General features: G+C 48.1%; 39 protein-coding genes and 4 pseudogenes (2 of these 43 only partly in view). 39 read left to right on the top strand and 4 right to left on the bottom strand.

The features are described 5' to 3' along the window. From B9N86_RS15060 to B9N86_RS15100, 9 genes are all read left to right on the top strand, one after another. Nucleotides 1–4,403, top strand: partial view of a non-ribosomal peptide synthetase gene (locus B9N86_RS15060; protein WP_208919989.1) — the final stretch only. Its footprint begins 7,753 nt before the window's first position; 4,403 of the gene's 12,156 nt are visible here — the last part of the coding sequence; its start codon lies off the left edge, out of view; its stop codon occupies nt 4,401–4,403. A gap of 70 nt (nt 4,404–4,473) precedes the next feature. After that, a complete protein-coding gene (locus B9N86_RS15065) occupies nt 4,474–5,346 on the top strand; it encodes a CPBP family intramembrane glutamic endopeptidase (protein ID WP_208919990.1) in 873 nt (290 codons plus the stop codon). Between the two features lie 4 nt (nt 5,347–5,350). Next, nucleotides 5,351–6,160 (top strand): CPBP family intramembrane glutamic endopeptidase, encoded by an 810-nt coding sequence (locus B9N86_RS15070; protein WP_208919991.1) that lies wholly within the window; start codon nt 5,351–5,353, stop codon nt 6,158–6,160. Further along, nucleotides 6,157–6,960 carry a CPBP family intramembrane glutamic endopeptidase gene (locus tag B9N86_RS15075; RefSeq protein ID WP_208919992.1) on the top strand — a complete coding sequence of 268 codons (804 nt, stop codon included), beginning with the start codon at nt 6,157–6,159 and terminating at the stop codon, nt 6,958–6,960. Before B9N86_RS15070 ends, B9N86_RS15075 begins: the two co-directional genes overlap by 4 nt. 14 nt (nt 6,961–6,974) lie before the next feature. After that, complete coding sequence (locus tag B9N86_RS15080) at nt 6,975–17,240, top strand: non-ribosomal peptide synthetase (RefSeq protein WP_208919993.1); 10,266 nt, start codon at nt 6,975–6,977, stop codon at nt 17,238–17,240. A gap of 33 nt (nt 17,241–17,273) precedes the next feature. Further along, the gene (locus tag B9N86_RS15085; protein ID WP_208919994.1) at nt 17,274–18,245 is read left to right on the top strand and encodes a hypothetical protein; all 972 of its coding nucleotides are present in this window, start codon (nt 17,274–17,276) and stop codon (nt 18,243–18,245) included. A gap of 40 nt (nt 18,246–18,285) precedes the next feature. Continuing rightward, nucleotides 18,286–19,002 (top strand): thioesterase II family protein, encoded by a 717-nt coding sequence (locus tag B9N86_RS15090; RefSeq protein WP_208919995.1) that lies wholly within the window; start codon nt 18,286–18,288, stop codon nt 19,000–19,002. A gap of 21 nt (nt 19,003–19,023) precedes the next feature. Then, nucleotides 19,024–20,304 (top strand): ACP S-malonyltransferase, encoded by a 1,281-nt coding sequence (gene fabD, locus B9N86_RS15095; RefSeq protein ID WP_208919996.1) that lies wholly within the window; start codon nt 19,024–19,026, stop codon nt 20,302–20,304. A 14-nt stretch (nt 20,305–20,318) separates the two neighbouring features. Further along, nucleotides 20,319–21,692 (top strand): M20/M25/M40 family metallo-hydrolase, encoded by a 1,374-nt coding sequence (locus B9N86_RS15100; protein ID WP_208919997.1) that lies wholly within the window; start codon nt 20,319–20,321, stop codon nt 21,690–21,692. Between the two features lie 134 nt (nt 21,693–21,826). Here the strand turns inward: B9N86_RS15100 and B9N86_RS30985 are convergent, their stop codons facing one another. Together B9N86_RS30985 and B9N86_RS15110 are read right to left on the bottom strand one after the other, a co-directional pair. Further along, entirely contained in the window at nt 21,827–22,078 is a 252-nt protein-coding gene (locus tag B9N86_RS30985) for a CocE/NonD family hydrolase (RefSeq protein WP_208919998.1), read from the bottom strand. A 6-nt stretch (nt 22,079–22,084) separates the two neighbouring features. Then, nucleotides 22,085–22,300: a hypothetical protein gene (locus B9N86_RS15110; RefSeq protein WP_210190690.1), complete on the bottom strand. Its 216-nt coding sequence runs from the start codon at nt 22,298–22,300 to the stop codon at nt 22,085–22,087. 420 nt (nt 22,301–22,720) lie between these two features. On the opposite strand from B9N86_RS15110, the gene B9N86_RS15115 reads away from it, so the two are divergent. Continuing rightward, nucleotides 22,721–23,794, top strand: a complete 1,074-nt coding sequence (locus tag B9N86_RS15115) for a hypothetical protein (protein WP_208920000.1) — start codon at nt 22,721–22,723, stop codon at nt 23,792–23,794. A 349-nt stretch (nt 23,795–24,143) separates the two neighbouring features. Further along, nucleotides 24,144–25,565, top strand: a complete 1,422-nt coding sequence (locus tag B9N86_RS15120) for an amidohydrolase family protein (protein ID WP_208920001.1) — start codon at nt 24,144–24,146, stop codon at nt 25,563–25,565. On the opposite strand, the gene B9N86_RS15125 is transcribed toward B9N86_RS15120, so the two are convergent. Further along, nucleotides 25,555–26,682 (bottom strand): prenyltransferase/squalene oxidase repeat-containing protein, encoded by a 1,128-nt coding sequence (locus tag B9N86_RS15125; protein WP_208920002.1) that lies wholly within the window; start codon nt 26,680–26,682, stop codon nt 25,555–25,557. The genes B9N86_RS15120 and B9N86_RS15125 overlap by 11 nt on opposite strands. A 430-nt stretch (nt 26,683–27,112) precedes the next feature. Here B9N86_RS15125 and B9N86_RS15130 point away from each other — a divergent pair, with 430 nt between their 5' ends. The 26 genes and pseudogenes from B9N86_RS15130 (at nt 27,113) to B9N86_RS15255 (ending at nt 55,526) form a co-directional block, all read left to right on the top strand. Beyond that, nucleotides 27,113–28,066: a poly(ethylene terephthalate) hydrolase family protein gene (locus B9N86_RS15130; protein WP_208920003.1), complete on the top strand. Its 954-nt coding sequence runs from the start codon at nt 27,113–27,115 to the stop codon at nt 28,064–28,066. 614 nt (nt 28,067–28,680) lie between these two features. Beyond that, nucleotides 28,681–28,761, top strand: a pseudogene (locus tag B9N86_RS15135) (ethanolamine ammonia-lyase reactivating factor EutA); the annotation flags it as partial. Nucleotides 28,762–28,839: 78 nt separating this feature from the next. Next, on the top strand, nt 28,840–29,298 hold the full coding sequence (locus B9N86_RS15140; RefSeq protein ID WP_006679466.1) for a cupin domain-containing protein: 459 nt from the start codon (nt 28,840–28,842) through the stop codon (nt 29,296–29,298). A gap of 18 nt (nt 29,299–29,316) precedes the next feature. After that, nucleotides 29,317–29,439, top strand: a pseudogene (locus tag B9N86_RS15145) (RHS repeat-associated core domain-containing protein); the annotation flags it as partial. 370 nt (nt 29,440–29,809) lie between these two features. Then, nucleotides 29,810–30,022, top strand: a complete 213-nt coding sequence (locus B9N86_RS15150; RefSeq protein WP_342193873.1) for a cytoplasmic protein — start codon at nt 29,810–29,812, stop codon at nt 30,020–30,022. Between the two features lie 660 nt (nt 30,023–30,682). Further along, nucleotides 30,683–32,476: an alanine--tRNA ligase gene (locus B9N86_RS15155; RefSeq protein ID WP_208920005.1), complete on the top strand. Its 1,794-nt coding sequence runs from the start codon at nt 30,683–30,685 to the stop codon at nt 32,474–32,476. Between the two features lie 538 nt (nt 32,477–33,014). Continuing rightward, nucleotides 33,015–34,472: an IS110 family transposase gene (locus B9N86_RS15160; protein ID WP_425298613.1), complete on the top strand. Its 1,458-nt coding sequence runs from the start codon at nt 33,015–33,017 to the stop codon at nt 34,470–34,472. Between the two features lie 547 nt (nt 34,473–35,019). After that, a complete protein-coding gene (locus B9N86_RS15165) occupies nt 35,020–37,257 on the top strand; it encodes an NPCBM/NEW2 domain-containing protein (RefSeq protein WP_208914027.1) in 2,238 nt (745 codons plus the stop codon). Nucleotides 37,258–37,636: 379 nt separating this feature from the next. After that, nucleotides 37,637–37,972, top strand: a complete 336-nt coding sequence (locus B9N86_RS15170) for a hypothetical protein (RefSeq protein ID WP_208914028.1) — start codon at nt 37,637–37,639, stop codon at nt 37,970–37,972. Between the two features lie 207 nt (nt 37,973–38,179). Further along, nucleotides 38,180–38,773, top strand: a complete 594-nt coding sequence (locus tag B9N86_RS15175; RefSeq protein WP_208914029.1) for an RNA polymerase sigma factor — start codon at nt 38,180–38,182, stop codon at nt 38,771–38,773. Continuing rightward, nucleotides 38,733–39,683: a hypothetical protein gene (locus tag B9N86_RS15180; protein ID WP_208914030.1), complete on the top strand. Its 951-nt coding sequence runs from the start codon at nt 38,733–38,735 to the stop codon at nt 39,681–39,683. Before B9N86_RS15175 ends, B9N86_RS15180 begins: the two co-directional genes overlap by 41 nt. Nucleotides 39,684–40,040: 357 nt before the next feature. Continuing rightward, nucleotides 40,041–40,688 carry an AAA family ATPase gene (locus tag B9N86_RS15185; protein ID WP_210190582.1) on the top strand — a complete coding sequence of 216 codons (648 nt, stop codon included), beginning with the start codon at nt 40,041–40,043 and terminating at the stop codon, nt 40,686–40,688. Between the two features lie 101 nt (nt 40,689–40,789). Next, nucleotides 40,790–40,939 carry a hypothetical protein gene (locus B9N86_RS15190; RefSeq protein WP_208914031.1) on the top strand — a complete coding sequence of 50 codons (150 nt, stop codon included), beginning with the start codon at nt 40,790–40,792 and terminating at the stop codon, nt 40,937–40,939. 288 nt (nt 40,940–41,227) lie between these two features. Further along, on the top strand, nt 41,228–42,976 hold the full coding sequence (locus B9N86_RS15195) for a S41 family peptidase (RefSeq protein WP_208914032.1): 1,749 nt from the start codon (nt 41,228–41,230) through the stop codon (nt 42,974–42,976). 74 nt (nt 42,977–43,050) lie between these two features. Then, nucleotides 43,051–43,644 (top strand): hypothetical protein, encoded by a 594-nt coding sequence (locus B9N86_RS15200; protein ID WP_208914033.1) that lies wholly within the window; start codon nt 43,051–43,053, stop codon nt 43,642–43,644. Further along, a complete protein-coding gene (locus B9N86_RS15205; protein WP_208914034.1) occupies nt 43,637–43,900 on the top strand; it encodes a DUF4362 domain-containing protein in 264 nt (87 codons plus the stop codon). Before B9N86_RS15200 ends, B9N86_RS15205 begins: the two co-directional genes overlap by 8 nt. A gap of 631 nt (nt 43,901–44,531) precedes the next feature. Further along, nucleotides 44,532–45,209, top strand: a complete 678-nt coding sequence (locus tag B9N86_RS15210) for a response regulator transcription factor (protein ID WP_208914035.1) — start codon at nt 44,532–44,534, stop codon at nt 45,207–45,209. Then, entirely contained in the window at nt 45,206–46,216 is a 1,011-nt protein-coding gene (locus B9N86_RS15215; RefSeq protein WP_208914036.1) for a sensor histidine kinase, read from the top strand. The genes B9N86_RS15210 and B9N86_RS15215 overlap by 4 nt, the downstream gene beginning before the upstream one ends. 83 nt (nt 46,217–46,299) lie before the next feature. After that, entirely contained in the window at nt 46,300–47,022 is a 723-nt protein-coding gene (locus tag B9N86_RS15220; RefSeq protein WP_425298546.1) for an ABC transporter ATP-binding protein, read from the top strand. Then, nucleotides 47,019–47,804 carry an ABC transporter permease gene (locus B9N86_RS15225; RefSeq protein WP_208914038.1) on the top strand — a complete coding sequence of 262 codons (786 nt, stop codon included), beginning with the start codon at nt 47,019–47,021 and terminating at the stop codon, nt 47,802–47,804. The genes B9N86_RS15220 and B9N86_RS15225 overlap by 4 nt, the downstream gene beginning before the upstream one ends. Beyond that, nucleotides 47,801–48,550, top strand: a complete 750-nt coding sequence (locus B9N86_RS15230) for an ABC transporter permease (RefSeq protein WP_208914039.1) — start codon at nt 47,801–47,803, stop codon at nt 48,548–48,550. The genes B9N86_RS15225 and B9N86_RS15230 overlap by 4 nt, the downstream gene beginning before the upstream one ends. 30 nt (nt 48,551–48,580) lie before the next feature. Further along, entirely contained in the window at nt 48,581–50,956 is a 2,376-nt protein-coding gene (locus tag B9N86_RS15235) for a M13 family metallopeptidase (RefSeq protein WP_208914040.1), read from the top strand. 432 nt (nt 50,957–51,388) lie between these two features. Next, nucleotides 51,389–52,369 (top strand): annotated as a pseudogene (locus B9N86_RS15240) (alpha/beta hydrolase family protein); the annotation flags it as partial. 88 nt (nt 52,370–52,457) lie between these two features. Further along, nucleotides 52,458–52,586, top strand: coding sequence for a hypothetical protein (locus B9N86_RS15245; RefSeq protein WP_241933695.1), 129 nt, complete (start codon nt 52,458–52,460; stop codon nt 52,584–52,586). A gap of 294 nt (nt 52,587–52,880) precedes the next feature. Then, nucleotides 52,881–54,245: an MFS transporter gene (locus B9N86_RS15250; RefSeq protein ID WP_208920409.1), complete on the top strand. Its 1,365-nt coding sequence runs from the start codon at nt 52,881–52,883 to the stop codon at nt 54,243–54,245. 69 nt (nt 54,246–54,314) lie between these two features. Next, nucleotides 54,315–55,526, top strand: coding sequence for a macrolide family glycosyltransferase (locus B9N86_RS15255; protein ID WP_208914041.1), 1,212 nt, complete (start codon nt 54,315–54,317; stop codon nt 55,524–55,526). Nucleotides 55,527–55,688: 162 nt separating this feature from the next. On the opposite strand, the gene B9N86_RS15260 is transcribed toward B9N86_RS15255, so the two are convergent. Further along, nucleotides 55,689–56,387, bottom strand: a complete 699-nt coding sequence (locus B9N86_RS15260; RefSeq protein WP_244562708.1) for a helix-turn-helix transcriptional regulator — start codon at nt 56,385–56,387, stop codon at nt 55,689–55,691. Nucleotides 56,388–56,605: 218 nt separating this feature from the next. Between B9N86_RS15260 and B9N86_RS15265 the strand changes: the two genes are divergently transcribed. Then, complete coding sequence (locus B9N86_RS15265; protein WP_208914042.1) at nt 56,606–56,905, top strand: HesB/IscA family protein; 300 nt, start codon at nt 56,606–56,608, stop codon at nt 56,903–56,905. A gap of 605 nt (nt 56,906–57,510) precedes the next feature. After that, nucleotides 57,511–57,671, top strand: a pseudogene (locus B9N86_RS15275) (AAA family ATPase) (it continues 2,062 nt past the right edge of the window).

Genomic DNA, 57,671 nt, shown 5'->3' on the forward strand with positions numbered 1-57,671 from the left:
ATATTGAATATTTGGGACGCTTTGACCATCAGGTCAAGCTACGCGGCCTCCGCATTGAATGCGGCGAGATCGAGCACGTGCTGCTCTTGCAGGCGGAAGTTCGCGATGCCGTGGTGACGGCGGTGACGGACCCTGCGGGAGAGCCGGCGCTTTGCGCATATCTCGTGACAGCGGACGGGAAGGCGCCGGAGGAAGCGAGCCTACGGGCCGCACTTAAGGAACTGCTGCCGGAGTATATGATACCTTCGTATTTTGTTGCTATCGAAGCGTTTCCGCTGAGTCCGAGCGGCAAAGCCGACCGCAGCCGCCTGCCGCAGCCCAGGTTCGCTGAACCGGCGGCTTGCGGCGAGGCGCCGGCTACGCCGACGGAGCAGCGGCTGGCCGAGCTTTGGCGGGAGGTGCTCGGTCTGGCCGCAAGCGAGCCGGACGACCCGGCGGCGATCGGGAGAGAAGCCCATTTCTTCCAATTGGGCGGCCATTCCTTGCGCGCCGCGCAGCTTGCGGGCTTGATCGAGCAGCGTTATGGAGCGGCGTTTGCCATGAAGGATGTGTTCGACGCTCCCCTGCTGCGGGAAATGGCGGCCCGCATCGATAACGCGACCCCCAAGCGGGCCGCGGTTATTGCCCGGGCGGAAAGCCGGCCGTTCTACCCGTTGTCGCTCGCGCAGAACAGGCTGTTTGTGCTGCAGCAGCTTTATCAGGGCAGCACGGCCTACAATCTTCCGCTCGCTCTGAACCTGACGGGCAAGCTTGATCAGGACAGGCTTCGCGAGGCGATTCAAGGGCTGATTGACCGCCATGAACCGCTGCGCACCAGCTTTGACTGGGCAGACGGCAAGCCGGTGCAGCGTGTTCATGAACGGGTTTCGTTTGAACTCGCCGTGCATGCCTTGATGGATGCGGCGGACTTGAATACATTTGCGCGCGCGGTCGTCCGCCCGTTCGATTTGCGAAAGGCTCCGTTAATTCGGGCGTTTCTCGCGACGGACGGCGAAAGTCGGCATACGCTGCTGCTGGACATTCACCACATCGTCGCCGACGGCGTGTCCATGAATGTGATGGCGCGCGATTTCGAGCAACTATATAGCGGCGGCTCCTTGCAGCCGCTGCCCATTCACTATAAGGATGCCGCCGTTTGGCAGCAGGAGTGGATGGCTTCGGAGGCGAGAGAGCAGCAGGAGCAATATTGGGCGTTCCGGCTAGCGGGTACGCTTCCTGTGCTGCAACTGCCGACCGATTATCCGCGTCCCCCTGAACAAAGCTTCGAAGGCGCCAAGCTTGCGCTGCCGATTCCGGTGGAGCTTGCCGAGGGGATCGGAGCGGCGGCGGAGCAATGGGGCGTTACGCCATTTCATATCTGGCTTGCCGCCTACCATACGCTATTGCATCTGATGACGGGGCAAGACGATCTTATTGTCGGCACGCCGATCGCCGGCCGCTTCCATCCCGCAACCAAGTCTCTCGTCGGCATGTTTGTCAATACGCTGCCGATTCGCAGCAGGCCATCCGGCGAACTCCCGTTCAGAGCGTTCACCGAGCAGCTCAAAGAAACTGCGCTTTCGGCGCTGGATAACGGCTTGCTCCCGTTTGAGCATATGGTGACGATGCTGGATATACCGCGCGATCTGAGCCGCAATCCGCTGTTTGACACGATGTTTGTCATGCAGCATATGGAGGCAGGACAGGCGGCGGCGGACGCCTTGCAATTCGAGGCACAAGTGCCGGACAATCGCGTATCGAAGCTGGACATGACGTTTGAGATAGCGGATCAGGGCGCAAAAGGCGCAGCCTTGACGATCGAATATACGACGGCGCTGTTTAAAGAAGACAGCATACGCAGAATGGCGGAATGGTATTTCCGTATTGTCGGCATTGCACTGGCCGAGCCGGAGCGGCCGCTCAGAGGGATCGGGCTGCTCGGCGCCGCGGCGGCGGAGAAGCAGAGCGAAGCGTTCAATCGTACGGCTGCGCCGTATGCAAGCGGCGATACGGTAGAGGTTTACCTCGAAAGACAAGCGGCGGAAACGCCGCAGGCCGTTGCGGTTGCGGCGGAGGACGGAGCATTGACGTATGCGGAATTGAACCGGAGGTCGAACCGGCTGGCGCAGGCGCTCAGAAAGCAAGGTGTCAAGTGTGAGGAGCGCGTGGCCGTCGTGATGGATCGCAGCCTGGAGATGATGATTTCAATCTTTGGCGTGCTGAAGGCGGGCGGAGCTTATGTGCCTGTTGCGCCGGGTTTGCCGCCGGAGCGAATCCGCTACATGCTGGACAATTCCGGAGCCAAGCTTGTCTTGACGAAGGGCAAAGCCCCGGAAGGGCTGGAGATGTTCCTACCATTTATGGACGTTCATGAGGCGCTGGCGCAGGAGCGGGACGACTTCCCTGTGGAGAAGATGCATGATTCACGTTCGCTTGCTTATGTGCTGTATACTTCGGGATCGACCGGTCAACCGAAAGGCGTCATGATCGAGCATCATTCCGTTGTCAACCGGATCGGCTGGATGCAGAAGCAATACGGACTGGACGCAAGCGGAGTCATTATGCAGAAAACGCCGATTACCTTCGACGTATCGGTCTGGGAGCTGTTCTGGTGGAGCTTTGCGGGAGCCAAGCTGGTCCTGTTGCCTCTGGGCGGCGAAAAGGACCCCGCGCTTATGGTGGATACGATAGCGCGGTATGGCGTAACGACGATGCACTTTGTGCCGTCCATGCTGCACCTGTTCCTGGAGCATCCCGGCTTGCTGCGCGGCGAGGCCAGCCTGGAGAGCCTAAGGCATGTGTTCGCCAGCGGCGAAGCGCTGACTGCGGATCAGGTGCGGCGGTTCCGCGAGCGGATCGGAGTTCCGTTCGATGCCAGGCTTGTGAACTTGTACGGCCCGACCGAGGCGACGGTTGACGTTTCCTATTACGATTGCTCTGACGGCGATATTCCGATTCAGGTGCCGATTGGCAAGCCGATCGACAACATCTCGCTTTATATCGTGAGCGAAGCGATGAAGCTCCAGCCTGTCAGCATTGCCGGGGAACTGTGCATATCCGGCGCGGGTCTGGCGCGGGGTTATATCGGCCGGCCCGATTTGACGGAAGAAAAGTTCGTCGATAATCCGTTTGCGGCGGGCAGTCTGATGTATCGGACAGGAGACCTTGCCAGATGGCTGCCTGACGGAACGATCGAATATTTGGGCCGAATCGACCATCAGGTAAAAATGAGGGGCCAGCGCATCGAATGCGGGGAAATCGAGCATGTGCTGCTCGGTCATCCGGCGGTTTCGGAAGCGGTGGTCATGAAGCGGGACGCCGCAAGCGGAGGCGAATATTTGTGCGCGTACATCGTTTGCTCCGAACCTGCGGACCATCAGGAACTGCGGGATTTTGCAGCGTTGCGCCTGCCGGATTATATGGTTCCGCAGGCCGTGGTGGAACTGCCAGCCATGCCCCTGTCTCCAAACGGCAAAATCGACCGGAAGTCGCTGCCGGAGCCGGAGCTGGCGGCGGATAGCGGCACTCCGTTTGTCGAAGCGGCAAGCGATATCGAACTGACGATTGCCGCCGTATGGCGCGAAATCCTGCAAAGGGACGACTTCGGCATCCATCATCGTTTCTTCGATGTTGGGGGAGAATCGCTGCTGCTGGTGCGGGCGCATCAACGACTGGAGGAGTTGTATCCCGGCGCTCTCGGCGTAACGGATTTGTTCACCTATCCGACAATCGCATCGCTTGCGGCTTACCTGGAGTCGAGAAATCGCGAGCTCGCGAGCTGGAGCTGGAGCGGTCTGCCGGTGGCAGACGACTGCGTCAGCAACGGTTATGCCGCGGAGCGTATCGGCAGCGTTCAGTTCCAACTGGACACGAAGGTTGCGGAAGGGCTTGCGGAACTTGCGGCATTCCGCTCGGTAACGGTTGAAGCCGCGGCGTATGCCGTATATCTGTACTTCTGGCGCGGCGAGTCCGGCAGCAACCGGCTTGTGCTTCCGGCAATGACGGACAACGGGCTGATTGCCCCGAAGGAAATCGACTTTGCGGAGGTGCGCGATTTCGATACGCTGCTGCGGCATGCCGCCAAACGGGTGAGCGCGGGAGAATGTTATACTGTGCGGCAAACCAGAAAGCAGCCGCAAGCCGAAGCCGGATTTGCCTTGTTCCCGTTATTTGCAGGAGCAGCGCAGCACGGGTTCAAGGAGCGGGAGGCGCTATTGGAACGATTCGATGTTGTGCTGTATATGAATGGCGCTGCCGCACCAAGCGGGTCGGAAGGGCCAGAGCTTGGCGGGGTATGGACGTACAACGCCCGGCGCCTCAGCAAGGAGGCGGTGCTGGATTGGGCTTCCGCTTATCTGGAGCTGCTGTCGAGCGTGGTCGAGCAATTTCGCGCCGCAGCCGACAGCGCCGTCTCGGGGGCGTAGCAGCTTGGGCCAAGCCGGGTTGCGCCTGACTTGAGAATACATCTGACAGAAGGAAGAAAGGAGCTTTCCTGTGAAAAAAGTGTTGAACATGATAGGGAATATCGCGCTTTATCTCGGGGTCTTTTATGCGCTGCTCTATCTGCTTCGCTCTACTTACAATTACGAAGTGACGCTGTCCTTCGCCAAGTTTCTGAATCGCAACCCGGCCATGTTTATGGTCGTTCTGTTCACGCTGATTACGCTTGTGTACATGCTCATCTTTCGTATCAAAGGATGGATCTGGCCTCATGCGGAAAAAAGTCTGTTCCGCGCGTCGGGCTTCAAACGGCTGAGCTCCTCGCGCGTCTTGCTGATGATTGGCCTGGGTCTTGCCGGAAGCTTGTTCAGCATCGGCCTTATCGTCATTGACGATATTGCGCGGCAATTTCCGTCTATTCCCGCGCTGGTCGACGATCTGATCAGGGGGGATTCGATCTGGTACGTCATTCTGGGCGCCGGCTTGATCGGCCCGGCATTTGAAGAAATATTGTTCAGGGGCCTCATTTTCAGCGAGCTTCGCAGGGTTATGCCGGTATATGTGGCCTTGGTGCTGCAAGCTGCGGCTTACGCCTACTTCCAGCCGAGCGCGGCGCTTTCGGTCATCAGCATCGGTTCGGGCCTGATTTATGGGTCGCTGTATTTGCGCACCGGGTCGCTGTGGGCGCCTATTCTGGTACAGAATACGGCCATGGGCACAATCTTTCTATTTAAATACATCGGGTTCTACGAATGGTTTGACAAGCTGGGCGATGTATCGCTGTATATCATTACAGCGCTCTGTCTGGCTGCGTTGATTGGAGGTTCCGTCTATGTCTGGCGGTCCTCCAGCAACGGCGGCATCAGCGCACGCGCCGGTCAAGCGCTGACGGCTGACGCGCCGTCGGCAGCACAAAAGGGGGGCTGACCGCATGAAGGCGTGGGGAATGATGCTGGCTCGCGTGGCTGTTGTTATCGGCCTGTATTTTGCATGGTTTTTTACCGTGACGACATTATTTTTCGATTATGTGTACCCCAGAAGCACGTGGTTTGAACAGAACACGGTAACTGTCATTATTTTGAACGATATGGTGGGTTTGCCGCTCATGCTGTTGGCCTGGAGGTTTATATTCAAAGAAAATCTGTTTAAGGCAGCCCAATTCCGCGTGATGGGCGGCAAATCGGTGGCGATCGCTTTATGGATCGGGCTTGGAGCCGGCATGTTTACGGTCGCTTTCTCCCGGCTTCCCGCCATTGCATCGGACAAGTACCAGTTCCGCGAATTGTTTGATTACCTGAACCGCGCGGAATGGTATGTATTTCTGGTTTTCCTGATTCTCGGAAATATTTACAAGGAGACGTTGTTCAGAGGAATTCTGATGAATGAGTTCAGACGCGTGCTTCCGGTTTGGATCGCAATTGTGATTCAGGGCGTGTTGTACGGGGCGTTGTTCTTTTTCGGAGACATTCCGCTGTCGCTGTACGGTTTTCTCGGCGCGGTTATTTTTGCGCTCTTGTATGTCTGGTTTAAATCCATCTGGGCGCCGATTGCCGCGCAAGTCGCATGTCAGGGCAGCCAGTACCTGCTGTGGCATTACGGGCCGGAGACGACGGACGTCACCGTCATGTCCGTCGTGATGGCTGTGGCGGCCGCCATGATTGCGGTAGGCATATTCCTTGCGGTCAAGCATCGCTCTTCGATCTCCGCGCCGCTGTCTTCCGAGGCGGTGACGCCTTTGTGAAGGGATTGCGAATAGCGGGAAATACCGTCTTATATTTGGTCATGTATGCGGCGATTGTGATGCTTGTCAATCAAGCGCTCTACAACTGGGTCGGCGATCCCGGGCTGAAAGACTGGATCCGGGGCAATTCCGGCATTGTGCTGATTGTATCCAATATCATCGTGCTTGCCGTCTATCTTCCGCTGCTGCGCTGGCAAAAAATTTCGCTGAAGGATTTGGGGTTTGTTCCTGTGCGCAGCAGATCGTTGCTGCTGTCTGCAGGGACGGGCGTCTGGCTCGGCTTGTTTATCGCCGCTTTTACCCGTCTTCCGTGGATAAAAGCGACCTTTCCGGCCATTTCGGATCTGGTCGCTTTTGTCGCCGGCGGTAGCCTGATCATTTTTATGCTCGGCAGCTTGCTGCTGGGGTCTTTGCTGGAGGAATGGCTGTTCAGAGGAATGCTGTTCCATACGCTCAGTCAACGTCTTTCGGTTCTGTGGACGGTTCTGCTCCAGGCCGTATTGTTCGGCGCGGTATTTATGAATGTGACGGTTGGCGCATTTGCGGCGCTGGGCGCGATCGTATACGGCGCCGTTCGCGCCGGCTCGCATTCGCTTTGGGGGTCGCTTGCGGCCCATGTGTGCAGCACAGGCACCTTGTATATGGTGTTGCAATGGGCGGGTGATTGGCAGTCCGGTACGCTTGGATTATTAGCTCTGATCAGCGGACTCGGCATCGTGGCTCATGTGTTGCTGCTGCTGCGCGGGAGCGGCGGAAGGGCGGAAAAAGAACAGGCCGTCAGCGATTCTATTACTAGCTAGGAGGGAAGGGCGCCATGTTTCAACTGGATTTGCTGGATACCAAAAAAGACACATCCGGGCGGAAGGGGCTGAGCGGGGGCTCCGTCTCCAATGTTTCCCTCAAGGATATTGCGATTGTCGGGATATCCGCCAAGCTGCCGCGCGCGGAATCGCACGAAGCCTTCTGGGAGCTTCTGCGGAGCGGCAAGGACCTGGTAGGCGGGTTTCCGGATTCCCGCAAGGAGGAATTGAAGCCGTATTTGCGCCGCATGGAGGCGAAATACGGCTCCGTTTCCTTTTTTGACGGGGCGTATATCGAAGATATTTCAGGTTTTGACTATTCTTTTTTCCGGATTTCGCCCAAAGAAGCCTCGCTCATGAGTCCAGCGCAGCGCCTGTTCCTGCAGACGGCCTGGGGCGCGCTTGAGAATGCGGGGTACGGCGGAAATGCGCTGTATGGTTCGCGCACCGGCGTCTTTATCGGCTATAACGGGGACGCGCTGCATGATTACAAGCGAATCATCGAAGCGCTGGACCCGGACGCCTTGTCCATGGCGGCGCCCGGCAATCTGAGCTCCATGATACCGAGCCGGATTTCGTATTTGCTTAATTTGTGCGGACCGGCGATCACCGTGGACACCGCCTGCTCCTCCTCGCTGGTAGCGGTCCATCTGGCATGCCAATCGATCCGCAGCGGCGAATGCGAGGCGGCGATTGCCGGCAGCGTCAAAATTAACGTGCTGCCGCTGGATACCGGTATACGGCTTGGCATCGAGTCAAGCGACAACCGGGCCAGAACGTTCGACGACTCGGCGGACGGAACGGGCATCGGCGATGGCGTGATTGCGCTGCTGCTGAAGCCGCTGTCCCGCGCGCAGGAGGACGGCGACCATATTTATGCCGTCATCAAAGGCAGCGCGATGAATCAGGACGGCAGCTCGGTCGGCATTACCGCCCCGAACGCCCTGGCGCAGGAGGACGTCATTGCGCGCGCCTGGCAGGATGCGGACATTGATCCTGAGACGGTGACGTATATGGAGGCGCACGGCACGGGAACCTCGCTGGGCGACCCGATCGAAATCGACGGACTGACGCGCGCCTTCCGGAGATATACCGATAAACGGCAATTTTGCGCCATCGGCTCGCTGAAAACAAATATCGGCCATCTCGACCATGCCGCCGGCATTGCAGGGCTGCTCAAGGCGATCCTGTCGCTTGTCCACAAGCAGCTTCCGCCAATGCTTCATTACCGCTCGCCGAACCGCAACATTCCGTTTGTGGATTCGCCCGTTTATGTCAATGACGAATTGACGCCATGGGAGACGGACGGCGAAGCAAGAAGATGTGGAGTAAGCGCGTTCGGCATGAGCGGGACCAATTGCCATGTTGTGCTGGAGGAGGCTCCCGCCGGAATGCCTTCGGTTCGATCGGACAGAGTGGAGCTATTCTGCTTGTCCGCGCACAGCATGACGGCACTGGAGCGGCTCGTGCTGCTGTTCCGGGACTGGGCAGCGCAGCATCGCGGCGATGAGAGCCGCAGTCTGGCCGACCTTTGCTACACCTTGGCCGTCGGCCGGGGAGCCCATCGTTATCGCCTGGCGATTGCGGTAAGCAGCTGGGAAGAGCTTGCCCAGACCCTGCATACCGTAGCCGAAAGCGGCCTTACCGGCCTTGCGCTGCCGAACGTCCGCTTCGGGACGGCCGATTCGGCTGCGGCCGGGAATATGCGGCAGCACCCCGTTCCAAACGAACGGGAAATGGAAGCGCTGGAGCTGGGCCAACGTTACGTCAACGGATACGAGATCGACTGGGAGGCGATCTATCGGGGACAACGCCGCCAACGGCTGTCGCTTCCGACGTATCCATTCGATTCTCACCGTTGCTGGGTGGAGGAGGCGCGTGCTGGAGCGGCGCTTCATACGCCATTTGCGGCCTGGAGCGGATATTCGCTCGTTGGAGATATTCCCGAGGAGCTTGGGCAAGAAATGAACGAGACGTTTGCCAGATGGCAAGCCGCGCTGCAGCGGAGCGGCGGGATGACGAGTCAGCGCCGCCACAGCGTTGCGTTAACCGGGGAGCGTTCCGGCCGGGAATGGGAGCAGCATGTCGCAGATGTCTGGGGAGAGCTACTCGGTTATGACGAATTGCCTGCGGATGCCGGGTTTTATGAGCTGGGTGGAGATTCCATTATTGCGCTCAAAATTGTAAACCGGATCAGCGAACTTGCGGGTGTCCGCATTCAGGCGGCAGATTTACTGGGGCATGCGGATCTGCCTTCGTTCACGGCCCTGATCGAGCGGCGGATCAGGGAGAACGGCGCGGCGACAGCGCAAAGAACGAACGCCCGGCACGATGGACAAGGGGCCGACGTTGGGAACGGCGGACACGAGGCGAACAGCGGTCATGATGGGCAAGCGGCGGACGGCGGCCGTGACGGAGCAGGAGCGTCCGGCGGGCATGTCGGGCCGTTGACCGGCCAAGCGTCCGACTCTTTGTCCGGCGATACGCTGGAGCCGATTCCAAAGGCGGCCCCGCAAGAGCATTATCCGGTTTCATCGCCGCAGAAACGCATGTATTTGCAGCAGCAGGCGATGCCGGATGATCGCAGCTACAATTTGCCCGAATGTTTGCACTTGGACGGGGCTATTGATGCAGACCGGCTGGAGGCCGTCCTGCAAGACATCGTGGAGCGTCACGAGACGCTTCGCACCACCTTCCACGTCATCGACGGAGAGATCAGGCAGCGCATTCACGCCGCCATTCCTTTCCGCCTGATTCGCATGGAGGCTGATGAAGCAGAAGCGGACGGCGTGCTGCAAAGCTTGTTCAGGCCGTTCAAGCTCGATACGGTTCCGCTGCTCCGCGCAGCCTTGCTGACGCTGGGGCCGGAGCGCCATATGCTATTTCTTGATATGCATCATATTGCATCAGACGGTATGTCGGCGGGCATTCTTTTGTCCGACCTGATGACTTTATATCAGGGCGGTTCGTTGCCGCCGCTGCCGCTGCAATACAAGGATTATGCGGTATGGCAGGAGAGCAGGCCGCTCTCCGGGAACGCCGAACGGTATTGGCGGGAGCAATGCCGGGGAGACTGGCCGCTGCTTGCGCTTCCGACCGATGCCCCGCGTCCGCCCGTCAAAGGCAATCGCGGCGAAACGTTCGACATGTACGTCGAGGCTGGTTTGACGACGGCTGTGCGCAGCCTAGCGGCCGAATCGGGCACGACTCCGTTTATGGTGCTGCTATCGGCATATTACACTTTCCTCGCCCACTATACAGGGGCCGAGGACATTGCCGTCGGCACGCCGATTGCGGGACGGAACAGGCGTGAGCTGGAAGCGATCGCGGGCATGTTCACCGGCACGCTGGTGCTACGCGCTTATCCGCGCTCGGACAAGCCGTTCAGAGCCTTTTTGTCCGAAGTGAAAGAGATGGCGACCGGGGCTTACGCCCACGCCGATTATCCATTCGAGGAAATCGCGCAATGGATGGACAGAAGGGACGCCAGCCGGAGTCCACTGTTTGACACGATGTTCATCATGCAAAACCTGGGTATTCCTAACGCTTCTTCGGAGGGATTGTCGTATCGCCACCAGCGCTTTGAGCATGGCACGGCCAAATACGATTTAATGATTCAGGCTGTTGAGAGTGGTGAGGAATTGCGGCTAGTCGTTGAATATAATACCGATTTGTTTCGCCGCGCGACAGCCGAGCGGTTCATGCGGCATTATGTGCAGCTGCTGCGCAGCGTGACGCTCCGTCCCGACGACTCGCTCGGCGAAGCGGAGATGCTGACGGAGGAGGAGCGCCTGCACATGCTGGCGTTGGGGAGACGCGAAGCGGACTTTCCGCCGCCGCGTTGTCTGCATGATTGCTTCAAGGAACAGGCGGCGGCCGTTCCCGACCTGCCGGCCGTATCTTGCGGCGGTGAATCCTTGACCTATCGGGAGCTGGATCGCCGCACCGATGCGCTGGCGCGAACATTGCACGCCAAAGGTGTGGGACGCGGCAGCGTAGTCGGCATCATGGCGGAGCGCTCCATCCCCATGCTGACCGCTATGCTCGCCGTTATGAAAGCAGGAGGCGCTTATCTGCCTATAGATCCGCATTATCCCGAGGAGCGCATCCGCTACATGCTGGAGGACAGCGGCGCGGAGCTGGTATTCGCGGACGGCGCGCGTTCCGGATCTGCGACCGTCGTACCGGCCACCTTGCAGGTGCTGGACATTGCGGATGAGACGCTGTTCTCCGGCGGAGACTATGCCGTCGCCGCATGGCCGCAGGACGCCGCTGATCCGATGTATGTCATCTATACATCCGGTTCTACGGGTCAGCCGAAGGGCGTCATTGTGCCGCACCGCAGCTTTTACAATTTCGGACATTCGCTCAGGGCGCTATTCGGCGGGCAATACGGCAAGAGGGACAGATGCCTCAGCCTGACCAGTATTTCGTTTGACGTTAGCGTAGCGGAGCTGTTTATGCCGCTTATGTTCGGGGCTTGCACGGTGCTTTACCCGGAGCCGAAATTGCTAGATCCCCGGCGAATAGCCGAGAAGATTGTGGAAGAGCGGATCACATTCGCTTATTTGCCACCGTCTTTGCTGAAGGAGGTTGCGCGGCTGCTGGAGCAATCAGCTTCCGCGATTACGCTAGACAAAATGCTCGTTGGGGTTGAGCCGATTCAAGATGAAACGCTGGAGCTGTATACAAAGCTTAATCCCGAGATTCGAATTATTAACGGCTACGGCCCGACGGAGGCGACGGTTTGCTCCAATATGTACGCATACAAGCCGGGCGCTTATCGGGGCGGCTATGTGCCGATTGGCGGGCCAATGCACAATGTCGAAATTTATATATTCGGCTATGGCGGCCAGCTTGCTCCCCTCGGTGCAGCCGGGGAGCTGTATATTGCCGGCAGCGGCCTTGCCGACGGTTATGTGAACAATCCGGATATGACAGCTGAGCGCTTTTTGCCGCATCCGTACCGCGAGGGCAGCTTCATGTATCGCACTGGCGATATCGTCAAATGGCTGCCGGACGGCAACGCGATGTATGTGGACCGGGCCGACCAACAGGTAAAAATCAGAGGCGTGCGGATTGAAATGAACGAGGTTCGCTCGCAATTGATTTCCCTTTCCGAGGTGGAGGATGCGGTTGTGATCGTCCGCGAGCAGGCAAGCGGCGATAAGGAGCTGTGCGCGTATGTGGTCGCTTCGGACAAGCTCCCTTCGCGGGAATGGCGAAGAAAGCTGAAAGACAAGCTGCCGGAGGCAATGATTCCGTCCTATATCACGGCGATTGACGCAATACCACTGACGCCGAACGGGAAAGTGGACAGGCGCGCCTTGCCGGAGCCGGAATTCGGGCTTCGGGATCGGGAAAAGCTGGAGCTGCCGCGAGACGGGATGGAAGAGCGCGTCGCCGCCATTTGGGAGGAAGTGCTGGGCGATACGACCGGGCCAATCGGCATTCACGACGACTTTTTCGAGCTTGGCGGCCACTCCTTGAAGGCTGCTGTGCTGGCGGGCAAGCTGCAGCAGGCAACGGGCGCCTTGGTTCCGCTCAGCCTGATATTCGAGCTTACCTCCATTGCGGAAATGGCCGCCTGGCTGAAGGAGCGGGACGGCGCCGCTGTAGCGGCCGAGCCGATCCCGAAGGCGGAGCGCCGCGAGTGGTATCCGATGTCGCGCGCCCAGCGCCGCCAATATATGATGCAGATGCTGGCCGGAGACGCCACCATGTATCATGTGCCGTTCGCGCTCCGCTTGCAGGGCAGGCTGGATGTGGCGCGGCTGGAAGACGCGTTTACGGCGCTAATCGGTCGCCACGAAAACTTGCGGACAACCTTCCAAATGACAAAGGACGAGTTCAGGCAAATGGTTCATCCGTCGTATACTTTCAAGCTGGAAGCGCTGGATCACGCAGAGTTGACCGGTGACGAAGCGCTGCGGGGAGCGCTGCCGGACGGCGTCGAGGTGACGCGGCTGATGGAAGTCTTCCAGCGTCCGTTTCATCTGGACAAGCTGCCGCTGCTGCGGGCGGGGCTGCTGCGGCTGAATGAGGAAGATCATCTGCTGCTGCTGGATGTTCATCACATTATTACGGACGGCGTATCCTCCGGTTTGCTGGTGAATGAGCTGTCGCAGCTGTATGCCGGACAAGCGCTGCCGGAGCTGCGCGTGCAATACAGCGATTATGCGGTGTGGCAGGAAGCCGGATTTGCAAATGCTGCTTATGCGGAGCATGAGCGGTACTGGATGAATGTCTTCGAAGGCAAGCTTTCTGTGCTGGAGCTGCCGACCGATCGGCCGCGGCCGTCTCTGCCGAGCTATAAAGGCCGCCGCCATTCGTTCCGTCTGGACGCGCGGACAACGGCGGAGGCGCGAAAGCTGGCGCGGGAAGCGAAGACGACGCTGTATACGGTGCTGCTGGGTGCTTTCGCCGCGATGCTGGCCAAATACAGCGGGCAGGCCGAAGTCATTGTGGGCACCCCCGCCGCAGGCAGGGAGCATGCCGATACGCATGGCATGATCGGCATGTTCGTCAACACGCTGGCGCTGCGGACAAGGCCGGAAAGAGACAAGACAGTACGGGCCTATATGGCGGAGCTGCATAACCATGTCGTAGAGGCGCTTTCGCACCAGACGTATCCTTTCGAGGAGCTCGTCGAAGAGCTGAAGGCAGATAGGGACAGAAGCCGCAATCCTTTGTTTGACGCCATGTTTGTCTTGCAAAATATGGACCGGGCGGTGATGGAAGCCGGCGGCCTCGTCTTTGGAGAAATGCCGTTCGAAGCGGGGACAAGCAAGTTCGACCTGACTCTGGAAGCGGTGGAGCGGGAAGCGGAAATCGAGCTTCAACTGGAATACGCAACGGATTTGTTTCATGAGGAAACCTCGCGCCGCATGGCGGAAAGCTATACCGTACTCGTGCGGGAGATGTGCAGATCGTGCGATCGCACGGTCGGCGAGCTTGAGCTGATGAGTGAAAGGGAGCGGGAGCAATTGCTGGCTCAGTTGGCCGGAGGAGGCATGCCGGTACAGGCCGCGAGTAGAGAGGGGGGCAGTGGTAGGATGGAAATTCGAGCTGAGAGAGGCATGACGGACCGACAAGAAGACGCGGGAGCGGCTTCAACGCAAGCAACGGTGGAATGGACGGGGTTTGTGCAGGAAGTGGAGCGCCAGGCGGCACGCACGCCGGATGCGGCGGCGATTCAATTCGGCCCGGAGACGGTGACGTACGCCGAGCTGAATGAACGCGCGAATCGGCTTGCCCATTCCTTGCGGGCGAAGGGCGTGGGGCCAGAGCGCATTGTCGCGCTGATGGCGTCCCGTAGCCCGCTTCTGCTTGTCGGCATTTTGGGTGTTCTGAAAGCCGGAGGCGCATATGTCGCCATTGATCCCGCTTACCCGAAAGAGCGGATCGACTGGATGCTTGAGGATTGCGGCGAAGCGCTTCTGCTGACGGAAAAAGCATATGCAGGAGTCGTAACGAGGGCCGTTGCCGAGTGGTATCTGGACGATCCGGAGCTGTATGCGGCGGACAGAGGCAATCCGGAGTGTGTCCATAAGCCGGACCATTTGGCGTATGTGCTGTATACGTCGGGCTCGACCGGGCGTCCCAAAGGAGTGATGATCGAGCATCGCGGGCTGGCGCATTTCATCAGCGGCTTCCGAAAACGGATTCCGTTTGAGAAGGGCCAGAGCATCCTGGCGATGGCATCGGTCTCCTTTGATATTTTTGTCGTTGAAAATCTGCTTCCCCTCACAATGGGTATGCGGGTTGTATTGGCCAATGAAGAGGAACGGGGCGACGCCGCCTTGCTGCAAGGCCTGATCGAGACGCACAGCGTCGATGTGCTGCAAATTACGCCGTCGCGCTTCAAATGGTGGATGAATCAGCGAGGCGAAACGGACGGTTTGCAAAAGCTGCGCATATTGATGATCGGGGCGGAGCCGCTGACAGCCGATGTGCTCGGCAGGCTGCGCGCCGCTACCGGAGCCAGATTGTTTAATTTGTACGGTCCGACGGAGACGACGGTGTGGACCTCAATCCGGGAAGTGACCGAAGGCGAGGACATTTCGATCGGCACGCCGATCGAAGGTTCCATCATGATGGTGCTTGACGAAGGACTGAAGCTGCAACCGACAGGCGTGACGGGCGAAATTAGCATCAGCGGGCCGGGCGTCGGGCGTGGGTATCTCAGCCATCCCGAATGGGATGTCGCTTTTGTGCCAAATCCGTATGCGCCGGGCGAACGCATGTATCGCACGGGCGACCTTGGGCGCAGGCTTGAAAATGGGGAGTTTGCCTATGCGGGACGCCGCGATTTCCAGGTGAAAATCAGGGGGCACCGGATTGAAATCGGTGAAATTGAGCAGTTGCTGCTTCGCCATGAGCAGGTGAAGGAAACGGTCGTCACCGCGTTTCAGGAAGAGGATGGAGAATATGTGCTTTGTGCGTATGTCGTCATGCAGAACGCCGCGGCAGCGGATGCGGAGACGGACGGCGCCACGCCATCCGGCCGGTTGACCGGGCAGCTGCTCGAATATCTCGGGGACAAGCTGCCTTCTTATATGGTTCCGGCCTTCATGGTCGTTCTGGATGCGATTCCGCTTACGCCAACGGGCAAAATCGACAGAAGGGCGCTGCCGAAACCGGGACCGGCCGACGCTGGCATACGTGAGCTTGTTCCGCTGTCGACGGATACCGAGCGCAAGCTGGCGGAGATTTGGAAGGAGCTGCTCGGTACGGATACGATCAGCGCCAAGGACAGCTTTTTCGAGCTCGGTGGCCATTCCCTGAAGGCGGCAGGCATGGTCAGCCGCATTGCGGAACGCTTTGGCATCCAAATGCCGCTGCGCGATATTTTTATGAATCCTACGCTTGAAAGTTTAGCAGCTCATCTAGACACTAGTGGAACCGTGGCAGCCGCGCGCATTCCGAAACAGCCGGAGCGCGAGCATTACCCGATGTCAAGGCCACAGCGCCGCCAATTTATGATGGGGCTGATCTCGGGCGAGGCAACGACGTACCATGTGCCGTTCGCCGTGCATATGCAAGGCAAGCTCGATGTGGAGCGGCTGGAGGAAGCTTTCCTTGCGATAATGCGCCGCCATGAATCGCTCAGAACGACGTTCCATCACGAGGAGGACGAGTTCCGCCAGCGCGTGCATGCGGAGCCGGTATTTACGCTGGAGCGGGGCGCCAGGCTGAGAATGGCGGCGGGGAAGCTGCTCGCGGAAGGCGGAGACGAAGGATTGTTCGGCGGCATCAGCGCGCTGATGGAGCGCTTTATCCGTCCGTTTGATCTCGGCAGTCTCCCGCTGTTCCGGGCCGGATTAATTCCGCTTGGCGAGGAGCGCCATCTGCTGCTGCTGGACTTTCATCATATTATTACCGACGGCGTCTCCGTCAGCGTCCTGCTGCAGGAACTGACCACTTTGTACGGCGGCGGCGAGCTGCCGGAGCTGGATATCCAGTACCGGGATTACACGGTATGGCAAGAAGAACAAATCGGCAGCGAGGCCTATATGGGGCATGAGCGCTACTGGCTGGAGGCGTTCGAAGGGGAACTGCCGACGCTTGAGCTCAAGACGGCCTCGCCAAGGCCGGAACTGCAAAACTTCGAGGGCGGTCTGATTAACTTCATACTGGATGAGGAGCTAACGCTCAAGATCAAGGCGTTTGCGCGCGAGCGCAGTACGACGTTGTATACGGTGCTGCTCGGGGCTTATTCGATGCTTCTGAGCAAATGGAGCGGTGAGGAGGATATCATTATCGGCACGCCGGTAGCGGGCCGCAATCATGCGGGGCTGGAAGGGTTGATCGGGATGTTCGTCAATACGGTCGCGATTCGCAGCTTCCCGGAATCGTACCGGACAGTTGGCGATTATTTGTCCGAGCTGCATGAGGATGTGCTGCGGGCGCTCGAGCACCAGAATTATCCGTTCGAGGATTTGGTGCAAAAGCTGGGAATCGAACAGGACCGCAGCCGCAATCCGCTATTCGATACGATGTTTATTTTGCAAAATATCGATCGCGTCGCTTACCGTTCAGGCGGCATTGAATTCGACCCCAAGGAGTTCGATCCGGGCGTCAGCAAATTCGATTTAACACTTGAAGCGTCGGAGCAGGACGGCAGGATCCGCTTTGCGCTGGAATATGCGAAAAGTCTTTTCCGCGAAGAGACCGCCCGGGTGCTGGCGGATGATTATACGGCGATCATACGCGCGCTGGTCGAAGACGGAGCAATGAAAAAAATCAGTGCTGTGCTTGCGGTAAGCAAGCTTGATTGAACCAACATTTTAAGCCTAAGGAGGCGGCGAACGATGAAGCTGTCGATGGAAAGGAAACCGTTTAACGAGTTTTGGATGAACTGCATGCTGAACCAGGCGTTTTCTATTGCGGTGTCGGTGGAGCCCAGCTACAGGGATGCGGCGTATTTGAACATTTACCGTTACTATCCTTGGGAGGCCGCAACGGACAAGGACTTCCGCTATCCGACAATTGACACACTGTATTATTTGGACGATCCGGCCAGATTCCCGCTGTCGCAGGTAATCCGCTATATCGAGCCCGGTCATTTCCGCAGCAAGGAGACGGTGCTGGAGGAAATCAGGGCGATGCTTACGGGCGGACGCAACTTGAGCGTAAACGTCGATTTGTACGACTGGCTGCCGGGCAGCATGGCCTGGAAAAAGTTCCATTGGTATCATTATTCGCTGTTTAACGGATACGACAAGGAGCGCGGCGTCTTCTACGTCATTGACGATACGCTTGCGGGCTACGAGGAGCACGAGGTGCCGGAGGAAAGGCTACTCAAGGCGTACGGCAACTCGGAATACAACGTGAACCCGGGCTATTTGGGCCCTGCCTTCTACGTATACAACCTGCAGGAAAAGGTCCAGCCCTACGAGTTGAAGCTGTCTGAAGTGGTGGAAAATGCGGAGCGGCTGGCGAGGGAGCTTGGCGAGTTCTCAATAGTGGGCATGTGGAATGTAGATTCCGAACCGGAGAAGAAGCAAGCTCATTTGACCTATGGCCTTGTCGGTGTCAACATCATTTGCAACCGGCATATCGCCAACATGTCGCTGCTCCACTCCATGCGGGAGAAGAGGCTGATCGGCGAAGCACTATATGAGTCGCTGTCCAGTCAGCTTGGCGCAGTGAGGGAGGGATGGGATCAAGTGAAGGACCGTTTTGTGACGGGGGACTTCGAACGCGGCAGAGAGCTGGCACTCGCGGACGATTTGTTCGCGAAGGAAAAAGCGTTCTGGACCACGCTGGTCGCCGGCGCGTAAAGGCCACTTGCGTCAACATGTTACCCGGGACGCGGCCGTTATGACGATATCATTAATTTGTTTGCCATATGCAGGAGGCTCCGCACAAGTGTACAAGCGCTGGACGAACCAGCTGCATCCTGACGTGCGTCTGGTGCCGGCCGAATTGGCGGGCAGAGGAAGCCGCATGGGTGAGCCGTTCTATGCGGACGTAACAGAAGCCGTGCAGGATTTGCTGCCGCTGGTGCTGGAGACGGCGCTTGGCTCCGATTCATATGCTTTATTCGGCCACAGCATGGGCAGCCTGCTTGGGTATGAGCTGCTGCATGCGCTGCGTGAGGAAGGATTCCCGCTGCCTACGACAGTCTTCCTCTCCGGCAGAGGGGCGCCGCATTGCGAGCAGGAGGAGGCTCGCCGGACCCATATGCTTCCGGATGACGAGTTTCTCGAGGAACTGAAACGGCTCGGCGGCATGCCGGGCGAGCTGTTCCGGCATCGGGAGCTGCTGGATATGTTTATACCGATCCTAAGAGCCGACTTTAAGCTTGTCGGCGAATACGAGCATTGGATGCGGCCGCCGCTGCCGCTCCGGCTCACCATCTTGAGCGGCAAAGATGACGGCTGTGTCAAAGGCCCGCTCGGTGAATGGGAGCGTTATGCGACGGGAGGGTGCGAGCTGATGCTGTTTGAAGGCGGACATTTTTTCCTGCATGAGCGGGAACACGATGTTGTAGCGGTGATAAACAAAATGCTGACTGAGGCGCCTGCCCCGATCTGACCCTGAGGAGCGTGATGGAAGATGCTGAACAAACATGCGATATGGTTTCCCGGTCAGGGCTCGCAGCGCGTCGGAATGGGAAAAGCGCTGAGCGAGCGGCATGCGGTTGTCAAAGCGACGATAGAGGAAGCGAACGAAGCGCTGGGTATGCGCCTTGACAGCCTGATGTATGAGGGAACGATGACGGAGCTGACGCGGACAGACAATGCCCAGCCCGCCATTCTTGCGCTTGGCGTGGCGATGTACCGCGTCTACAGCCGGGAATGGGGATACCTACCTGCTATGGCTGCCGGCCACAGCCTGGGCGAGATTACCGCTTTAACCTGCGCGGGGGCCATAACGTTCCCGGATGCGCTCAGGCTCGTACGCCGCCGCGGCGAGTTGATGCAAGGGGCCGCCGCTGCGGGGATCGGCGCGATGGCAGCCGTGAACGGGCCGAGTCCTGATGATGTCGCCAAAGTATGCTTGGAAACCAGCGCAGGCTTCGCGGACGGAAGCCGTATTGTTGTGGTATCGAATATGAATTCAGAGCGGCAAACGGTGATTTCGGGACACAAAGAGGCCGTCCATGAAGCGTCCGAAAGACTGTCAGCCCATGGGGCCACAGTCATTCCACTGCAGGTAAGCGCGCCGTTCCATAGCCCGTTGATGGCGCCGGCGGCGGCGCAATTTGCCGAAGTGCTGGGCCACGTCTCGTTTGGAGAAATGGATTTTCCCGTAGTTTCCTCTTTGACGGGTCTGCCTTACGGGAATACGGCGGAGATCGCGGGTATGCTGGCAAAGGGATTGACGGACCCCGTCAATTGGCCGGCGGTCCTTACATTTCAGAAGAGCATTGGCATTGCCGCTGCCGTCGAACTGGGTCCGGGCAATGTATTGAAAAGGCTGGCTCCACCCTACGGACTGCGCGTATTCGCTTTTGACGACAAGGAGGATGAGGCGCATCTGTTTGCCGCAAGCCGGCAGACGGACGCTTATTCAATTGAACTGCTGAATCGTTGTCTGGCTATCGCCACTTGCGTCCGCAACCGCAACTGGAACGCGGCCGAATATGAACAAGGCGTCGCTTCGCCTTACCGCGGCGTGCAGCAGTTGGTCGAGCGGCTGCGGGAGACGGGAGAGCAAGTGGCGGAGGCGCATGTTCGGCAAGCGCTGGCGATGCTGGAATCGGTGTTTCGCACCAAAGGCACGTCCGCCGAAGAGCAGGAACGGCGGCTTGCAAGACTGCAGGGTGAGTTCGGCCTGCGCGGCTTGCCAGGCGTTTCTCCTGCTGACCGGCCATATTCGGGCAGTCTATTATAGGAAGGAGCGGGATCATGGGTATCCGGCTGGCCAATGACGAGTTGGAACTGGATGGAGCCCGGCGCCCTGCGGAGCTGCCGTCTCCCGTGGAGATTTTGCAGGCATTGATCCGCTTCAATACAACAAATCCGCCGGGCGAGGAAGCCACATGCATCATGTATATCCGGCAACTGCTTGAGGATGCGGGCATTGAGACGCGGACCTACGCGCTTGATCCGGCCCGGCCCAATCTGCTGGCCAGGATGAAGGGCAGCGGGGAGGCACCGCCGCTGCTGCTGTACGGGCATGTCGACGTCGTTGGCGTCGACATGCAAGCCTGGAGCCGCGACCCGTTCGGGGGCGACATTGAGGGCGGCTTCGTCTGGGGGCGGGGCGCTCTTGATATGAAAGGCGGCGTGGCGATGCTCGTATCGGCTTTCCTCCGCGCTCATGTCCGCAAGCTGCCGCTGCGTGGCGATCTCATTCTGGCGATTGTCAGCGACGAGGAAGCAGGGGGCGAATACGGTGCTTCCTTCCTGGTAGAGCGGCATGCCGATTATTTTGCGGGCGTAAAGTATGCGCTCGGCGAATTTGGCGGCTTCGCGTTTCATGCGCTGGGGAAAACCTTTTATCCGATTATGGTGGCGGAGAAGCAGCTATGTTGGCTCAAAGCGACGATTCGAGGAGACGGAGGCCACGGCTCCATGGACAAGCCGGGAGCCGACTGTATGGCGCAATTGGGGAACATGCTTCAATCGCTTAGCAGGAATAAGCTGCCGATACGCGCGACACCGGCGGCCCGGTTGATGATTGAAGGCATGGCCATCGCGCTGCCGCTGCTGCCGGCGCTGCTGCTGAGAGGGCTGCTGCGTCCCCGGCTGGGCGGCCTCATCCTGAAGCTGCTGGGGGAAAAGGGCGGGACATTCGCCCCGCTTCTGCGTAATACGGTCAGCGCGACCGTCGTTCACGGCGGCGAAAAAATCAACGTTCATCCAAGCGAAATTACGGTCGAACTGGACGGGCGAACGCTGCCGGGCGTCACTCCGCAGCAATTTATGGACGAGCTGCACCGATTCGCGATTAATGATTCGATCGAGCTGGAAGTGCTGCGTCATGATCCATGCGCTGAGGCTCCCGACATGGGGATGTTCGGTTTGCTGTCCGAAGTGCTGAAAGAAGCGGATAAGGAGGCCGTTCCGGTGCCAATGCTGCTGCCCGGAGGAACGGACGGAAGATTGTTTGCGAGGCTCGGCATCCAAACCTACGGTTTCCTGCCAATGCCGCTGCCCAATGACATGCAGTTTACCAAACTGATTCATGCGGCTGATGAACGTATTCCCGTAGAAGCGATCGGGTTCGGCACGGATGCGATTTACCGGGTGCTGCAGCGGTACGGGGTGCAGCCGTGATGCCTTTTAAAACGTTTTGAATATTCGCATATTTACAATTATATTAGCGCTTGAAATGCAAATGACCATTTCAAGCGCTTTTTTTGCATATTTCGAGGTCGACTGATCTTTTTCATATTTGTCGAAGGTGAAGGTCATATCCTCGATATGAAGCGAGCATCATTATTAAAATAATAGGTCAATCCGTGAGATAGCGTGAAACACCAGCATTGAACTCCGGCCCATTCAATACATGCTGCATAATCTTTAATTTCTCTTGGGCATAATGGATCTAGTTTGCCTGGCGAACTTCCAGAACCTCGGGAATCTACACGAACAACGACGTATCCATGCGGAACCCAATCAGTAGGAATTAACAATTTCCCATACGCGATAGTCGTCTTCATCGATATCTATGCTAGTACTAGGACAACGGCATCCGCTAGATCAGCACCAAAAACATCGCCAACCGTCTTGTTAGACATAGAGTTTGCAAGTTTGAATAATCGGTGTCTGAGCCTTTCAATGGGGAGTCCTTTGCCATACACACCATGGGTTAATATAACCGGGTATTTGCCTGACGCAGTTGGGCGAAATACATCGGCATATACGTTTGCGCCGTCGTCCATTTCGATGGGCACATCCCAATCGATTTGCATACATTCATCAGGTTTTAAATTCATTGTAGTTAATATCTGTTTTGTCGGTGGACAAGAGCATAGTCCTATTAGAAGTCGCCAATATGGCGGCTTTTTTGTTTTATGGGAACGGTTGCCGATATGATCGGCATTTGGTAGAAGAAAGCGGAGCATGTTCTAAAGGAAGTCAGAACTATATATCCGCAAAATTTGTCATGCTACTATAATAGAAATAGTCAGGATGAGGAGGAACGCAGTAATGACAGATTATAATCAGCCAGTTTTCGATGCATTGCTGCCCAGAGGGCACTGGCTAAGATTGATTATGAACCGGCTGCAGCTTATTGGAAAAAGCTATTAAAGTCGCCTCAAAAATGCGAAAAAATATTAAACCACACATTCTCGAATACAGTGTCGGATCTGCTTGCTGATCAATTGCTAGCTTTTTTGCAGACGTTTCTGCAGAAGAAGCCTGGCAGCAAGATCAGCTTGGAAGAGCATGAAACACTGCTTGCCTTACTTGGTATGATGCCGGGCAAAGCGAGTGAGAAGATGTGCGAGGTGTATGAGCTTGTAGCAGAGCATATCCAGAAGGTTTCATCATTTAAGCGCGATAGCGAGGTACTAAAGTTAACCTACAGAGATACTTCTATCTTTAATATAAGCAATACGTTGGAAGGTGTGACTTTAGAGCAAGCCTTTCCTATGATTTTGGTTGGCTCTGTTTTGATGGATGGAGATATTAGACTGCAAGCGCTGGCTTGCAAGCTATATGAACAATATGGGGGAGCCTGGCTGTCTCCTGTCTTCGCTTCTGCGCTTCTAACCAAGCCTGCTGGCGATGTTTTCGAGGTATTTTCAAAGTATTACAAAGATCCCGTGACGCAGCGTTTTATTTTGAACGTGCTAGGTACGGTGAAGTTTGATACTAAGCAAAACCGGCATACGTTTATGTTCGGCTGGGGTCATATGCTTAGGAATGATACATATTTTTCACTTACACCGCTGCTGTTTGAGGATTTGGATGTGCGCTGGATAGAACTTTTGGCAGCTGATCCGGAGAAGAAAAAGCTAAGCGGTCTTATTAAAACGAGTTATTATGTTGGAAAAGTAACTGGAGAATTTGATGATGTGCTGGGTGATCTACTTCCGCTAAATAATGAAATTTGCTGCCAAAAGGTTCAATCATATTTTCTGAAAAGAGCGATTCTGGATGATGGAATTGGCGCGACATATGTTGGTATTTTGTATCGGATAGGTTATGAGGACGTTGAATCGATTCTTATGAAAAAATGGTCCCAAAAGGAAAATGCAACCTCTATTTGGAATGTATCCAGTGATTTGCAGTCATTTACCCATTGGCCAGCCCAGAAGAGAGCAGTCCTTTTTAAACAGGTTGGACAATTGGTTCAGGAGAAGAAATTAAAAATAAGCTATTGGAAGCCGGACACCGCCGAGGAGCTGAAGAATAAGCTGCTCAAGTAGCAATAGAAGGAGCGGATTAGCTGCTCTCGCCGCGTAGCCGGGTCAGCCAGAAACTTGCTCTGTTGTTAGTTGGCTAATGTCCTTCAGCCTTCATTGAAAATAGGCTTCCTCCGTTCTTCAGAAAGGGGAAGTCTGTTTTTTTACTATAATTTCAAATGTAAGATTGGATAGGGACGACCTAAATTAATTTCATAGTCATTATTTGTAAGATTCATGTAAGAATGTAGAAAGATGGGTGAAAGTTTTTGCGTGTATGCTGTAATGGAATGCCGGACCCAAACAATATGGAAGGTAACATCATCTTAGTCGATTGTATCGGCAGCATTACAGAGAGGAGAGATTTAGAATTATGCATGCACACAAACGCTCTTCGTTTTCTTTGGTACTGAGCATTACGCTGGTAGGAGCACTGTTCATCCATTCAAACCATTCATTTGCTGCTATTGAATCCAAACAACCAGATGAATCACGATCTGTCGTCATTCGGGATATTACAATTGTAAATGTGAAGACGGGGGAATTAGAGCCGAATCAGACCGTTGTTACTAGCGGGAATCAGATTGTAGAGATTGACGACTCAAATAATATCGAGATTCCAGATGGTGCTACAGTGATTCCTGCAACAGGCAAATATCTCATTCCTGGGTTATGGGATATGCATGTACACCTTATGGACGACTTTAAGTATGCATTCCCGCTTCTATTGGCAAACGGAGTAACGGGTGTGAGAGATATGGCAACTGAGCTTAAAAATATTGCGGATTGGAAAAAGGAAGTAGAAGACAATAAACCGGCTCCACGGATTACTTATTCTGGTTCCACACTTATACAGCCTCAACCAGACGCTCTTCCGCATCTTTATCCGGTCACTTCCGAGAAATCAGCGCGTGATGCGGTTCGCTTGATGAAAAAGCATGGGGCAGAATCGATTAAAGTATACTCCTTCCTTCCTCGACATCTCTACAAGTACATCATAGACGAAGCTCGCAAGTTAAATATGAAAGTTGGGGGACATTTGCCAATTCCAGTTAGAGCGGAGGAGGCGTCCCGTATGGGCAAACGATCCTTTGAGCATCTGGATGGACTGTTCATCGCGACTTCACATGAAGAAGATAAGCTCCTGAAGTTAGCGAATAAAAATCCGGATGAGCATTTGAACTTTGAATTGGAAGCCTTCAAGACATATGACGCTCAAAAAGCAAACAAACTGTTTAAGCTGTTTAAAAAATATGGAACGTATCAGGTTCCTACCTTGATTACCTATTTACAAGTTGTAAGTCCGCTTGACAAAGAGTTGGCACCCTATGTCCCCGAACATTATTGGGCAGACTGGGAAAAGGCTAAGAAGGAAATGAGTGTGTATAAAGAACTCATTCAAAAATCTCTCCAAAATCACGAGAATAGCAAGAAAATGATCAAGCGGATGAATGAAGCGGGTGTTCCGATTATGACAGGGACTGACGCTACTTTCGGCATTCCTAACCATGTATATGGCAAGAGCGTGCATGAGGAGCTTAGATTGCTAGTAGCGTCAGGGTTGACGCCGCTGGAAGCTCTCCAAGCGGCAACCCTGACACCTGCCAAGTTCATGGACAGAGAACAGGAACTCGGAACGATCGAAGAAGACAAACTTGCTGATATGGTTATTTTGCATGATAATCCGTTGGATCAAATCGAAAATACCGAACGTATTTACGGGGTAGTAATGAATGGTACTTACTATGGCAAGGGAGAACTGGATGAAGCCGTGAAGACGGTAATTAACAAGTAATTTTTTCTCTATAATGACTAAGTGTTATCAGTGGCCATATCGAATTATAGCTGTGGTAGCGGATATAAAATTGTCCTGGCAGGCCGGCGCCTGTCGGGTACTTGGCATATTGATCCTTCTTATGAAGGAGTGCAATCAAGCATTCGATCCCTCGGTTAATCGTATCAGTAGGTGCTGGGGAACTTGCGATGAGCGCGTCTAATGCCCAAGCCGTCTGGGATGGCGTGGAGGCATGTAAATGAACGTATCTCTTCACCTTGTCGCTTGAGCAGGATTCCCCCCAGCCACCATCTGAGTTTTGAATAGTCATTAACCATTTCGTCGCTTTTACAAGTGCTGGATCACGTGCTTCGACTCCTACAGCCTTCATCCCTGTGACAGCAGCCCATGTTCCGTAAATATAACAAATTCCCCATTTTCCATACCATGACCCATCTTCCTCCTGGTTTTCCTTCAGCCAATTAACAGCCTTTTGGATAAAGGGGTGCTTAATCGTTAACTTAGCCATTGATCCCAAATATTCCAGTGCTCTGCCTGACAAATCCGCGGTAGAGGGATCGGTGAGTGCGGCATCTGCACCGTCATAGGGAAGCCAATTCAAAAAAGCTTTGTTTGTATTTTTCTCAAAGGCAGACCATCCGCCATCATCATTTTGCATGGAGAGAACCCAGTGAAACCCCTTGTCATAGGCTTCCTGGAAACGATTATCATGCGCCGCCAGCCGATGAATCGCACGTAGAGCCGCGGTGGAATCATCTACATCCGGGTTCATCGTGTTACTGTCCGAAAACCCCCAGCCGCCAGCAATGGCCGAATCGTTATGCTTGCTCCAATCGCCCATTACCGTCTGCTGACGGTTAAGTAAGTACGTTCCAGCGCGCATAATGGCAGGATGAGTTGTTGACACACGTGCTCGCTGCAAGGCATGGCTTATAAGCGCAGTATCCCAAACGGTGGACGTAGAGTTCACCATATGATAGGAGTTGTCTGTTCGACACATGAAGCCTTTCAAGCCTTTAATGGCTTTTATAATGCGTGAATGTCTACGATCGTACTGAACAGCGCAGCCAGCGACTATCTCGCTTAAAACGATGTAAAACCAGCATGAATTTGTCATTCAACTAACGGGAAACGATAGCTGAATAACTATAGGATGGCAGCCGGGTAGTGCGAACGGCTGCCTTTGTTGAACTAACGGGCAGGATAGTTGAAGGACATACACGGTGATCTGTACCATAAGTATGGCTAAATTATTTACGAAATTCCTTGTGGCGCATGTGTTTGAATATATGGGTTAAGGAAATGCAAGAAAGGTGCATGAGGATTTTGTTGGCGGCGAAGAGGAGTCGAGCATGAACGTATACTACCAAGATCGATCACCATCCGAGTTTTATAACCTGAATAAGCATGAAAAGTGAAAAGTTGCGAATAAAAGAAATTTGCGTGTAACGAAACATAACTACATCTTTTACGTATATCCATTCAGTTTCATACTTTAACAGAGAAAACGATAGAGAAATCTATAGACTATCGTAGAGGTCACGTGTATGTCGGTTTTGAAAAAACGAAAGTTGATTTTATGGTTGTCAGCTTTAGCCCTTATCGTTGCAGTTCCAATAACAATTTTCATGCAAATAATCATTCATTCTAATGTACCAGAACTTGCAGAAGGAAGCATTGAGCAGCGGTATGCACAGCAAGGAAACTATCATGTAAAGGTAGAAGAAGTTAAGAGTATGAGCGGAGAGGCTTTATTTAGAATATACTACCCAGTATTTCAAGGAGACGAATCCTATCCTATTATTTCATGGGGGAATGGAACAGATGCCACGCCAGATCGTTATGATGAGCTCTTAACTCATCTTGCTAGCTGGGGATTCATTGTAATAGATTCCTATAGCAAGACAACAGGAACAGGCAAAGAAATTGTGGAGGCTATTGATTATTTGAAAAATGAAAACGAACTAGCAAACAGCTTGTTTTATCAAAAAATACAAATGGAGCATATTGGTGTAGCTGGACATTCTCAAGGGTCTACTGGGGTCATTAATGCTCATACCAACTATATAAGTGGATCGTTGATTAAGACGGTTGTATCCATCGCTCTCCCGGATTTGAAGCATTGTGATCCAGAAGATGTGTACGATACAGCACGTATTACCGTTCCTTTTCTCATTATGGGTGGTACACGAGATTTTCTAATCTCACCGGTATCAACGAATCAATTAGCCTTGCATAGTACTAACGCAAGCACGCCTGTTATGATGGGGATGGCAAAAGGTGCAGCTCATACAGCGATTGAAGGTAATGGTGGCAATCATAGGGGGTACTTGACGGCTTGGATGAGATATCGGCTGCTTGATGATCAGGAAGCCATGAAGGCATTTCATGGGGATTCTTCCGAGATGATGCATAATACAAATTGGGTGGACGTTATACAAGCAAATATGGATGATAATAAATTGAATATCAAAAAGCCGGAGTTTATGAAAAGTAAATAAATATTACGTAGGCGGAAGGCTTTCCAAAGATGCTCCGCCTAAGCCTAAAAAAGAGTATGAAGAATACAAAAAACAGTTTGAGGTTTTAGATGAACCTTTCAAGCCGTTTTTGCTAACTGAGGACGATCTCAAATGAGGTCGTTCTTTTTCTGTCCAAAAACTTGTAAATATGCATAAAAATTCACATATAAAAATTACTTTCGAAAATTCAGGTTAATGACTTGTTGCAAAATTGTTTTGAACATGCTTTTCAAGATTGTGAGCATGGACACATCGTTATTTCTATGAGTTCCAACAACGGCTTTTGCAGGATTGGAGTAATAGATTGATGGCAAAGGATTCAACGTTGAAGAATGTTCACAAAAAAGTTTAGGTTTATCTATTGTAAATAGCTATGTAGAGGATAAACTAAAAGAGAGCATGCAATTTGAATCTACAGCGTGTGGAACAACAGTTTCATTCACGTTTAAAATGTAATAGAGGACTACAAAGGCGTAGTCTTACTAAAGCAAAGAGGCTTAAGGTTATAGCATTCCTACTTTATAGGAAGCGGTATAACTTTAGGCCTCTTTGTGTTTATTTTCTGGTATGGGAGATGAGGAAATGGAGAAGAATTGTTAAGTGTAGGAATAGATATGGGAACATCAACAACACAACTTGTCCTATCCAAACTTTATATCCAGAATAGTGTATCACAGCTGTAATGGTTGCTATGCTCATTGCAAGTAAAATGGTTCCAAAAAACTGCACCTAAGAAGTAGAGGAGGATACCCATGAGTATCGATAAAAAGATGATTGAAGAGATGGTTCGTAAAATCATCATGGAAAAAGTAGGGGCTGATGCTATTGAACAGAACGTTCATAGAGGTCCTGGAGGGATTACTTCTGTTAAAGTGCCAAATATGAAAGTAACAGAAGAGGATCGTCTCGATACAGGCAACCCTAATGATATCGTCTATTGTAAAGATCTTTTTTCGCTAAAGGAAAGTCCAAGACTTGGCTGCGGTATCATGGAGATGAAAGAAACAACCTTTGACTGGACACTTAACTATGATGAAATTGATTATGTGATTGAGGGACATCTGGATGTTATCATTGATGGTACAAAGGTGTCAGCTGGTCCAGGAGAAGTGATCCTGATTCCAAAAGGAAGTAAGATTCAATTTTCTGTGCCAGAATATGCACGATTTATCTATGTAACATATCCGGCTAACTGGGCAGAACAAGCGTAACATTCTAATTTCTACTTGCCGGAGGAAAAGCGGTTTATATCGGAGGATACGTATGAAGGGGAACTGACGAACCCGCTGAGTTTGAATCGGTATACGTATGTGCAGAATAATCCGCTAAAATATATTGACCCAAGTGGACATGCAGAATGTGGAGGGGCTACGAACTGCAATCCGAAACCCAAACCGCCGCAACAGTAATGTACGGTATACTCCGGGCTCCATGGTTTCAGAACTGGGGCTTTAGCGATGCCCCGGTACCAATTTCGAGCGGACAAGCTGCCAGAATAGCAACCTGAATGATCATTACTCCGCAATAATGGTAAAACTAGTTGCTGAAGAGCTGTGGAATTAGACCAAATACAAAACAATTGATTCTTGACTATTGGGTTTTTATAAAAAAAGATTATACGAAGGTGTCGGGTGACAAGAACATATATGCATAAAAGTCGCGTAGTTGCGGCTTTTTTTGTTTTAACGATATATGTTCTAGTCAAAAACCAATGACAAGAACATGGCAGTATGGCTGGATAGAGGCGGGCTGGAGAAGCTCATGTCCGACGTAAGGGAAGAGCGTAAAGTATACAAGGAGTGGTATGATGAAGACGACCGGCGTCCGCAGAAGTCAGATTATCCCTATCATAACCCGAATGCTGGATATCCTCCGCACTATAAGCACAAAAAAAAGAAAAGCGTCCTAGACCGGATTGGAGATATATTCGATTAGAACAGCATCCTGTCTAATGAATCCTTCTGTTATGGAAATGGCACGCCTGCCTCGTAGCATTAGGATTTTTTTTGTTCTGGCAAGAACACTGCCGGCATTCATGATGAGATAAATCGATCGGATTGTCAAAAGAAAATAAAGTATTTTCTTAGTGCTTAGGTTAAGATAAGTCCCCTGTTTAAGCACTACATGCTACCCGCGTACGTTCTTTAATAGGTGATTGGAAATGGAATATAATGAGGAGGACGTAGCCAAAGCGAAGGCGCGGGAGCGTTCTTTTTATTGAACTAACGGGCAGTTTACGTTAATTACGAGTGGGTTTTCGAGTATTATGCAGGTTGCTAATATACACGATTGACATCTGAATTCTAACTGGCTACAATAACAATAATTAGGAAATGATATAAATGAAATCAATGAATGAACAAAATATGCTACATTTCGTTCAGAGAGGGATGTTTTGGTGTGAAATCCTACGAAACTTAGTATGTTGCCGGTTCAGGAGTGCGGTTAATGCCCGCCGGTTTGACTCGTTATAGTCAATTGAGCTGATTGTATCGCTAAATGCGAAGACAATAACTTGGGTGGTACCGCGATTAATTCGTCCCAATCTTGGGGCGTTTTTTTGTTGTCTAAAATAGAGTAAAAGGAGAAATATCAATGAAACTGTATACATCTGAAGAGATTAGAGCGAAGTATATTCAGTTTTTTCAAGAAAAAGGTCATGCCGTCATTTCTAGCGCTTCCGTTATACCCGATAACGATCCCACCGTATTGTTTACGACAGCGGGCATGCACCCGCTGGTGCCCTATTTACTTGGAGAGAAGCATCCATCTGGAACGAGGTTAACCAATGTTCAGAAGTGTATACGTACTGTGGATATAGATGAAGTCGGTGATGATACCCATTGCACCTTTTTTGAGATGATGGGCAACTGGTCACTTGGCGATTATTTCAAACATGAATCCATATCGTGGAGTTGGGAGTTCGTCACTTCGCCGAACTGGCTCGATATACCCAAGCATAAAATTGCGGTTACTGTATTCGAAGGAGATGATGATGCTCCCCGTGATCAGGAGTCGTACGAGATATGGTGTGCATTAGGTCAATGTGAGGAAGAGATCTTCTTCTTGCCTAAAGCCGATAATTGGTGGGGGCCAGCAGGTCAAACAGGTCCTTGCGGTCCCGATACGGAAATCTTCATTATCTCGGATAAAGAACGTTGCGGTCCTACATGTTCGCCAGCATGTGGATGTGGGCGCTATGTTGAATTCTGGAATAATGTATTTATGAAATATAACAAAACGGCGGAGGGAAAGTTTGAACCGCTTGATCAAAAAAACGTCGATACGGGAATGGGCTTAGAGAGAGTGCTAGTCGCTTTGAATGGAGGAACAGTCTATGATAGCGACCTGTTTACTACGATATTCTCACGAATTGCAGAACTGTCGGAGACGGCATACGAAAATCAACCCAAAGCGTATCGAGTTGTTGCGGATCATACCCGCACGGCAGTATTTATCCTTGGTGATAATTACGGCATTACTCCGTCTAATGTCGACCAAGGCTATGTGCTGCGAAGATTGATTCGCCGAGCTGTTAGATTCGCAATGCAATTGAGTATTCAAGAAGGCGGTCTAGCGGATATCGCTAGCGCTGTGATTGACAAGTACGAGCTAATATACCCAGAGCTGCAAAGCAATCGCGATAAAATTATTAGGGAACTCCAGGCGGAAGAAGCTCGTTTTCAAAAAACGCTCGCGCAGGGACTTCGTGAATTCGATAAGCTTTCGATTTCATTAGTAAATGGTCAAATAGACGGTGCAGCTGCATTCAAACTTTATGATACGTATGGGTTTCCCATCGAATTGACCATGGAACTGGCAACAGAGCGTTCCATCGCCATCGATCTGGAAGGATATCTAGAGAAATTTCAGAAGCATAGAGAGTTATCTCAAGCCGGAGCAGCCCAAAAGTTTAAAGGCGGTTTAGCAGATAATTCTGCACAGACGGCAAATCTGCATACGGCAACTCATCTTCTGCATGCTGCACTACGAAAGGTTCTCGGAGATGAGGTGGCGCAAAAGGGCAGCAATATAACGGCTGAGAGACTGCGCTTTGATTTTTCGTTCCATCGTAAAATGACTGAAGAAGAGATCGTGGCAACCGAGCGGCTGGTCAATGAAGCGATTGCCGAAGGCGTCGGGATTACGTTCGAAGAGATGACGCTTGAAGATGCACGTAGAACAGGGGCTATTGGTCTATTCGAGAGCAAGTATGGCCAGATGGTAAAAGTATATACGATGGGCAAATTCTCCAAAGAGATATGCGGCGGTCCTCACGCGGTGAATACGGCTGACCTTGGTACTTTTAAAATTGTTAAGGAAGAGAGCTCGTCTTCTAGCGTAAGGAGGATAAAGGCAGTACTTGAAAGCACTGATGCTTTACGCTAACGAGGAACGTTAGTTCAATAAATAGGCTTTTACCACTTTTGAGCAACGTGCTAAAATACCTTAGTACCAGTTAACCTCTGAGTCTAATGTGGAGCTTGGAAAGACTTCTATAAAGTATTTGTGGTAACTGGTACCGTATTAGAAGGAATTAGCCCTTAATAGGCGTATATATAATTGTGCAGTGACCTCTCAGGGAACAACCGCCCAGAATAGGTTTGGAGCCGGCAGGACATCCTCCTGGACTTCTTTAACAGAAATGAGGCACTCCCTGTTTTTGGCGCTGCACATTTAATGATTATTCAACCTGTCGAAATGACAGGTTTTTTTGCATAGAAAAACAAAGAACTTAACAGAGAAAGCAGGAAATTGTTTCCTTCTGTCGAAAGAACTTAACAGAAGCCCTTTAAAGTTATTGAGGCGGATACTCGACCTCTCAGTTTATTATGGGTAATGCACCGAATCTAAAACCTGACATGCTACATTGGGCCCATTGTGGAGCTCTTAAGAAAACTTGGTTAATCTGGTGCAAATGATTCGAATAGGTGATCATAAGTTGGATAATTTTATGCTTACGGATACGAGCATTATTGAAGACCGAGACAACTCAAGAGTTTTTTATCCCTTCTATGTTGGAATAGATATTGGTTCGGATTTCCATGTTGCTGCTTGCATTCCATTTGAAAAGTTCCGCAGTGAGAAGGAATGGAAACGCAGTAAAACAATGAAGTTTAACTCGGATAGCCAAGGGATTACAAAGTTTATCCATGCTTTGGAAGATATTCAAGCACAATTCGGGTATAAACCCCAGGATTTCTTTATATTACTGGAACCAACTGGTGGGCATTATTCATATTTAGTTGTTAGAGTTCTATTAGATCGAGGCTATTCTATATATCAGGTTGAAAATAAAGCTGTAAAGAATTTTCGTGAACGCCAGCTAGGACTTAATGAAAAATCCGATGAAATTGATGCTAGAATTATGGCATATATGGGATGGCACAAAATCCTTCATCCTGATATGCGTTCGGTGCGAATAGTTCGTCCTGCAAGTGCAGAGCAGGTTTTATACCGCACATTAACTAGGGATCGTTGGTTGCTTACTACTCAATTAACGAGACGTAAGAATCAAGTCCAGCAATTATTTTGTGTAACTAATCCTGAACTTAAACGAGCTTTTAAAAAAACAGGTGCGTTAAGTGTCCTCAAATTAGCTCTGAAGTATCCTACAGCGCAAGAAATGGCCAAGGTAACTCAGGATGAACTTAGGCATACTCTAATAACAATTGGTGCAAAGACTACTGCTACAAAAGCCTCTATGACCTTGGCAGAACTGTTACCCAACACATTAGCCTTGAACATTCCACACCTAGCTGAACGGCAAACGTGGCCAATTGAAGAAGCTTTGCGTATAGATGAAGCGATAAAAAGCATGGATAAACAGATAGCTTCCCTGCTTTATGGTAATAAAGAAAAAGGATATAAACCTCATCCTTATACAATGATACTTATGTCCTTCCCTATCATGAGTGAATCTATGGCCTGTACATTTATCGGCGCTATTGGTGATATTGAACGTTTCTCAACATATTTAGAGCTTAAAAAGTACCTTGGTGTAGCTGCGGAGAATAAAATCTCGGGCACATCCGTTTTTAAGAGTAGGCAGACATACGAGGGTGTTAGAGATACTCGCAGAGTTCTATTCTTAATGACTTTGCTACTAATATCTCCAAAAATAAGTGAAAATAGTTTTCGTGTTTACTATAAGCGATTAGTTGATCGAGGAATGGCGAAGAGAAAAGCAATAGGGCATGTATGCGGTAAGATTGCCCAAGTTTTATACTCATGCCTTAAAAACAATGAACCGTATGATCCTTTCAAACACGCGAGCAAAATGGGAGTAATCCTTGACGGCGATAAAGTAAGATTAAAGATCCTAGCTAATTTAGAAGATTACGAACGCCAAGCGGATGAGTTAGCAGATGACGATGTCTTATAAACGACAGCATCTTACACTGTCTTACACTGAAGATAAATAGCCCATTGCCATGTAAAATTGGAAATAAGAAGCTTCCAAATTACGGTGATGGGCTCATTTACATTTTTCTAAGCGCTACACTACATTAGACTGGCATGCTAACTGCAGCTTCGCTGCGCAGCTCGCCGCCGCGTAAGCGTCAAATAGCCCCCACCTATTGACGCTTGCCTCTAAGGAGTTTTGGACAAATAAAGAGATTCCAACATTTGTATCTAAAGATAAATCAAAGAACTCCTACACTTCAAACGGTTTAGAGATTATGTTTAGTAATTATTTAATTTTTATCCTTGAAAGAAACCCACAGCTTATGTTGTGCGGTTTTTTTTTTATTAAAAGCAGAATAAAGATGGTATTGAAGAAATAGAGATAAACGGTGTTATTTAACAAATGGAAATAAGTGGAATTAAATAGTGTCATATTAGTCTGATATCCATTTAATACTTACCAAGGTGGATATGCCAGCATTTAAATGCTAGCTATGCATAAATTATTTTTTTAGGAGGATTTGATGAGAAAACTTAAGAAGTCACTTCAGGTCTTATCTCTTATGGTGGTAACAGCGGTTGTAGTAGCTGGCTCGCCATCTTGGGCACTAGCCCAAACTTCAGAGGCAGCCATCACACCATCAGAGGAAGCCATTACACAGCAAAGTAATCTTGTTGTTCAGCGAAATTTTGAAGTAAAAGCCCTTGGAGATATATGGGCGGAAGGCGAGCGAGAGCGTAGATTCATAAATGCTCGAAAAATATATCAGCCAACAGGTCTATATGCAAATGCCAATGAACAAATTGTGATTGAAGTTTCAGGTGACAAACCAATTACAGCGATTATTGGGACACATCGTCATGATAACGAGTGGGCGATTAGTTATCCATTACAAGCAGGTATAAACACAATTTCCTCACCAAATGGCGGTTTGTTGTCTTTTGATAACAGCAACAATGAAGGTAGTATTAATGTAAATGTAGTGAGTGGGGGTAGTCCTGTTCCATTCTTTGTATTAGGCAAGAATACAAAAGAGGATTGGCAGGCAATGATGAGTGCTTATCCTAATGCACCCTCTGTTGTTCTTCAATCAGAAAAAGCCCTCTTAGTCTTCACATATGCTTCTGCTCAAAACCATATCTTGAATCAAGACCCAGTTCCTGTTTTACAGACTTATGATACGTTTATTGGAGCACAGGATAACATTTCTGGACTATCAAATTCTGATTCTGATCCTAGACATCGGTTAGATAAGCATCTGATTGGCGTTATTGAACAACCAACATACACAGGCGGAGCGTATGCATATGCAAGTTGGGATGGGGCAATTATGCCTACAAGTACTGGAGCAAATGCAGATGCTTTAGACCTTACAAGAATGGGTTGGGGGCAGTATCACGAGGCAGGTCATTTGAGACAACAAGGGCCTTGGACTTGGGATGAGATGACTGAGGTGACAGTAAATCTATATTCTCTAGCTGCTAAGAAGGTTCTTAAACCTACTGAGCCTGTAAGGTCACAAGGCGAGTACTTAGCTGCTTTCTCGTTTGTAGATCAGCCAACCAAGAATTTTACAGACTCTAAATCAAAATTAGAAATGTTGTGGCAACTTAATCTTGCTTTTGGGGATAACTTCTACCCAGAGTTACATCGATTATATCGTGAGATGGCAAAAACTGATCTGCCAACTACTGATGATCAGAAAAAACAGGCATTTATTCTAAATACTTCAAAAGTAGCTCACTATAACTTGACGCCTTTCTTTGATAAATGGGGTTTGTCTGCAACAGATGACACACGAAACAAGATTAATTCATTGAGTTTACCTCTTCTAACTGCACCAATTTGGTTTGGGTCAGAGTATAACATCATTAAACCGACAGATGGAATGGATAAGGTAAAAGGTATTGGGGGTATCATTGCTGTAACAACAAATAGCCAAGAGACTTCAAGTGAAAATAATGCCGCAGCATATGCATTTGATGGAAATCCAGATAGTATCTGGCACAGTGAATGGAATAAACCAAATCAGTTTCCTTACAATATTACAGCAAAGTACCTAAATCCCTCAACATTCTCCAAACTAACCTATCTACCACGACAAACTGGTGGAGAAAATGGTATTATTACAAATTATAAAATCCTAACTAGTCTTGATGGGGTAACATTCAATGAGATTGCAACAGGCACTTGGGCAAAGGACAACACAGAAAAGACAGTAACTTTCACACCTACTCTTGCTAAAATTGTTCGACTTGAAGTACCTCAAGGTGGTGGAACAAATGGTTTTGCATCTGCAAGTGAGATTAAAATCTTTGAAACCGATCCAATAACACCACAACCTGTTATAACGTATCTCAGCGATATTGATTGGTTTTCTGCAACAACAGGTTGGGGAACAGTCCAAAAAGATCGTAGTGTTGATGGAAATACGCTGAAGTTAAATGACAAGACCTATACAAAAGGTTTGGGCACACATGCTAACAGTGAAATTGTCTACAAACTGAATGGGCAGTACACATCCTTTGCCGCGCTAGTTGGGGTAGATAGTGAGGTAGGTTCTGTAGGTACTGTGGAGTTCCAAGTTGTTGTAGACAATCAAGTTGTATTCTCTAGTGGTAAAATGAATAAAAATACAGAGGCAAAAGAGGTAAACGTTAATCTTTCTGGAAAGAATGAGCTAAAACTTAAAGTAACAGATGGTGAGGATGGTATAAATAGTGACCATGCTGATTGGGTAAATGCTCGTCTTATCAAATAGTATTGTAAGGTTAAAGCACGTCAAAAAGAGAGGGGTCATTCCCTCTCTTTAGTTTTAGGGTTGATTGACAATATGTAACTTTAATAGTAAGCGTCAAATAACCCACACCTTGTTATCAAGATGAGGGCTATTTTGCTTTTAATCGGCCTTAAATACCCTCAGTCTAGCACTTTATTTTCTCTGAACAACTAATATAGCGATTTTTTTGTTTTATCGGCACAAGTTCTTGTCCCGAGCCAAGGACAAGAACTTGTACCCATTGCCGTAAAAGACAAGAACTTGGTCCGATTACCGATTTGATCCATTGCTTGACGGGCAAATCATTGAAGTTCGCTCCGGTGAAGAGGATATCGTCACCGTAGTGACTGAGTGATGGGTCATGATGATTGTGAGGGTTAAGAACAAGGAGCACGCTTTTACGATTCCGGTCCCTTATGCCGTATTGCGCATGGGGAGCGGTTTCCTTACTTCCAATTTAGTCCAGCGTAAAATAAAGGATTGGCTGAACAAGCACGGCAGACATGCGGGTGGGCACTCGAGCCGGAAGCATGATTTCGATTCGGACAGCAGCCGGTTCGGGATTGAACTGGTACTGTCGATTCTCGAAAACCGAAGCACGAAGCAAGCGATTAGGCAGTTCATGAAGGAATTGCAATGTTGCAAAGTACGTTTCTTCCAAATAATACATCGCAAAACAGATCTGAGAGTTCTTTGATTCTCGCGAGAATACTGTCCAAGATGCCGAAGGAATGAGCGATTGGCTGTGTCGTATTTCGAAATCAAGACGTAGAGCATTTGGTGGGTTTACGGAAAAGGGCCGAACAAGCTCCTTGCGAAGCTCGATTTAGATTGTAGTGATTTTTGGTGCTGTCACATTTTGGGTCGAGCTGTTCGTTGTATAGAGTGAAAGGGGGGAGACGGCTTGAATGATACGGAGTTAAGTCAGATCATTGCAGATGTGTTGGATGGGAACACAGAAAAATTCGAGAAAATCATAGAGGTTTATCAAAAACCGATTTTTCTCTACTGTTATCATATGCTGGGCAATTATGCCGAAGCCGAGGATAACGCACAGGAAGTATTTTTGAAGACATTCCGCACCTTGAAGAAATATACCCAACATGAGATAGATTTTGGCGCCTGGGTATACAAGATTGCCTACCATCAATGCATCGACATCATCCGTAAGCGAAAGTTGGTGAAATATATGCCTTTCTTTTACCAGGATGAGAAAGAAAATAATGAAGTCGATATGCATATTGAAGCCAACTATTTTGATGAATCCGTACATCAAGCTATGGCGAAATTATCGGCGGAAGAGCGCAATTTGTTAATCTTGCGTTGTGTCGAGGATAAAAGCTACCAGGAGATCGGTTTGATTCTAGGCAAAAACAGCGCGAGCCTTCGTAAAAAATACGAACGTACATCTGCAAAATTTCGAAAGTATTATGCTCAAGTGAAGGGAGTGGGAGTGTATGAATATGGACAGGGATCGGGATATGAAAAAACTGTTTGATGACCCGCGCATTCCCGACGCCGACTTGACAGGAAAAGTAATGAGAATACTACATGCTAAGCCAAAAGAAAAGGAGAGGTTTTTTGTGAAATATAAAGTTGCTTTAACTGCGTTTGTAGGTATGATGTTAATGGGCTCCACGGGTTATGCGGCAGTTCAATATCATTCTTTGAACAACAAGGATGGCGAAGTCGTATATGAGACTAAATCGACGAAAGATTACGGAAAAACAGAATCGAAAGATGAGATAGAGCGTTACAAGGCATTTTATGAACTTAAGGATAAGGTGCTCAAGAACGGGGAAGCTGGGCTGTTCTATATGGTTGCCAATAACCCGAATCATGAAACAATTCTTGGAACGAAGGTGACTATCTTCCAAGATCTTTCTCAATTGCGCGATAAGATTACGGATAAATCCATTAAGATCGCAGACAAAGTCAATGGAAATTATACATTCCAAAAGGCGGACGTAATCTTTAAAAATGCTCAGGAAGTGAATCCTCCTTCTTCGGAAGAAAATAAGAAAATGGCAGAAGAGCTGAGAAAGCAGGCGGAAGAGTCCAATAAGGGATATGCCATGATGCCTGTTGAAATGACAGATCAGTTTTTCCTTCTCTTTGCTACGTATCAAAATGGCGAAGATGAAATCGGGGTTAATATCACTAATCTGAGTGGAAAGAGCGATCCTACAATGTATATTGACGAGAACGTTGAATTTAAGCAGGAGAAGGTTCAAGTGAAGGGAGTAGAAATGCTGCATACAGAATTTGGTCCTTCGCAGAGCCACGAGCTGAAATGGGTATACGAGAGCCCAGACAAAAAGGTGAAATACGCCTATACTTTACGTGGAGACATAAATAAAGTAAGCAAAGAAACTTTGATGAAAATTGCCGAAGGCTATTTGGAATAATAAATATTAAAACAACGGGAATCTTCTCCAATCCAATTGGGGGTGATTCCCCTTTTGGCATGATAAATAGGCCTTCCCTTCGCCGTAAAGGACAAGAACATGTTCCTATTGCCGATTTGATGAATGTCTAATCAAGATCCGATGCCGGAGCAAGCAGCATATGCGCCGATCGATCCGCGGCCGCCCGCGGAGCCATTTCCTGCTAAACTGTTGAAGCATGTTTTTCGACTGTATGATATAATGCCCCATAGAATTTAATCACTTCGTAGTTCACCTCTTACAGATTGCATGTGCCTACAACTACCCCGCTGCAATCCTCATCTGTCACCACATCCGATGCTTATTGCCTCGCCATGCTTGAAAGTTGACCGCACCTACTCTATTCATTCTACGATCAACGAAACCACGGACGGGCCGAACTCGCCTATCCAAGCTCTATCTAAGGAGGATTTTATGCAGTTAGAAGGACATCATTTTTTTGTCATCACAGGTGGCCCTGGCTCAGGGAAGAGTACACTCCTCGATTATCTTGAACGGCAAGGCTTCATGCGGTCGGTCGAAGCGGGACGAAGCATCATCCAGGAGCAGACGATGATTGGCGGTGCCGCTCTGCCTTGGAAAGACAGAATACTCTTCGCAGAGCTCATGCTATCTTGGGAAATGCGTTCATACCAACAAGAACTGAAGCAAGGAAATACCGCCCCCGTGCTGTTTGATCGAGGTGTGCCTGACGTCATCGGGTATCTTCGACTGGAGGGGTTGGATGTTCCGGTTCATATCCAGCGCGCTGGCGAATTATTTCGCTACAATAAACGCGTCTTTATCGCCCCGCCCTGGCCGGACATATATCGTCAGGATGCCGAACGAAAACAGGATCTGAAGACAGCTCTCCGAACCTTTGACACGATGGCGGCCGTTTACACCGAGCTTGGATACGAATTAGTCGAGCTTCCGCGTTGCAGCATCGAAGACCGCGCCGAATACATCCGGTCGAGCATACGCTGACGAAGGTTACGTACAGCCCATTCCTTGGGCGGCAACAAAATATCTGCAGGGAATAATGCGATGCCAGTCGGCACCTCTATATAGTCCAATGGTGGTAAAGAATGAGAATGGAAAACTCTATGGGATCGAGCAAGATCATTAAGAGACATTATTTCACGGTTGGCTGTGCTGTCATTCCTTTCTGGAGGAAGCGAAAGAAGGGGATCATTAGTGCCGGGAAATTTATGAATGAATTGTATGAGGAACATTAATGCCTGAATGAACAACACGCAAATCTAATCTGTCATTATTTGATACTGGGCTATCACCTTTATGGTTATTTAGATGTATAATCAGGGTGAAAGCTCAGACAACATACGCCCCAGCCTAGGATAAGAGCTATATAAGGCTGGGGTTTTTTATTTACACTAGAGATTTTGAGGGATAGTTTATAAAATTGGTAAAAAATGACATGTAGATTTGCTGAGATAGGTGAAGCAGGTCCTAGATTTGCAAGAATGACAAAAAGATAAATTGTTGAGCTGAAAGGTGGGAAAAAGGTGGGAGAAGGAAAAAGAAGGAACTGGAAGTCCCTGGTGTTTTTCAGTGTATTGCTAATTTTTATTATTGCAGGATGTTCTACATCACAAGAGACTCATCAACTCGGGAGAGAGAAGGAGCAGGAATTTGACCAAGGAAGTGGAATGAAATTTTCCAGCCTTTCTGAACAAAAGATCGTGGATTTTGCTAAGCTCAGTAAGGTATGGGGAGTGGTGAAATACTATCATCCTAAGGTTGTATCTGGAGATGTAAATTGGGATTATGAGCTGTTTCGGGTGATGCCCTCTATTTTAGAAGAAAATTCAGATGTGAATTCAATTCTCTATGAGTGGGTTCATTCATTAGGCAGCGAGTCCATTTCTGGAGAGCTTGATGATCAATATCAATTTTCCGAAGATTCCATACAGCTCAGTCCATCTACAGATTGGTCCAAGGATGAAGAATATCTCGGAACGGGCTTGAGTCTTGAATTATCGAAGCTTCTGGATTCTAATATTTCAGAACGAGAATATGCATATGTTAGTTTTAAGGAAGATTCATTCTTTCCGTCTATGGGAAATGAAACCCCGTACTCTTATATGAATTTCGAAGATACAGGCTACAGGTTGCTAGGTTTATTCCGCTACTGGAATATTATCGAATATTACTATCCGTATAAAGATGTCATCGGAGAAGATTGGGATCGAGTGCTTCTGGAGTTTATCCCTAAAATGGTAGATGGATCGGATTATGACTCCTATTTCATGACCTTAGCAGAACTGACAACTAGAATACATGATTCTCATGCATATTTGGTGGGCAAAGATAGAGAGACGATTACTGATTATTTTGGAACGTATCGGCTTCCCGTAAACTTTATCGAAATTAACAATCAGATTGTTATAAATAAAGTAATTAACAAGTGTGGACTTGAGGTCGGAGACATTGTATTAAAAGTAGGCGACAAAAATATAGATGAATTATTAGAAGATAGAAGAAAATATATATCACAGTTGCGAGAAGACACGGCCAGCTTATTTTTTCTTGATTTATTCCGAACTGAACAGAAGAATACGGACGTTACTGTCATTCGGCAGGGAAATAAGATGAACATTAGTGCAGTAGGCAGTCAACAAGACATTAATTTCCTGGTTGATACGAAATCACAAGCAATGGAGAGTGGAGAAATCTACTATATTAATGCGGGTCTCTTGAAAGATGGAGAGATTGATAAAATCATGAAAAAGTGGTGGAACACTAAAGGGCTAATTGTAGATCTTAGAAACTACCCTTCTAGCATACTTACTTATGAATTAGCCAAATATCTGATCGCTTCTGAAAAAGAGTTTGCCACAGTATCGGTCCCCAATCGTCCAATACCCGGTGAATTTTATTACCTTGAGCCTATGGTTTCAGGGAAGCCCCAAGAAACAAATGCCGAGGTTTATAAAGGGAAAGTAGTGATTCTAATCAATGAACATACTGCTAGTCAAGGCGAGTTTACAACGATGTCCCTTAGAAATACAGAAAACTCCATAGTTCTCGGTAGGCCGTCTGCTGGAACTGATGGTGATATACGTATCATTATGCTTCCAGGAAAAATAAAAACCGCTATAAGTGGACTCGGCATATTTGATCCAGATAAAAACCCAACACAAAGAATAGGATTGCAGCCAGATATTCGTCTTGATCCTACCATTGAAGGGATTATGGAAGGCAGAGACGAGTATATTGAGAGAGCTGTTGAATTAATTAAAGGTGATTATTAATTATGAAAGTGTATTTGGAATATAAATGAACAGCTATACACTTCCGGGGCCTGATTTTTTTAGGGAGGAATGAGATGAAGACTAGACGGGTCATATTAATCAGCTTAATTGTTGCAGTTATCGCTGTTTGTGCGGCGTGGGTGGTATATAAAATACTTCCTCATTCAGTCAATGTAACGTTGACGGGTATTAAGTATAAACTTGGCTCCGATGGGGCGAAGGCAGATGCGGAACAGGCAACGGTAGTTATTCGAGGCAAGCTGTATACAACCCTGATGGGTCAGCGTACCTTTAAAGGTGAAATAAATATTGTTGGAGAACAAATCCCCGTGCCACCGGATCAGCGTAATTTGGAGATAAGTTTTTTTAGTGAAGGCTTTGGTGTCATGGTATATCCTTATTTTTACTTTGATCAGAGGGGAGCTACAAAGGGAAGTAATAGCTATGTCTCGCATTTATTGTTCACTAACAAGGATGTTAGTCAAGTGGCGTTTCTTTTGAATATGGCTAATGAACAGAATTTAACCAATAAGTCTGAGGAGGATCTTCAGCAAACTGTTAATTGGGACAGCGAAAATGGATATATAATTGCGGCACCTGCGTCCACTCGTGAAGAGGCGTTGGCCCTGTCTAATAAATTGATGCATAGATATCAGCGTGATGAGTAATAGAGTGGGCTATGTTGTTGCAGGGCCTCCTGGGTTAGTTAATGTAGATAAACTAGAGAAGTTCTATGATGATTATTTGAATAAGACAAGCAGCCGTGTTGCGCTTGCTCGTTACACTGACGAAGGTGATCCAATATATATAGATCTCGAGTTTAATGGAGAAGAAATTCTATATACTTACGATAACTCTTGGGACGGATTCGGAGGTCAGAACAAAGGGGTACAGAAAACGACTTGTACGAAATCAGATGTGTGATGTCTAATGACACAAAAGTGTCCCCATTACATAAAGCACTAAAGCCTGATTCTTAGGGCTTTTTTATTTTAATGTGGTAAGATTTGTGTCATGGAAAAATGAACAAATGTGACCACATTGTAGGATTTTGACACAAATGTGGCTACATTGTAGAAGCCTTATCCCTTATTTATTTTCAATACCCGAGAAAATGAGTAGCGTGGTAAAATGTGTTAATAAATGGAGGGGGAACAGGTGATATCTTGATGAAGATGACCACAGAACATTATAAGATTAAGGTTTATAATTTAGTGGGAGACGAGTACACAGTTCTTGGAACTTTTTAAACGCTAATACCAAGATCACCATAAGACATAACAAATGTAGTTCTGAAATATCGATTAGACCGTATTTGTTCATCAACGGCACAAGATGCAGAAAGTGCTTTATTGAAGGAAGGAGAAAGACCCAGGATCAATTTGAAGATGAAGTTCGGAAACTCGTCGCCGATGAGTTTCGAGTTATCGGCAATTATGTTTCAAATGGTACTAAAATAGAGATCCACTATAATAAATGTTCTTAACTGGAAACCATTTTTTAGATTGTGTTAATCTGTCTAATAGTGAACTCAATTTAGAGAGAGGGATGTTACTTGAAAAGAAACGTATTATATATTGAAGATAATGAGAAAATAGGCAGTTGGGTAAAAGAAGAATTGGAACAGCGAGGATTTTCAGTTCAGTGGCTGCTTTCTGGTGAAGGAGCGGAAAAAGAAGTAAATCAGCATGAAATAGTTATTTTGGATATCATGTTACCCGGTTTAGACGGATTTACTGTGGGAAAACGATTAAAAAAGGCAGCTCCTGCTGTTCCTATTTTGCTGTTATCTGCTCGAACATCGATAGATGACAAGGTAGATGGTTTACAATTTGCTGATGACTATTTAACGAAACCATTCCATACGGATGAATTAGTTGCAAGATTAGAAGTATTAATCCGTCGAAGTGGTGGAACACATTCCGAACGCATTTCATTAGGAAATCATATTGAAGTAGACCCAGAAGCCCAAATGGTATTTGACAAACGCACAGGTGAAGAAATTATATTGACAGGGAAACAGCATCAAATTTTAATGTATTTCTTACGCCACCCTAATCAAGTTTTACCAAAAGAACAAATTTATGAAGCAATTTGGGAAGAAGCTTATATAACTGGGGATAAAACATTAATGGTGCATATCCGTCGACTGCGTCAAAAGTTGGAACGTAATCCAGATTCCCCAGAGATTATTGAAACATTGAAGGGAATAGGCTATCGGGTGAAACTATGAAACAGACTAGATCATTATTTCGTCGTTTTCTAAAAGGACATTTTCTATTTATCTTTTTTCCTCCAATTGTGCTTATTTTCTTCTCTGCGTTCATTGACTTTTCGGGTATCAATGAAGAAGATTTGAATACGTTAAATCTATTTTACGTTATATTACTTTTGTTTGGTTTTATTATTGTCGCATTTGTTGTAATGTCTTGGCTTTTCTTCTTGAGACTTCGTAAACGTCTCACCCGCTTACAGGAAGTCATGTCATTTTCAGCTAATAATAACTCGTTTCCTAAACCAATATCTGTTCAAACGGATCGTATGGATGAAATAGACCAGTTAGGAAGTTCTTTTAATTGGATGATTCAGCAGCTTGAAGACAGTCGCAAGCGAGAATATGAAGAGGAATTATTACGACATCGTCTCATTGCGAATTTATCTCACGACTTACGAACGCCACTTACCATTTTGAGAGGACATGTCACCAGATTAAATAAAGAATCAATAAGTTTAGAAGGACAAAACTCATTAACAGAGATGAACCATACGATTACAAGAGTCGGAGATCTAATGGATGATTTACTTTCCTATACATTGCTTACATCAGGGAAACATCCTTTTCATCCCACTTCAACAGATATTGGACGTTTAGTAAGAGCATCTGTTGCTGCGTGGTATCCTGTATTTGAAGAAAAAGAAATTCAACTCGATGTTGATTTACCGTCAGAGGAGACTTTTTATTGGGAAGCAGATCCTAAATGGATGACACGAGTTCTGGATAATTTATTTCAGAATATTCTTCGTCATGCAGCAGAGGGGAAATATGCAAACATTGTGGTTGATGTAGAACAAGAACAGATCATTGTTGCAGACAGAGGTCCAGGTATGGATAACTCTTCCTATGAGCGTGGGGCGGGAATTGGTTTATCGGCTTCAAATTATATGTTGAAAAAAATGAAGCTGAAAGCTGACTTTACATCAAATGAAAATGGCACAAGAGTAGCTATTGGTAGAGCTTAACCTAAAGTTAACCCAGAAGTAAACAGCATGATAACCGAGATGTAACTTTGCTTCTTTATAATTAGAACCATAACAGAAAGGAAGTGTTATGGTTGCTTACAATTAATAACTTAGTCAAACATCGCGGAACTCAAGAAATCTTATCAGGTATCAGTTTTAAAGCTAGACCAGGTAGAGTAACTGGTTTTTTAGGTCCAAATGGGGCAGGTAAAAGTTCTACACTTCGCATCCTGCTTGGATTAGATCGTGCCACCTCAGGGAGTGCACTAATTAATGGAAAGCCATTCGCAGAATTACATAATCCTCTAGCAACAATAGGTGCTGCACTTGATGGATTTGGAGCTCATCGTATGCGAACAGGACGGGCACATTTACGTTGGATTGCTCGTGCCGCAGGATTGTCTCGCTCACGTGTCGAGGAAGTTCTGGAAATAGTAGGTCTTACTAATGCAGCTGGGAAAAGGGTCGGGGATTATTCCCTTGGGATGGGGAGAAGACTTGGAATGGCAGCTGCACTTCTTGGTGATCCCGAAATATTGGTCTTAGATGAACCCGTAAACGGGCTCGACCCACAAGGAATTCGCTGGATTCGGACATTTTTACGTGAACGTGCTGCGTCTGGTAACACGGTGTTGCTATCCAGTCATCTCATGGGAGAGCTTGCAGAGACGGTTGATGATGTGGTGATTATTAATCATGGAAACATCGTTGCAGATGGAACATTGGAAGAAATAATAGGTAACCATTCTACGCTGGAGGAAGCCTTTTTTGCCCTGACATCTGAACATGCAGGTGATGTTGTATGAGAGCATTCAACGCGGAACTATCTAAATTGTTCTCCCTGCCTGGCATTTGGCTTGCCTTTCTTATTGGAGCATTTGCCCCAGCGGTCATTGCTGCCTTCGACAGTATAGTAGAAAAAGAGGATATTATAGCTGGAGTTAGCACACGGCTATCGGAAATTGGCTATTCGGGATTAGGTTTTGGTGTGCAAGGTGTCATTATTCTTGGTGTGCTTGCTGTCAGCAGTGAGTATTTGACAGAGAGCAGTGAATCTGGTGGAGGGCAACAGATTACAACAAGTTTAACTGTTGTTTCATCCCGGCTTCATTTTTTGCTGGCAAAAGCAGGCGCTGTGACAGTGATCAGCATACTGCTTTGTATGGTTGCTATTATGACAACTGCGTCAGCAACAAATCTAATTCTTGGTGAATATGCCCCTGCATTTGAATGGTCTAGACTGATCGGTGCAGTTTGTTACTGGACATTCACCGCTCATTTAGCACTTGGGATTACTTTGCTAACTAAGAATGGCATCATCCCGCTTGCTGTGCTCATGATAAATTCATCCGTTGTATCATTTAGTGTCCTGCTTTCTAAGATTACAAAGTTGGCGTTCTACTTACCAGATCGGGCTGGCCTTGAAATGTTTATGTTTACTAGCGACAAATTTCACACTCCGTCCACAGGCAGTTTATTCGATAGATTTCACACCCCGTTCACAGGCGGTTTAGTCATGTTTGCTTGGGTAGCCGTTTTTTTCATTGTTGCAGCTATTGTATTCCATAGGAGGGACGTTGCATCATGAATGTCTCATCTGGTAGAAAGATAACACAAATCCTTGGTGCTGAACTGGATAAATTAGTTACATTACCATTGATATGGCTCACTCTTGTTGGTACATTCATTCTTAATTTAGTTTTAACCGCAGCTTTTACTTCTGTTGGTCTACAAGGGGCAGCAGGAACGCAAAGTATACTGAATATAGGACTTGCTTCTATGGGATATCTTCAAGCAGGGTTCATTATTCTTGGTATCTTAGCTACTTGTTCGGAGTATACTGGTGGACAGATTCGAACTACTTTAACTACGATATCTTGGCGTGGGTTTCAATTATCCACGAAGCATTTGGTATTGGCGATTATAACCATTCCTGTGGCATTTATTATTGCTGCATCAGGTGTACTATATACTTTTATTATGATGAGAGACACAGCAGTAGAGTTTGAAATAGACACCATGATAAAAACATTAGCAGGTGCAGCAGGCTATCTAACATTAACCACACTTCTCAGTGCAGCTATAGGTGCTTTACTGAGACGAACCACTCCTGCCTTAGTAATACTTCTTGGTTATTATTTCATTGTCAGTCCATTGTCGAGAGATTTTCTACCTAATTATTTTCCGGATACGGCAGGATATTATATGTATATGCTGCCTTCCTCTAATGAAATAAATATCCTTACACCAATGCAAGGGACAGGTATTTTAATGTTATGGACACTGATCTTTATTTCAGTAGCTATTGTATTTTACCGTAAACGAGATGCCTAACTTTAGGTTTCATCATTAGGGGGAGACGACTTGAAAAAAATTGCAGCATTATTATTGTCCTCATCATTGTTCCTGACCGCGTTGCCTACATCCGTGCTGGCACAAGAAGCCAAACCGAACCTAACACGGGGAGAAGTTGTAGAATTTTTGCTGAATGCCGCAGATGACTACAATCCGGGCATCAAAAAAGAAGATATTTTGAAAGGTTACGGCAAAGGAGAGGCAAGAGAAGATCAGGAAGTTTCCAGAATTGAAGCTTTGATCATGCTGGGCCGCGCGTTTTCGGACCTGCCTGCGCCAAAAGGCAATGATTTGCGAGTAGCCAATACCTCCGCATCCTTTACCGACGTGCCGAAATGGGCACAAGACGAAATCGCCAAGCTGATCGCTTCTGGTGTGGTCACCGGTTCGGACGGCAAACTCGGCGTTTCCGATCATCTCACGAAAGAACAACTGATTACGCTGACAAATCGGATCATGGCCCTTGAAGGCACGAATCCACGCGATGATTATTATGAATACGTCAATAAAAAATGGCTGAACGACTCCAAGATCCCAGCAGGTGAAATGGCCAACGCCGCGTTTTACGAGCTGGCAAAAGCCAATGAAAACCGGACTAAAGCAATCATCGATGATCTTGTGAAAAAACAAAACCCAACAGGCTCTAAAGAGCAAAAAATCGCCGATTTCTACAAATCGGTACTCGATATGGAAAACCGAAACAAGCAAGGGATCAAGCCGATTGCACCTTATTTAGACGCTCTGGACAAGGCTTCCTCCGTCAGGGAATTATTTGATGCCAGTATGAAGATGGAGAAAGAAATCTCGAAAGGCGATTTGCTGCATTTTTTTGTGATTCCTGACGAGAGGGACAGTAACGTCAATGCGCTGTATTTCTCACCCCTTAGCACAAACCTTGACAAAAACAGCTATGTCTCCGGCGACGAAAAGACTAAACAAGTGTACACGAACTATCTGACCAAATTGTTTGTGCTGTCCGGTACTGACGAGAAAACGGCAAAAGCGCAAGCCGAAGATGTGTACGCATTCGAAAAAGAACTTGCTGCATCCACCATGGACCTTCAAGATCAGGGAAAAGTAGATAAATCATACAATCCTTACACCAAAGAAAAATTCGTTAAACTCTTTAAATCGATCGATATGGGCAAATATATGAAAGAATTCCATGTCGATAAAGCGGACAAAGTGATTGTAACCGACGTTGGATTATTGAATAAAAGCGCGGAAGTATTGAACGAGAAAAATCTGGACAAGCTCAAAGCCTACGCCAAAGCCACTTTGTTGATGAAAGCCGGCGGCACTTTGTTAATAAATTCCTTTGGCACTTTATCGGATGATTTTCTGAAATTGGCAAATGAATTTGAAGCCCAAATGTTTGGCATTGAAGGTACAAAAACAAACGAAGAATTGGCGGTAATGACCACCCAAGCCGTCATGAGCCAGTATCTAAGCCAGGAATTCGTAGAAAAATATTTCACGAAAGAAGCCAAACAAGACGTTGAACAGATGGTTAAGCAGTTTATCGAGGTTTATAAAGAACGGATCAAAACACTTGACTGGTTGTCTGAAGCAACCAAAGCCAAAGCCATCAAAAAGCTGGATAAAATGACGATCAAAATCGGATATCCAGATCAGTGGAATGATTACTTGAAGGATGCTTCGATTAAAACTTTTGCGGACGGCGGATCGCTGTTTGACAACATAGTGGCAATCAATAAAGTACTCAAAAAACAATCAATCGCTTCGCTTGGACAACCTGTCGATAAAAGCAGCTGGGTGATGAGCACCTATGAGGTAAATGCTTATTATAATCCGTCGAATAACGAAATTGTGTTCCCAGCGGGCATTCTGCAAGCTCCATTTTATGATATCAAGGCCAAACGTGAAACGAATTTGGGAGCGATCGGCATGGTCATTGCGCATGAAATCAGCCATGCTTTTGATGATTTAGGTTCTGCATACGATGAAAACGGAAATGCGGTTAACTGGTGGACTCCGGAAGATTTTAAAAAGTTCCAGGAAAAATGCGAACAGGTTATTTCCTACTATGACCATGTTGAAGTGATTCCTGGCGTGTATAATAACGGCAAGCTGACAGTAAGCGAAAATATCGCTGACCTTGGTGGTATGGCCGTATCGCTTCAAGTGCTGTCCAAAATGGAAAACCCGGATCTCAAAGCCTACTTTGAAGCTAATGCAACGATCTGGCGTATGACCATGAGTAAGGAAGCGGCTGCGTATCGGTCGACAATCGACCCGCATTCAGCAAACAAAGTACGCGTAAACCGTACCGTTTCCAACTTCCCAGAGTTCTATAAAGCATACGAAGTAACCGAAAAGGATGCCATGTACGTCGCTCCTAAAGACCGCGTGAGCATTTGGTAAGCCTGCAATAAATAAGCCTTTTATTTTGCCCCGATTAAGGGACAATGAAATTAACGAAGCTGAAAAAGCTGGCTCCGGAAACCTACCGGCGCCAGCTTTTTTTACTTTGATTGAGACACTTGTAGCGGCTGCGACAGATTTCAAACCCCATTCATAGATGGTTTAGTCATGTAGTCGTTCTTTTCATTGTTGCAGCTATTATATTCCATAGGAGGGACGTTGCATCATGAGTGTCTCTTCTAGTAGAAAGATAACACAACTCCTTGGTGCTGAACTAGAAAAATTAGTTACATTGCCATTGATATGGCTCTCTCTTATTGGTACATTCATTTGAGCTATCTGATTTTTCCAAATCACTATGGGATAGCTGGGAGAATCAATATTCAATCACCGATCCAGCTACATTACAATGGCTATCAATGAAAGAAAGTTTATATGGCCGCGAACTATGGCCTTCCCGGGTTTACTTTTCAACACCTGAAGTACGTATCCAGTCATGCTTATTCGGGGGCCGAAGTCTCTTCGGCACAGACTTCATACCCGCTGATCCTTGCGAATCCCGGCTTCGGCTCTTCCAGGTTCCTCCACACGTCGCAAGCCGAAAATCTCGCGAGTCACGGATATATCGTGGCAGTGATCGACCACACCTACAATACATTTGCAACCGAGTTTCCGGACGGTCGAATCACGACCATCAGAACCAACGACTTATTCTCGCCCGACCATGATTACCGGACGGAAAGCGGTAATCGCGACAAGTTGGGAAAAGTTTTAACCGGCGATGTGGCGTTTGCGCTGGACCAATTCGAGCTCATCCAATCGGGGCAGATTCCAAGTCATCTAAAAGGGAGGATTGATCTCGGTCATGTCGGGGTGTTCGGTCATTCCATCGGCGGAGCGACGGCCTATGACGCTTCTTACGATCCGCGAATCGCGGTTGGAATAGACCTTGATGGAGGGCTTTATCGACTGCGTGACAGAGAGGGTCTGCGAAAGCCGTTTTTGTTCATCAACTCGGAAAGCGAATTCGAAAAATTAAAAATGGTGATGGATAACCGGGTCTACACGGATGCAGAGCTTAACCGTATGGGCTCAACAAGAGAGTGGATGGATCAAGTAACGGAAGATAAAAAGTTGGAGCTTGAACGGATGCGCGAAACGGTCGACGAAGGGGGACAATTCCTCTATATCGAAAATACGGAGCATTTGGATTTTGCCGACGTACAGTTCATTTCTCCAATTTTTAAAATGCTGGGCATTACAGGAAAGATTGCGCCCGAAAGAGCGAACTCCGTTATCAATGCCTATATGCTAGATTTCTTCGATATGTATCTGAAAAATCAAGGCGGAATCTTAATGAAAGGACCGGATAGCCGCTTTCCGGAGGTGAAGTTCGTAACCTCGCTATTATAAATTACGGAACAGGCTACCGATTTTGATATGCTCCCCTTCAAGTAGACAGGTTTAATAAATAAACCGCTACTTGAAGGGGAGTTTTCCTTTGTCTAAGAAGAACGAATACAATGCGATTGAGAAACTAGCCATCGTACAGGAGTTAAAAGCAGGACAGAGCAGCCGTGTGGAAGTAGCAAAAAAACATAACATCAGCGTTACGACCTTAGTGAAATGACGACATCGCTATGAGTTGTACGGAATTGAGGGGTTAGAAATTCATTCCCACACTCGGAGTTATTCTGCAGAACTTAAACTTCAAGCGGTACATATCCGTTGAAGTACTCAACTTGCTTCTACCAATCTTACTTTTTAAAGTTTTTCCTTTACAAAGTAGGATTGGTAATTTATATTAAGGGCGTGGAACAGGTTTAATTTTCCATTAATTCATGTATTTATGGAGGTGGAAGTGACAAAGAACAATCATGTTGGGATATTCGATACCCAGTACAGGGCGGTGACGATTGGTATTATGCTGGTTCTGGCAACCGTAGCTTTTGAAGGGCTGGCTATAACAACAATTGCCCCGAAATTGGCACAAAGCTTGCAGGGCATTCATTTGTATGGTTGGATCTTCAGTGCATTTTTGTTGTCTCAGCTTGTAGGGACTCTGGTCATGGGGCAACAAGTTGACAAACGGGGCGTTTTTACATCCTTGCTTGTCTCTTTCAGTGTTTTTGTGATAGGTACCGTAGTTGCGGCTATTTCTCTTCATATGCACATGCTTATTGCCGGAAGAGCTCTTCAGGGTTTTGGAGCGGGAGCGCTGATCACATGTGTGTATGCCTGTGTAACGTTGCACTACCCGGATGCTCTTCGTACTCAAATCTTGGCAGCATTCTCCTTGGCCTTTGTTCTGCCTTCCTTAATTGGACCTTATATGGCAGGTCTTATTGCCTCCTATGTCTCGTGGCGATTTGTTTTCTGGATTGTATTACCCTTGCTTGTATTGGCCATTAGTCTAACATACCGCACGTTCCGTAATTTGCAGCTCAAACAAGCTTTGACTGATTCAACCCAAACAGCCGATACGAAGATCATCCAGGCAATTCTACTTGCCATTGGAACGGGGCTGTTACTCACGGGGCTCGGAATGATTACCGTTTGGGGAGGAATGGCACTCGCTTTTGGTGGATTAATCGTCATGGTTCCGCTAATGCGCAAACTTCTGCCCCTAGGCACTTTTTCGGTGAAAAAAGGGCTGCCCGCAACGTTGGTTTCCAGAGGGCTGTATGTCGCTTGTTATTTTGCAACGGAGAGTTTCGTAATCCTTGCACTAACCGAAATGAAGGGGTTATCGGCAGACCTTGCTGGCCTGATTGTAGCAGCAGGCTCTCTAAGCTGGTCCGCTGCCGCGTGGTTACAAGCGAGACTCGATGTACGAGATCGCGGTGTTGGCCGCAAGCACAGAGTCATATTGGGAATCGGGATCATGATTTCTGGAACTGTACTTGTGATGCTAGCGCTTTTCATGACAAACAGTGGAGTTACACTCATCTTGGTCTCACAAATGATTACAGGGTTCGGTGTTGGATTAGCCAATCCTACAACTGCAGCCATTGCTTTACAACATGCCGAACAGGGGAAAGAGGGGAAAATGTCCGCCAATCTCCAATTCGTAGATTCCTTCTATGTGGCAGTGAGCATTGGTGTAAGCGGTGCACTGATCGCCTTGGCCGAAACATTGCAGTGGGGCATATCAACGGGAGTTTTGATGGTGTTAGCCCTCCAATTATTATTTGTTTTGTTAAGTTTCTTAGCATCCTTACGAATCACAGAACTCGTTCATCAAGAACATCATCCGATAAGCCATGCGAAGGAGAATCTTCCCATGTAACAGATAACGGATCGTCGTTAAATCCATCACGAAGAACGGGGTGAATTATTACATTGGGAGGTAAAAAAGATGGCACGTGTGTTAGTTGTCATTACACCGGCTGAAGGCCATGTGAATCCGTCATTAGGATTAGTTACTCAGTTGATTGACAATGGCGAGGAAGTTGTCTATGTGTGTACGGAGGAGTACCGTTCCCGAATTGAACAAACCGGAGCTCAGTTACTTACCTATCCATTTCCGCAAGATGCCTTCTCTCATGATCCGGTTTTGAAACCGCAGGAGTACAAGCATCCTTATCAGTTCATTTATATGATGGTAGGCGGGATCATTCGGAGGATGATCCCCAATGTGCTTCGAGTGATTGAAAATCAAAAATTCGATTATTTGATCTTTGATTCCCTGATGGGCTGGGGAGGGACTATTCTTGCAGAAAAGCTGGGAATTCCTGCGGTGTGTTCAATCGCCTCCTTTGCTTTCGTAGAACCTTTAGGGGCTGGCCAAAGCTCGAATGACAAGGAGTCAGATACTGAGGGACTGTATGAGACCACGATGAAGATAACTCGTGAGTTAGCCCTAGAGTTTCAAGTGAGGATTCCAGCGCTGGAAGAGATTCCGGCACATGCAGGTCGGTTAAAGCTCGTATATACAAGCCGTTATTTTCAGCCGCAGGCAGAAAAACTGGACGATAGTTTTATTTTCACTGGTCCTTCAATCATACCGCGCCAAGATGCTCCGACCTTCTCGTTCGAGCTGCTTCGTGAACGTTACCCGCAAACCGTGTACATTTCCATGGGCACCATTTTAAATAAAAACTTGGATTTCTATCGGCTTTGTTTTGAAGCATTTGGAGATTTGCCGGTGAATGTTGTTCTATCTTCAGGAAGATACACTTGTATGGAGCCGCTGGCTGATCGGATTCCTAACAATTTTATCGTCAAGCCATACATTGCGCAGCTGGATATGCTGCAGTATACGGATGTTTTTATTACACATGCTGGAATGAACAGTACGAGTGAGGCACTTTATAACAACGTCCCTTTGGTGATGATTCCACTAACTTCGGACCAGCCTCTTGTCGCGAATCGGGTGCAGGAGTTGGGAGCGGGTGTCACTTTAAATAAACATACGCTAAGCGCAACTGATTTGAGAGAGGCATTAACAGAAATTTTGAGCAATCCGCTTTATAAAAAGCAGGCTCACCTCATCGGTGAATCTTTACGGAATGCCGGCGGTTACAAGCGGGCCGCAGAAATGATTATGAATCATTTTGCTAAAGTGTAATCCTCTTTAGAGACACCATTTCTAGACTCCAGTGCCAGAGGTTTTGGAATTACCACAATTTAAAAAAACTATAGTTTAGGTAAATCTTACTCCTATTAAAAACGAAATAACCCTGTACACTAAATAGCACAGGGTTATTGTATTCTGATGAAAAATGCTAGATTAAATATATGGCGAGATGTTAGGATTCGTTGACTGATTCTTTGTAGCCATTTTTTGAACCCTGTAAACGCAGCTTCTTCCTCCGGATAAAATATATTCAACCCGCTCAACAGTTACGTCGTTTCCAAGAACTTGATGAAACAACTGTAATTCGTTTTTACATAATCCGGCACATGTCGCAGCAGCTTCACAAATCGGACAATGCTTCTCAATAAACAAAAAACATCCATCTTCTTCTTGCTTGATCTCAGCCATATACCCTTCATTGGTCCGAATCTCCGCCAGTTTCTCCAACCTTTCTCTGGTGACGGAAGTGTCGCCAATGTAATTCAGATACTGTTTTTGCATTTTTTTATTCCGGACAGCCAGCAGTTTATCCATGCCTTCGCTTCCAAAAGCCTCTTTCATCGAGTGGATCAGACTGAGTGATAAATCCGAATATCCGCTTGAAAAAAAGCGATCAGCCGCAGGCGTTAATTTCCATAGTTTGGTTGGTCGGCCCATCGGACGAGCCTCTTCTTCGTATGTAACCAACCCTTCTTCTTGCAAGGCATTTAAATGTTGGCGAATCGCCATTCCGTTCAGGGAAAAATGATCGGAAAGGGCCACAACATCCATACCTGCATGTTCTTTTAGTAAATTGATGATGGCTCTCCGAGTATTCATGGAGGCATCTTTTTTATTTTGATTTTGTCTCAATGCAGACCTCCACTGTAAAACCTTGATAATGACGTGAATGTGTACATTTTTAATTACGGAATCAGATCATGTATGAACTGACACCCAAAGGGGCTGCGCTTGCTGCTTTCATTCCCGGTCTAATGAACTGGATTACCTATGAACATGAATAGCTTGTAGGGCTACCTGGGCTTCTATTAATTATGATTTACTAAAATTATGTTATGGAGGGTTACGTAATGATTCAGGTTACCGAAACAGCATCACGAAAAATAACCGAAATTATCAAAAGCGCAAACATACCTAACGCATTTCTAAGGGTTGGTGTTGAAGAGGGGGGATGCAGTGGATTATCGTACATGTTGATTGTGGATAGGCAGCAAGACAATGAAGATATTATACTGGATCAAGGAGATTTCAGCATACTAGTGCAAGCCGATCATGACCGGTTTATTGAAGGACTCGTTATCGATTACGAAGAAAGCGGAATGTTGGGCGGATTTACCATAAATAATCCCAATTCAAAAGCGTCTTATTGATGCGGGGCCAGTTTCAGAATGGCCAATTATCGTGGAGACGTTAAGAAATGCGACTAGAAGCGGGAAGGAGATCCATCCATGATATCATTGCTAGTATCAGATGATTCTTGTCCCGTCCTGAAGACAAGAACTTATATCGTTAGCCGAAATGGACAAGAACTTGTATTCATAGCCGATTAGATAATTTACCCCAATACAAGAAGCCAGGGACTGGACAACCGACAACAATATATGCTGTCTAATGAACAATTGTAGGTGTCGGAGGACAAGAACATATACGCTTAAGGAGGTCGCGAAAATCGCGGCTTTTTTGTTTTAACGATATAAGATCTTGTCCCGAGCTAAGGACAAGATCTTATATCATTAGCCGAAATCGACAAGAATTTGTATTCATAGCCGATTCATGAGGACCATTGTTCTTAAAATTGCACCTAGACCATAAATGCTAAGTACAGGTTAAAGATGGGTCAGCTTTATAAATTCGCAAAATCTTGTGAAATTCGACTTATTATAAGGTAAAATGTGTATTTTTGATATAATGTACCTATACACTTGGTAATCTTCATATTCGAAATAAGAGTGATTTTGAGAGGGGGAAATAAATTGTGATCAAGGAAATCCACATTAGTAACGTTGCTACCTACAGCGATACCGGTGTTGTCTATGACGGACTGAAAAAAGTTAATTTTTTTTACGGATCAAATGGGAGCGGAAAGACTACTTTATCTAATGTACTCAAAAATCCAGCCGCTTTCCTGGATAGTCG

This window comes from Paenibacillus uliginis N3/975 (assembly GCF_900177425.1).
In the GTDB taxonomy this organism is placed as follows: domain Bacteria; phylum Bacillota; class Bacilli; order Paenibacillales; family Paenibacillaceae; genus Paenibacillus_AQ; species Paenibacillus_AQ uliginis.

Excerpts from the sequence above, each read along its gene's own strand:
- B9N86_RS15140 (WP_006679466.1), top strand. The coding sequence starts at position 28,840 with ATGAGTATCGATAAAAAGATGATTGAAGAGATGGTTCGTAAAATCATC.
- B9N86_RS15070 (WP_208919991.1), top strand. The coding sequence starts at position 5,351 with ATGAAGGCGTGGGGAATGATGCTGGCTCGCGTGGCTGTTGTTATCGGC.
- B9N86_RS30985 (WP_208919998.1), bottom strand. The coding sequence starts at position 22,078 with ATGAAGACGACTATCGCGTATGGGAAATTGTTAATTCCTACTGATTGG.
- B9N86_RS15205 (WP_208914034.1), top strand. The coding sequence starts at position 43,637 with ATGAGTAATAGAGTGGGCTATGTTGTTGCAGGGCCTCCTGGGTTAGTT.
- B9N86_RS15190 (WP_208914031.1), top strand. The coding sequence starts at position 40,790 with ATGAGAATGGAAAACTCTATGGGATCGAGCAAGATCATTAAGAGACAT.
- B9N86_RS15215 (WP_208914036.1), top strand. The coding sequence starts at position 45,206 with ATGAAACAGACTAGATCATTATTTCGTCGTTTTCTAAAAGGACATTTT.
- B9N86_RS15200 (WP_208914033.1), top strand. The coding sequence starts at position 43,051 with ATGAAGACTAGACGGGTCATATTAATCAGCTTAATTGTTGCAGTTATC.
- B9N86_RS15230 (WP_208914039.1), top strand. The coding sequence starts at position 47,801 with ATGAATGTCTCATCTGGTAGAAAGATAACACAAATCCTTGGTGCTGAA.
- B9N86_RS15090 (WP_208919995.1), top strand. The coding sequence starts at position 18,286 with ATGACGATATCATTAATTTGTTTGCCATATGCAGGAGGCTCCGCACAA.
- B9N86_RS15155 (WP_208920005.1), top strand. The coding sequence starts at position 30,683 with ATGAAACTGTATACATCTGAAGAGATTAGAGCGAAGTATATTCAGTTT.
- fabD (WP_208919996.1), top strand. The coding sequence starts at position 19,024 with ATGCTGAACAAACATGCGATATGGTTTCCCGGTCAGGGCTCGCAGCGC.
- B9N86_RS15165 (WP_208914027.1), top strand. The coding sequence starts at position 35,020 with ATGAGAAAACTTAAGAAGTCACTTCAGGTCTTATCTCTTATGGTGGTA.
- B9N86_RS15255 (WP_208914041.1), top strand. The coding sequence starts at position 54,315 with ATGGCACGTGTGTTAGTTGTCATTACACCGGCTGAAGGCCATGTGAAT.
- B9N86_RS15130 (WP_208920003.1), top strand. The coding sequence starts at position 27,113 with ATGTCGGTTTTGAAAAAACGAAAGTTGATTTTATGGTTGTCAGCTTTA.
- B9N86_RS15100 (WP_208919997.1), top strand. The coding sequence starts at position 20,319 with ATGGGTATCCGGCTGGCCAATGACGAGTTGGAACTGGATGGAGCCCGG.
- B9N86_RS15080 (WP_208919993.1), top strand. The coding sequence starts at position 6,975 with ATGTTTCAACTGGATTTGCTGGATACCAAAAAAGACACATCCGGGCGG.
- B9N86_RS15225 (WP_208914038.1), top strand. The coding sequence starts at position 47,019 with ATGAGAGCATTCAACGCGGAACTATCTAAATTGTTCTCCCTGCCTGGC.
- B9N86_RS15180 (WP_208914030.1), top strand. The coding sequence starts at position 38,733 with ATGAATATGGACAGGGATCGGGATATGAAAAAACTGTTTGATGACCCG.
- B9N86_RS15170 (WP_208914028.1), top strand. The coding sequence starts at position 37,637 with ATGATGATTGTGAGGGTTAAGAACAAGGAGCACGCTTTTACGATTCCG.
- B9N86_RS15120 (WP_208920001.1), top strand. The coding sequence starts at position 24,144 with ATGCATGCACACAAACGCTCTTCGTTTTCTTTGGTACTGAGCATTACG.
- B9N86_RS15110 (WP_210190690.1), bottom strand. The coding sequence starts at position 22,300 with ATGGACGACGGCGCAAACGTATATGCCGATGTATTTCGCCCAACTGCG.
- B9N86_RS15085 (WP_208919994.1), top strand. The coding sequence starts at position 17,274 with ATGAAGCTGTCGATGGAAAGGAAACCGTTTAACGAGTTTTGGATGAAC.
- B9N86_RS15250 (WP_208920409.1), top strand. The coding sequence starts at position 52,881 with ATGCTGGTTCTGGCAACCGTAGCTTTTGAAGGGCTGGCTATAACAACA.
- B9N86_RS15150 (WP_342193873.1), top strand. The coding sequence starts at position 29,810 with ATGGCAGTATGGCTGGATAGAGGCGGGCTGGAGAAGCTCATGTCCGAC.
- B9N86_RS15265 (WP_208914042.1), top strand. The coding sequence starts at position 56,606 with ATGATTCAGGTTACCGAAACAGCATCACGAAAAATAACCGAAATTATC.
- B9N86_RS15125 (WP_208920002.1), bottom strand. The coding sequence starts at position 26,682 with ATGACAAATTCATGCTGGTTTTACATCGTTTTAAGCGAGATAGTCGCT.